Source organism: Flavobacterium sp. N2550, from assembly GCF_025947265.1.
In the GTDB taxonomy this organism is placed as follows: domain Bacteria; phylum Bacteroidota; class Bacteroidia; order Flavobacteriales; family Flavobacteriaceae; genus Flavobacterium; species Flavobacterium endophyticum.
On record NZ_CP110007.1, the window covers coordinates 3,748,278 to 3,805,948 of the forward strand.

Genomic DNA, 57,671 nt, shown 5'->3' on the forward strand with positions numbered 1-57,671 from the left:
CCGAACTTGTATTGAAGCCGCAGCTGCTGCTTTTGGAGGAACACAGTCATTACATACCAACGCTTTGGACGAAGCGATAGCCTTACCAACCGATTTCTCAGCAAGAATTGCCAGAAATACGCAAATTTTCCTTCAAGAAGAAACCAAGATTACTAAAACAGTAGACCCTTGGGCTGGAAGTTATTATGTTGAAAAATTGACAGACGAAATCGCCCATAAAGCATGGCAATTAATTCAAGAAGTAGAAGAATTAGGCGGTATGACCAAAGCCATCGAAGCCGGAATTCCTAAATTAAGAATCGAAGAAGCCGCCGCAAGAAAACAAGCCCGAATTGATTCTAGCCAAGACATTATTGTAGGCGTAAACAAGTACCGTTTAGAAAAAGAAGATCCGTTGCATATTTTAGATGTCGACAACCAAATGGTGCGCAGACAGCAATTAGAGCAATTAGAAAAAATAAAAGCAACCAGAAATACAGAAAAAGTAAAAGAGACATTGCATAAATTGACCGAAGCCGCCAAGTCTGACGAAGGCAATTTATTAGAACTGGCAGTCGATGCCGCAAGGAATAGAGCCACATTAGGCGAAATCAGCGATGCATTAGAAACTGTCTTTGGAAGATATAAAGCGCAAATCAAATCTTTTAGCGGCGTGTATAGCAAAGAAATAAAAAATGACGAAAGCTTTGAAAAAGCAAAGCAAAAAGCCGACGAGTTTGCAAAATCTGAAGGCCGTCGTCCAAGGATAATGATTGCAAAAATGGGTCAGGACGGACATGATCGTGGCGCCAAGGTTGTCGCAACTGGTTATGCCGATGTTGGCTTTGACGTGGATATTGGTCCATTATTCCAAACTCCTGCCGAAGCTGCAAAACAAGCCGTAGAAAACGACGTGCATATCTTAGGCGTTTCCTCTCTAGCTGCCGGACACAAGACTTTGGTTCCACAGGTTATTGAAGAATTAAAGAAATATGGTCGTGAAGACATTATGGTAATTGTTGGAGGCGTGATTCCGGCACAAGATTACCAGTATCTTTTTGATGCGGGAGCAGTTGCTGTTTTTGGCCCTGGAACTAAAATCAGTGAAGCAGCAATTACTATTTTAGATATCTTATTACAAGAATAAAATTTCAAAAAGCGGAACATTGTGTTCTGCTTTTTTGCTTATCAGAATTATGTATCCCAAAATAAGTTATACTTAAATAAAAAGCAATATGAAAAGAATCATACTCATACTATTCTTGGCATTCTTTTTCAAGACAAATGCACAAACAGAAAACCCTAAATACGACAGCACATTGGCTGAATCTTTGGGCGGTGATGACTACGGAATGAAAATGTATATCTTGGCCATTCTTAAAACGGGAACCAATAAAACCGAAGATAAGGAGAAACTAAACGAACTTTTCAAAGGCCACATGGACAATATAAACCGTTTGGCTAAAGACGGAAAGCTCATTGTTGCAGGACCATTAAAGAAGAATGATAAAAATTATCGAGGGATTTTTATTTTAAACGTAAAAACAACAGAAGAAGCAAATGCTTTATTACTGACGGATCCTGCCATAAAAGAAAAGCTTTTTGATGTTGAAATATTCGAATGGTATGGCTCAGCTGCATTGCCGGAATATTTAAAATCCCATGAAAAAATAGAAAAAAAGAAACATTAGTTCGCTCTTTTTCTACATAATTAAAAAAGGAAAAACTAGATTTCCCTATAGAAAATTAAAATAATAGTATCAATATTTTGACAAGTTCTTCACCTATTTTCATACACAAAGAGTTCTAACTTAGCTAAAAATTAAGTTTGATTATGAAAATTAAAGAACTGCATCTATTGTCCAACAACTTGATAGAAACCGAAAAATTTTACAATACGATTCTAGATATTCCTGCCTATAAAAAAGCGGAAAATGAAATAGTTTTCGCTTTTGGAGAAACCTTGCTTTTTTTCAAAAAAACAGAAGCTAATTCCCAATATCACATCGCTTTTGACATTCCAAATAATCAACTTGAAGAAGCCTATACATGGCTAAAATCAAGAACAGAAGTCCTTCCAGTCTTAGAAAACAGCCCATTTGCAGGTTTTGAATCATGGAATGCAAAGTCATTTTATTTTTATGACAACAACTCTAACCTTTTAGAGTTTATTGTTCGCTATGACCTTGACAATCGTTCTGAAAACACCTTCAATAGTTCTTCCATATTATACGCAAGTGAAATCGGTATCGTTACGGATGATGTTCCTTCATTAGCAAAAAAGTTTCAGGAAAACTATTCGCTTTCTGTTTATTCTAAACAACCTCCACAAGAAAACTTCATCGCTTTAGGAGACGAGACAGGCTTATTAATTATAGTAAATCAAAACAGGAATTGGTTTCCTACGGATAAAAAAGCCATCCCTTTTCCATCAAGAATAATTTTTGTCACCGAAAACAGCCAGAATTTGGAACTCACAATTGAGTAAATTCTCCTTTAAGTCGCGGTGAGTTTACAATCTTTATGATATTTTAAATCTGAAAAGATATTTTTTGGGAACGAAATGCGTATTTTTAGTGCAGCGAAAAATAAAACAACACAAAATGGATTTTACAAAAAAAATGCTACGCGATGATGCACTCCAAGGGAAAGTAATCGTGGTTACAGGAGGCGGAAGCGGTCTTGGAAAGGCAATGACAAAATATTTTCTAGAACTGGGAGCCAAAGTAGCGATAACTTCACGTGATCTGGATAAACTTAAGGCTACAGCTTTTGAACTTGAAAAAGAAACTGGTGGCGAATGCCTGCCGCTGGCTTGCGATGTCCGTCATTACGACCAAGTTGAGGCCATGCTTGCAGAAGTTTTAAATAAATTTGGAAAAGCTGACGTACTGCTAAACAACGCCGCAGGAAATTTTATCTCTCCTACCGAAAGACTGTCGGCTAATGCTTTCGACACTATTATCGATATCGTCCTTAAAGGTTCGAAAAACTGCACGTTGGCCTTCGGAAAGCATTGGATTGACACGAAACAAGAAAATTCTACAATACTAAATATCGTGACCACCTATGCCTGGACTGGCTCTGCTTACGTAGTACCATCGGCAACAGCCAAAGCAGGTGTTTTAGCCATGACACGCAGCCTTGCCGTGGAATGGGCCAAATACGGAATCCGTTCCAATGCAATAGCACCGGGACCATTTCCAACCAAAGGAGCATGGGACAGATTATTGCCTGGAGACTTGAAAGACAAATTCGACTTGGCTAAAAAAGTACCTTTAAAAAGAGTCGGTGATCATCAAGAATTGGCCAACCTTGCTGCTTATCTTGTTTCTGATTTTTCCGCGTATGTCAATGGCGAAGTCGTAACAATTGATGGTGGCGAATGGCTCAAAGGTGCCGGACAATTTAATCTTTTGGAGGCTATTCCGGAAGAAATGTGGGACATGCTAGAAGCCATGATCAAAGCAAAGAAAGACAAATAAACATAACTGACTTCTATTTAAAGGGTTATAACAAAAAATATTTTTTTGTTATAACCCTTTAAATTTATTTAGACTTGATATAAATTGCATATATTTGCGCGAATTTTAAGTCCAAATAAAAACACCATGAAAAAAACTCTACTTACTGGAGCAATATGCTTCCTATCATTAATCAGCAATGCTCAATGCGATCCTGTTATGGCATTCACCCAAAATTTTGAAACTTTTACAGACGGTGTGCTTCCACAAAATTGCTGGACCGGAAATACTGGAAATCCAAAATTGACAGTTGCGACAGTTTCAGGAAACAAGGTGCTTCAAGCATATAGCTTCTTTTCACCAGCGGCACCTATTTATATCGTAAGTCCGGAATTGACAAGCATCGATGGCAACCAAGCACTTTCTTTTACAGCTCAGCCAGCAACAGGATCTGCACCAGGAAATATGACAATTCAGATTGGAACGATGACAACTGCTACCGATTTTGGTTCATTCCAAGAAGTCGGGACTCCAATTACAGTTTCTGCTTCTCAAACCAATTTTGCCCGTACCATACCCGCTTCAAATGCTCATAAATTTGTTGCACTTAAAATCGTAGCAGATACGCAACACATGGCGGCTTTGATTGATAATATTAACTATCAGCCTGACTTGAGTATCGATACGCCGCAAGCAAACACTTTCAAGCTATATCCAAACCCTTCAGATAACAAAAGAGTCACTATCTCTTATGACAGCAATGAGGTCAGCTCAGTAGCGATTTACAGTGTAACCGGAGCAAAAGTTTTCGAAACACAAATTGATAGCAGTTCAGAAGAAAAAACACTAGATCTTTCTGTTTTATCAGGCGGTGTTTATATCTTGAAATTACAATCCGGAGATTTCACTTCAACTAAAAAATTGGTATTGAAATAATATATTAGTGTCTAAAAGTAAAAGCAGTTGCATAAAGCCGGAAGAATACTTCTGGCTTTTTTTATTACATATTCTATTTCACATTTGTTAACAAAATAGATTTTCAAAACTCATAAATAATTGTATTTTTACGGTTCAAAATTTTAGAAATTAAATGGGCAAAATCATTGCTATTGCAAATCAAAAAGGCGGTGTTGGAAAAACAACAACGTCTGTAAATTTAGCAGCTTCCTTGGGAGTTTTAGAAAAAAAAGTCTTACTGATCGATGCTGATCCTCAAGCCAATGCAAGTTCTGGACTGGGAATTGACGTAGAATCGGTAGAAATTGGAACCTACCAAATCTTAGAACACAGCAACACGCCAGAGGAAGCAACTATACAATGCTCTGCTCCAAACGTTTCTGTGATTCCTGCCCATATCGATTTGGTGGCCATTGAAATTGAATTGGTCGACAAAGAAAATCGAGAATATATGCTTAAAAAAGCGCTTGAAAGCGTGAAAGACAAGTACGATTATATTTTGATCGACTGTGCTCCTTCACTTGGGTTGCTGACATTAAACGCACTGACCGCTGCAGATTCTGTGGTAATTCCAATCCAATGCGAATATTTTGCGTTAGAAGGACTGGGGAAATTATTGAACACAATCAAAAGCGTCCAAAAAATACACAATCCTGATTTGGATATTGAAGGCTTGCTATTGACGATGTATGATTCCCGCCTTCGCCTATCCAATCAAGTCGTAGAAGAGGTCCAGAAACATTTCCACGATATGGTTTTCGAGACCATCATTCAAAGAAATGTAAAATTGAGCGAGGCACCTAGCTTTGGAGAAAGCATCATCAACTATGATGCAACTAGCAAAGGAGCAACCAATTACATCAATCTGGCAGAAGAAATCATTAAGAAAAATACGAAATAGTTTTATGACAAAAGCGATTAAGAAACAAGCATTAGGAAGAGGTTTATCAGCATTGCTAAAAGATCCTGAAAACGACATCAAGTCGGTTGAGGACAAAAATGCAGATAAAGTTGTAGGCAATATTATTGAGCTTGAAATTGATGCTATTGAAATAAATCCTTTTCAGCCGAGAACCAATTTCAATGAAGAATCGCTTCAGGAATTGGCTACTTCTATTAAAGAATTAGGCGTTATTCAGCCCATAACCGTACGTAAATTAGACTTTAATAAATTCCAGCTGATATCTGGAGAAAGAAGGCTTCGCGCTTCTAAATTAGCTGGACTGACTTCTGTTCCTGCTTATATCAGAATTGCCAACGACAATGAATCTTTGGTAATGGCATTGGTAGAAAATATCCAGCGCCACGACCTTGATCCTATCGAGATTGCCTTATCTTACCAACGATTGATTGACGAAATTCAATTGACTCAAGAGCAGATGAGCGACCGTGTTGGAAAAAAACGTTCGACAATTGCAAACTACCTTCGATTATTAAAACTAGACCCGATTATCCAAACTGGAATCCGTGATGGCTTTATATCTATGGGACATGGCCGTGCCATCATCAATATTGAAGATCAGGACATCCAGGCCGATATCTACCAAAAAATCGTAAGTCAGAATCTTTCTGTAAGGGAAACTGAGACATTGGTTAAAAATTACCAAGAAAGCCTAAAGCCAGCTGCACCTAAACCAGCAAAAGGAACGGCTTTCACAATTGATGAATCAGAAAAGAAAGTAATCGGAAACTATTTCGGTACAAAAGTAGATGTTAAAGTAGCCGGAAATGGCAAAGGAAAAATCACTATTCCGTTCCATTCAGAAGAAGATTTCAACCGAATTATCAAATTAATCAAAGGTTAGTGAACAAGTTAATTTCCATATTTTTTTTCTTTTTCCTAATCGGAAGTACTCCAGCAATAGCGCAGGAAGAATTGAATATTGTCGTGCAAGACAGCATCAAGGGAGAAGAAATCAATCCTTTAGCACCTTCAAAGGCGGCTTTTTATTCCGCTATACTTCCAGGACTTGGACAGGCCTACAATAAAAAGTATTGGAAAATCCCTATCGTATATGCGGCATTGGGAACCGGAATTGGAATCTACGCCTACAACAATAAAAACTATCATAAGTATAGAGACGAGTACAAAAGGCGTCTAAACGGGACAGAAGATCCGAACGGAAAATTATCCAATTTAACCGATTCGCAGCTGATTTCTGCGCAAAAGCAATTTCAAAAAAACAGAGATCTTTCGCTGATTGTTACCGTAGGCCTTTACATCTTGAATATTGTCGAAGCCAATGTTGATGCGCATCTTTTGCAATTCAACGTCAGCGAAAAGCTAACACTTAAGCCAGACATCTACCAAAACGATTTGAATTACAAAAAAAATGTCGGGCTGACATTAAACTACAATTTTTAATTTCACAGCATGAAAATAGCACTTTTGGGATACGGCAAAATGGGCAAAGTAATCGAAAGAATCGCTTTAGAAAGAGGCCATGAAATTGTCCTGAGAAAATCCGGAAAAGATACATTTGAAGGATTGGAACATGCCGATGTCGCCATAGATTTCAGTATTCCTGATGCAGCAGTAAGTAACATTTCCACTTGCCTTGACAACAACATACCCGTAATTTCCGGAACCACAGGCTGGCTTGAAAATTATGATAAAATGGTCGCTTTATGCCAAGAAAAAAATGGCGCTTTCATATATGGTTCTAATTTTAGCTTAGGCGTAAATATATTCTTCCAGCTAAACGATTATTTGGCCAAAATCATGTCAAAGATCGGACAGTATAAAGTAGCCATGGAAGAGGTACACCATACACAAAAACTAGATGCTCCAAGCGGTACCGCAATTACTTTGGCCAAAGGAATCATTGATAATTCGGACTATTCAAGCTGGGCTTTGGAAAATGCCAAAGACGATGAAATTTTGATTGATGCCAAAAGAATCGAGAATGTACCTGGAACCCATAGCGTTTTTTACAACTCGGATGTCGACACTATAGAAATCAAGCATATTGCGCACAATCGCGAAGGTTTCGCTTTGGGCGCCGTGGTTGCCGCAGAATGGATTCAAGGAAAAAAAGGAGTTTTTACGATGAAAGATGTTCTTGATTTAAAGTAACAAATCTTCCTCACAACAGACATATACATTAAAAATATTCAAAGATGACACTAACACAATGGTTTATATTTTTCCTCATCCTGCAAGTCGTGCATTTCTTAGGAACATGGAAATTGTATCAAAAAACAGGAAGACAAGCTTGGGAAGCTGCAATTCCGATCTATAACGCTATCATCTTGATGAAAATCATAAACCGCCCGAAATGGTGGGTTATCTTGCTTTTCGTTCCAATCGTAAACTTGATTATGTTTCCGGTAGTATGGGTTGAAACATTGAGAAGTTTCGGAAAAAACACGACTCTAGATACAGCTTTAGGAGTACTTACGCTAGGGCTTTACATTTATTACATCAACTATACCCAAGATGTAAAATACATCGAAAACAGAAGCCTGCACCCAAAAAACAAGACTGCTGATACGGTCAGCTCTTTGTTATTTGCCGTTGTAGTGGCAACGCTAGTCCATACTTACGTTATGCAGCCTTTTACGATTCCGACAGGATCTTTAGAAAAAACGCTTTTGGTTGGTGACTTTCTATTCGTAAGCAAAAATCACTATGGAGCGAGAACGCCAATGACAACAGTTGCCATGCCGATGGTTCATGATACGATTCCTGTTATTCATACGAAATCGTATTTGAATAAACCGCAGCTTCCTTACTTTAGATTTCCAGGATTTGAACCTATAGAAAAGAACGATATCGTGGTCTTTAACTGGCCGACCGATACTGTAGTGGATTTTAAAGGAACATATTCCTCAGGAATCAGAAAACCGATTGACAAAAAATCAAACTATGTAAAACGTTGCGTGGGTACGCCTGGTGACAGCGTTTCATTTATTGATGGCTATGTTTACATCAATGGAAAAAAATTAATTTTGTCAGACAGGGCAAAAGTACAGTATTCTTATACGCTGACTACTGTTGGCGGTAGTATGCTTGATCCAAATTACCTGACAAAAGAATTGAAGATAAATCCAGATGACATTTACTTTAACCAAAATGACAATAGCTATTCTTTTATTTCTTTGACAGATGAGAACGCAGCCATCTTGAAGAAAAACCCAACCATTCAAAGCATTACAAAACGCATTTCTAAAAAAGGCGAAAATGCCGATCCTAGAATATTTCCTTATACTAAAAACTGGAATCAGGATAATCTAGGTCCTATTTATATTCCACAGGCTGGAAAAACAGTCAAACTAGACAAAGAATCGTTGCCTTTCTACAAAATGATTATTGAGGAGTATGAAAACAACGACCTAAAAGTGAATGGCAATGAAATCAGGATCAATGATAAGGTCGTAGATTCTTACACTTTCAAGCAAGATTACTATTTTATGGTTGGAGATAACCGCCATAATTCGCTAGACAGCCGCTATTGGGGTTATGTGCCGGCAGATCATATCGTAGGAAAGCCTGTGTTTATCTGGATGAGTTTAGATCCTTATATTCCATGGGGGAAAGCTTTCGATAAAATCCGTTGGGAAAGAATGTTCACGACGGTTGGCGGAAGCGGCGAACCCGTTTCTTACTTTGGAATATTCATGATATTGCTTGTAGGCTATTTTGTTGCTGATTTTTTTATCAGAAGAAAAAAGAAAAGATCAGAAAAGTATTAAGATGAATGCCCTTTTGCTTCCCACTTATTTCCCGTCCATTAGTCAGTTTGCGGCAATGGTTCAGGCCGATATGATTACGTTTGAGATGGAAGACAACTTCCAGAAACAGACGAATAGGAACCGGATGTACATTTACAGTCCGAACGGTATTCAATTGCTTAATATTCCTGTAAAACATTCGAAAAGCGACAGGCATCAAAAGACAAAAGATGTGCGAATTGAAGATGCCTTCGATTGGCAAAAACAACATTTCAAATCGCTAGAAGCCGCTTATAGAACATCACCTTTTTTTGAATATTTTGAGGATGACTTATCGCCTATTTTTCAAAAAAAACATACTTTTTTGATGGATTTGAATTTTGAGGCAATGGAAATTGTTTCGGACTGTCTTGGCTTTGATTTTAACTATAGAAAAACCGAAGAATATTTCCATGAAGTTTCAGAATTTTCAGATTTCAGGCCTTTGGCAAATGGCAAAAAAGATACTTTAAAATTTGAACCGTACACCCAAGTTTTTGAAGAAAAGCATGGCTATCTGAACAATTTGAGTACTTTGGACTTGCTGTTCAATGAAGGAAGATATGCCTTAGAATATCTGAAAAAACAGTCTCTTTAGCCTTTTAAATTATTATGGGTTTTCGATTGCAAGCCTTGTCATGATCGGAAAGTGATCGGAATTGACAAAATCGGGATAGCTTTCAAAATTTTTGACCTGCATTTTTTTGTCCGCAAAAATGTAATCGATCCTTGCTGGATAATATTTAAAGTTATACGATTTTCCGAAACCGCTTCCGGCTTCTTCAAAAGTATCGTTCAGCTTTCCACGGATATTTCTGTACACAAATGAAAAAGCACTATTGTTCATATCCCCGCAGATGATTTCAGGAAGCTTACTGTTCTTCTTGTGGTTCATGATGATTTCGGCTTGCTCCTGTTGCTCCTTGAAAGCCTCGCTCATCCTTTTGATCATCTTTTTGGATTTCTGCTCGTTTATGCCATTTATGTCTTCATTGATTTCATGCACATCTGGCGTAATCTTGATAGACTGCAGGTGCATATTATAAACGCGAATCGTATCCTTCCCTCTTTTGATATCGGCATAAATTGCATTATTGCTGGAGTTCGGAAATACAATATCGCCTTTGCCAATTATCGGAAATTTAGAGAAAATAGCCTGTCCGGTTAACGTCTTTTCACCTTTCATCAAGATATATTTGTGCTTGTAGGCTCTCAAATTAATCTTCCCTTCAGAATATTCTTGAATACATAAAATATCCGGATTCTTGTCGTTGATAAAATTGGCAATCAATTCAGGCACATCGTCTCTTTCAATCCATTTGTAGAGATTAAAAAGACGTACGTTATAACTCATTACCGTAAAATCATTATCAGAAGCTGGCAAGTCTGTAGTCGAAAATTTATAAAATTTATTGATAAAAGTAATACCCATGAGCAATACGAGCGAAGAGAGCAGAATCTGCCTTTTCATCTGAATGCCCCAATATATAAAAAAGAGCAGGTTTAATATCAGCATGAACGGCAGCATCAAGGTCAATACTGATAAAATAGGAAATAGTTTAGGAGCCAAAAAAGGTAAAATATAAGCAACAAATGTCAATACAGTCAGCACTATATTGAAGAAAAACATTGCTTTATTAAACCATGAAAGGTTCTTCATTTTTGGGTAAACTATTTTGGGTTTCTAACAAAGATTAAAAAACTTTCTTTATTTTCCTGCCTTGAAAAGAAATTCTTTTTCTTCTTTCGTAAGGCTGTCATAACCAGACTGGCTTATCTTATCCAAAATTTCATCTATCTGCTGCTGGGTTTTATCCTTAACAACAATCTTGCTGGCTGTTTTCGGCTTAGGCTGGCTGACATTTCTGTGTACCTTCTTGAAAGGCGTTCCTTTTCTAGGCTTGAATAGATTGGCAAAAAAGTCGATGATTTTAGTCACGATAAGACTTAAATCTGTCCCATTCTGCAATATCTTTATGTAAGCAAATCCAAATAATGCTCCACCTAAATGCGCAATATGTCCGCCCATGTTATCTGTTGGAAGCTGAATCAAGTCTAAAATCAAAAAGACAAAAGCGATATGCCATAACTTGACAGTTCCAATCAGCAATAGTCTAATTTGATATAAAGGGGCATACGTAACCGAACCGATAAGAACCGCCATAATAGCACCAGAAGCTCCAATAATAGGTGCTTTTACATTAAAAAGAAAAAAAGAACCGATAAAGACTAATCCTGCGAAAATAGCCCCAAGAATATAAACACCTAAAAATTGCTTCTGTGTAAAAAAAGTCAAAAACAACCTGCCTGCAAAATTGAGCATGATCATGTTGAAAAGCAGGTGCAGTATCCCGACATGAAGAAAGCCATAGGTCAATATGGTCCAAGGTTTGACAATAAACTCCGAAGGATCGGACGTTAACTGTAACCATGACATTATAGACAAATAAGTATCACTTGAAAAAGAATACAGCAAAAATAAAGGTATGGCGATGCCAATATTCCAGAAGATTAACTGCTGTGTAATCCCTCCTGTTTTGTATTGCATTTTTAGATCATCAATAATTCCCATATACAAAAGATTAACTCCAGCGATTGTTATGAAATTGATTTTTCTTCCAATACCACATCATCAAGAATCCTATTATGGCTCCGCCGATATGTGCAAAGTGGGCAACACCGCCTGGTCCATCGCCAAATAAAGATTTTCCTGAAGTTCCTAAAAACAAATCGACAGCTAATAATCCTGGAACAAAGTATTTGGCCTTGATAGGAATCGGTATAAAAAACATCATCAATTCAGCATTTGGAAACATAAAAGCAAAAGCCACTAACAACCCGTAAATCGCACCAGAAGCTCCAACCATTGGAGTTTGATTCAACATGGCAGCATTAAACAAGCTCTTGAACCCTGCATCAGTAAGATTTGTCTTTCCAGCTTCTTCTAAAATTGGCTTGATACCATTAAAAAACAATTCGCCTCGGTAAGCAGTTCCATCTGAAAAGTTCACATTTAGAATCTGATGCAAAGAATTATCAGACAAACCTAAATAACGAACTGCTTCCAGTGTTTGCTGCATTTCTAAATAATTAACTCCTATCTGCAACAAAGCAGCACCTAAACCACAAGAAACATAAAAAAACAAGAATTTCTTTCCTCCCCAAAAATGTTCCAAAGCGCTTCCAAAAGAAAATAAAGCAAACATATTAAAGAAAATATGCATGATGTTTCCATGCATGAACATATGGGTTATCGGTTGCCAGAATTGGAAATGGTCATTTTCTGGATAGAAAAGTGCGAAAAGATATTCTGCATAATCGCCGACTATCTGTGTTCCAATAAAAAATATAATATTTATAATCAGTAGCTGCTTGACTATAGGCGTGATATTCATCATATTGCAAATTTTTTGTCTAAATCTTCAACACGCATCGTGATAAAGGTAGGTTTATGAAAAGGCGAAACATTCGGCTCTTTGCAGGCAAAAAGCCCGTTCACGAGATTTTCTTGTTCTTTCTCGGTCAAATAAGTTCCTGTCTTTACGGCAAGGCTTTTCGCCATCGATTTTGCAATCGTGTCATTTTGGCTAAAGCTGCTTTCAGGAATGCCGTCCTGCAAGTCACTCAATAACTGTTCCAGCAGGATCGAGACTTCACTTTCTGTCACATTGACTGGCAAACCAGAAATAACAACGCTGTCCTCATTAACTTCTTCAAATACAAATCCGGTATTAACCAATGATTGCTCCAATTCCGAAATAAGGCTTATCTCCGAAGAAGAAAAATAAAGATTCAACGGAAATAGCAATTGCTGGCTCGAAGCTTGATTGACAGTCATGTTGGTCAAAAACTGCTCATACAAGACTCTTTGATGCGCTCGCTGTTGATCGATAATTACCATCCCCGATTTAATCGGACTGACGATATATTTCTTGTGAATCTGGTACGTCCTATAAACTGCTTCTTCTACTTCCTTTTCGTCAAAAAGAGAACCTGTCACTTCTTCCGACTCAAACTGAATATCTTGGATTTCGGTAATAGTTTCTGTGTCCTGTTTCAATCCTACATACAAGCTTTCCCAGTTTGAAGGTTCCGGTTTTCTATAAGAGCTTCCTCCTCCGCTATGGCTGCTACTGTGACCACTTCCGCTTGTATACGATTTTGTAGGCGCAGGATTTCCAAAAGGATTAAAATTAGCATCCACCTGAATTAACGGCATTGAAGCTTCCTTATTTTGGTAATCGTATGGCGTGTCAAGGTTTGAATCTCTGTCAAAATCCAAAACGGGTGCCACATTAAATTGGCCAAGACTATGTTTTATAGACGAACGCAAAATAGCATACAGCGCATGCTCATCGTCAAATTTTATTTCCGTTTTTGTTGGATGGATATTGATATCGATTGTATTCGGAGGCACATCTAAATAGATGAAATAACTTGGCTGGCAACCGTCTTTCAGCAACCCTTCATACGCTGCCATGATTCCATGATGCAAATAGCCGCTTTTAATAAAACGGTCGTTGACGAAGAAAAATTGCTCTCCCCTATTCTTCTTTGCAAATTCGGGTTTGCTGACAAAGCCTTGTATGCCTACTATTTCAGTGCTTTCTTGTACCGGAACTAATTTTTCATTTGTCTTTCCTGAAAAAATGTTCACGATACGCTGACGGAAATTTGACGCAGGAAGGTTAAAAAGCTCGCTCCCGTTATGATACATCGTAAAATGAATGTTAGGATGAGCCAACGCAACTCTTTGGAATTCATCGACAATATGGCGATGCTCTACTGTGTCCGATTTCAGGAAATTTCTCCTTGCCGGAATATTAAAGAAAAGATTTTTTACAGAAAAAGACGTCCCTTTTGGCAAAACGGCCACATCTTGAGAAACAAATTTGCTTCCTTCAATAATCAGGTGCGTTCCCAATTCATCTTGTTCTTGCCTGGTTTTCATTTCCACATGGGCAATTGCAGCAATAGAAGCTAAAGCTTCGCCGCGGAAACCTTTCGTATGCAACGAGAACAGATCTTCTGCCACGCGGATTTTTGAAGTAGCGTGGCGCTCAAAGCACAAACGAGAATCGGTAACGCTCATTCCTAGTCCGTTATCGATGACCTGCACCAGTGATTTTCCGGCATCCTTAATAATCAGCTTGATATCTGTGGCTTTTGCATCGACCGCATTTTCAAGAAGCTCTTTTACTACGGATGCAGGTCTTTGGACGACCTCTCCAGCAGCAATCTGATTGGCGACATGATCGGGAAGCAATTGAATTATACTCGACATTCTGTAAATTTGTTGACTTCCAAAGTTACATAATTAATATAACAATTGAAAAATTAGAAAATAGGAAAACCCGAAAGTTTTTCACATAAAAAAGCCTATTTCTGATAACGGAAATAGGCTTCATCTATTGGGTTAATTCCTTTTATTTTGAAGACTGTTGTCTCAAATAAGCCATTTTTATAGCCGCAATTGCCGCTTCAGTTCCTTTGTTTCCATGAACACCGCCACTTCTGTCAATTGACTGTTGTTCGTTATTATCTGTTAGTACGCAGAAAATAACAGGAACATCCGTCTGAACATTCAGGTCTTTGATGCCTTGAGTAACGCCTTCGCAGACAAAATCGAAATGTTTGGTCTCGCCTTGGATTACGCATCCGATAACAATAACTGTATCGACGTTTTGTGTCTCTATCATTCGTTTTGCGCCATAAATAAGCTCAAAACTTCCTGGAACATTCCAACGAACAATATTACTCGACAAAGCATCGCAGTCTAAAAGCGCTTTTTCCGCACCCGAAAAAAGGCCTTCCGTTATTTTGTCGTTCCATTCTGAAACAACAATCCCAAACCGAAAATCTTTCGCGCTTGGGATCGTATTTTTATCGTATTCTGATAAGTTTTTATTAGCTGTAGCCATTGTAATTTGGTTGCGACTCAGTTTTTTCAGATTCCCAAAAACGAAATCTGAAAACTGAAATCTAATTATTGTGCCAATCCAATCATTGCATCAATATTCATCGCTTCAGGAGCAGTTTCATATTTCTCTTTGATTTCAGTGAAATATTTCAACGCTACTTCTTTTTGCTTCAACACTAAAGCAGTCTGACCCGCTTTCAATAAGAAACGTGGCGTAGTCACATCATTTTGGTTCATTTCAGAAGCTTTGATGTAATACTCTAACGCTTCTTTTGGCTGATTCAATTGAGAAAAGGCATCACCGATAGCACCTTTTGCCACTACTGACAAAATCATATCGTCTGAGCTAAATTTTTCAAGATAGTCAATTGCTTCTTTATATTTTTTAGTATTCAAGTAAGCCATACCTGCATAATAGTTTGCCAAGTTTGCGGCATCCGTTCCTGAGTAATCCTCAGCGATTTGAATAAATCCTGGCTGTCCTTCAGAAACTTTAAGCGAAAGCGCATACAGAGAATCGCTCACCTTTGGGTCTTGAGAATCTGTTGCTTCTTGAAAATGTTTTTGAGCTTGGAACATTACGTTTGTAGCTTCCTCTTCTTTAGGCTCTACAATAAATTTCTTGTATAAAAGGTATCCAGCAGCCAAAAGCGCAACAGCACCAATAACGATGAAAATTCCTTTTTGATTTTTAGCAACCCATTCTTCGGTTCTAGAAGCACCTTCATCTAAAGAATTGAATACTCCTGCAGTCGTGCTATCTTTTTCTGATATTGCATCAATTGGGTCTGGTTCGAATTCGTTTTCTTCTTTTGGTTTAGGAGCCTTATATCCTCTTTTGTTATATGTTGCCATTAATTTTTAATTTAGTGAGGTGCAAAAATAAAATTTTTATTCAAATGTAAAAGATGTTTTTGTCGTTATTTTTCAATAATTTGCACGCTCTTAAAAAAATGATGGTAAAAATCACAAAGTTCTCACTATCAGCTGGCGTTTGCAGATGTATTTAAAAAAAATATCCTTATTCAATTATAAAAACTTTTCGGAAGCAAATTTCGAGTTTGACAGCAAGATAAACTGCTTTGTTGGCAAAAACGGCATTGGCAAGACGAATGTGCTCGATGCTATCTATCATTTGTCTTATGGCAAAAGCTACTTCAATCCATTGGCGGTGCAGAACATAAAACATGATGAGGAATTTTTCGTAATCGACGGCGAGTTTGAAAAAGACGAAAGGAATGAGCAAATTGTCTGCAGCCTAAAAAAAGGACAGAAAAAAATCCTGAAAAGAAACGGAAAACAATATGAAAAGTTTTCTGACCACATCGGATTTATTCCCTTAGTCATTATTTCTCCTGCCGATCGCGACTTGATTGTTGAAGGAAGCGAAACCCGAAGAAAGTTTATTGATTCTGTCATTTCGCAATTAGATGCTTCTTACTTACAACAGCTGATTCAATACCAAAAAGTAATCATCCAGCGAAATGCTTTATTGAAATATTTCGCCTTGAATCATGTTTTCGAAAGCACAACCTTGAGCATCTATAACGAACAGCTTCATGAGTTGGGACATTCTATTTTTGAAAAGAGAAAACAATTCTTAGAAGATTTTATACCAATTTTCAACAAGCACCATCAAGCTATAACTGGGAATGCTGAAACAGTACAGCTGGTTTACGAAAGTCAGTTGCATGAAAAAGACCTGCTGGCCTTATTTGAAGAAAGTCTGGCAAAAGATCGCGTCTTGCATTATACCACAGTAGGAATCCACAAAGATGATTTGTCTTTTGAAATCGACCACCATCCTATAAAAAAATTCGGTTCACAAGGCCAGCAGAAATCCTTTTTGATTGCCCTGAAATTGGCTCAGTTTGAATTTGTCAAAAAGCAAAGCAAGCAAAATCCGATATTGTTGTTTGACGATATCTTTGATAAACTGGATGAAACTCGCGTTGGAAAAATAATCGAAATGGTCAATAATGATGATTTTGGACAGTTATTTATATCGGATACACATCCTGAACGCACGGAAACTGTCATAAAATCAATGCACCAAAGCTATAAGATTTTCAATCTTTAATTCCGAAAAATCGGTTTTCTCCTATATTGTATGTTTAAAATTATTAGAACTTATTCTACCATTTAACATAAGTTTTCTTAATTTTATATACCTTTTTTAATCTACAAACTTCCCCGGTTTGTTTTTGAATGCGAAAAACGTCCTGACTATTGGCTTTCTTAACTTAAACCTGCACAAATGTTAGCTTCACTAAAACACAGAAAAGCAATCCACAGCGGACTTTTTATTTTTGTTATTTTATTGCAAGTGCTGATTTTTTCTTTATGGTACAATCAAAATACCAACGAAAACGAACTTGCGGATTCTTTCCAAAAAGCCAGCAAACAAAGCTTGGTGATGACTTATTCTGGCGAAGTGACAAAAAATTATTTCGATGCAGAAAATTCTTTCATGGAATACTTGTACAATTACGACCTGAACTCGCTGCATAAATACCGTAATTCGCTCGTAAAAATGACTTCTTATCTGGACAGCCTTAACCATGTCATGAATAAAGACGAGGAAGCGCTTCCTAACATCCAAAGCAAAAAAGAAAAAGAAAAAAAGATTATCGTGCTCCGAAAAGAATTAGACTCATTGATAAAATACAGAGTCGATCCTTTTTCTGAAGAAAAGCTGGAGCAATTTAATCTGAAGCCTTATAACCACAAGAAAGTCCTGAATTCGATTTCGTATGACACAATACGTTCTACAGATGGCGTGGAGAGAAAAGGCTTTTTTACGAGAATCGGCAACGCTATCGCTGGAAAATATGATGTAGAAAAAGAGGAACTTCATTATTATATGACCATGATGTACGGTTCAGTCGAAAAGACTGGAACGCCAGAAGAACAGATGGCTATGATTTTCAATACCACACAAAAGCATTACGAAAAAGAATTTGGGCGATTGAAAAATACCTATTCTAAATTAAGAGAAATTGACCGCGAGCTCATGATTGTTAATAAAAAAATCTTGAAAAACAGTCAAGACATTATCCTTTTATATGACAAATCGGTGCAAGAATCCAACAAGCTGCAATTTGAAAAAGCATTAGAAAATCTACGGAACAAACGAAGCCTGATTACCATCTTAATCATAGTAATGGCAGTATGCACGGGACTGCTGCTGCTCTACTCTATTTTTGCCTACCATTTCGAAAAGAAATTAGCCGCTGCCAAAATAGAAGCCGAGAAAAATCTGGAATTCAAAAATCGTATTATCGGAATGTTGAGTCATGAAATGCGTTCTCCGCTGAGCATTATTTCCAATCTGACTCACAAACTGAAAGCTACAAAAATGAATAGCTCACAAAGCGAAATGGCCAAGTCGTTGAATTTCACGTCAAATTCGCTACAGATTACCGTGAACCAGATTTTAGATTTCTTCAAAAATGAAAACGGAAAGCTTGTGGTATACAATTCCAAAATTATCCTTAAAGATGAAGTTTCAGCAATACTGGAATCATTGCGATCGTTAGCAGATGCCAAAAAGATAGACCTGATCTCACACGTTGATGATTCTTTAGAAAAAGAAGTCTGGGTTGACAGCGGAAAAATACACCAGCTGTTTTACAACATGATCGGAAACGCCATAAAATTTACTTCAAAAGGGAATATTACAGTGTATTGCCAATTTACTGATATAGGAGAAAAATTCAGGTTTGATGTAAAAATACAAGATACGGGAGCTGGAATTCCAAAAGAAGATTTAGAAAAAATATTCGACAAATATTACCAAAGCAAGCACCATACCGAACAAGTAGGTTTTGGTGCTGGACTAGGCCTTAGCCTATGTAAAGAAATCGTGGAATTATACGACGGAAAAATTGCGGTAGAAAGCGAGCTCGGCAAAGGAACTGAAATTTCTTTCCATCTGTTTTTAGAAAAATCAGATGCTTCTCAGGAAACAAGCCAGATGAAATTGATCAACACTTATGGAAACGCCAAAATCAAAGTTGCAGTAGTAGACGACGACGCTATGGTGATGGCAGTAGTAAAAAAAATATTGTCCGATATCAATTTCACCATGATAGGCTTCAGTTCCGAAAATACGATAAAAGAATGCCTCCAAAAAGAAACTGTCGACATTATCATGACCGACCTACAGATTGCCAACGCCTCTGGAATCGACCTTATAAAAGACATCAAAAACATGGATAGCAAAAATGCCATGGCACCTATCATAGCCATAACGGGCGACAGCTACATGAATTCGATTGAGTTGTCCAGCATACAAGCCGACGAGCTAATAATCAAACCCATAAATCGAGAAGAATTGTATTCAAAATTGCTAAAAGTACTGCAATAAAAGCCTTTAAAATTACTCAATACGACAAAAGCTAATCCAATAAATTTTCTTAATATTGTTAGGCTGAAAAACAGCCCATAACTTAAATTCCGATCAAAATGCTTTCACCAAAAACGCTTCAATTTTTAGAAGACCTCAAAGAAAACAACAACCGCGAATGGTTTTTGGCTAACAAATCATATTACGAAGAATACAAAAAAGAATACCATCAGCTGATTTCTGATTTTTTAGAGGAAATGGTTCCTTTCGACGATTCACTCCGAAATCTAGAACCTAAAAAATGTGCTTTCAGGATCAATCGCGACATTCGTTTTTCGAAAGACAAATCGCCATATAAAACCCACATGGGCATCTGGATGACAACCGACCAAAATCGCAGCAATTCTCCTGGTTATTATGTCCATATCGAAAAAGGAGGTAGTTTTATCGCAGTAGGATTGCATGTGCCAGAAGCAGCTGATTTAAAAAAGGTACGCAAAGAAATTGCCTATTTCTATGAAGATTTAGAAGAAATCGTAAACGACAAAGATTTTAAAAAGATATATCCAGAATTAGACAGAACCGAAGCCAATTCCTTAAAAACAGCTCCAAAAGATTATGAAAAAGACCATCCGGCAATTGAATTCTTAAAGCTCAAGAGCTTTACTGTATCTCAAAAACTAGACGACAAGTCGTTATTTGAAAAAGATTTTGTCAAAAAAACCGCAAAAAAATTGATTACTGCCAAGCCTTTGAACGATTTTTTAACTCGCGGTCTAAATACCGAGTAGTTCATTATGAATTACAAATCGTTTAAAGTACTTTTGCCGTTCATTTTTATTCCTCATCATAATGGAAATTCTCGCTAATTTTTCCCTTAAAAACTACAATACTTTTGGCATCGAGGCCAAAGCAAAGCAATTCGTTTCGGTGCATTCTGTTGAAGAACTCAAAACAGTCCTGCAGGAAAACCCAACACAAAAAAAATTCATTCTTGGCGGCGGCAGCAATATGTTGCTGACCCAAGACATTGACGCATTGACAATCCACGTTGACCTAAAAGGAAAGAAAATCATTGAGCAGACAGAAGATACTGTCTGGGTTGAAGCCAAAGCCGGCGAAAACTGGCATGAATTTGTCTTATGGACCATCGGCCAAGATTTTGGCGGACTGGAAAATATGTCGCTGATTCCCGGTAATGTAGGAACAACGCCTATACAGAATATTGGCGCGTACGGAACAGAAATCAAGGATACTTTTGTCTTCTGTGAAGCGATGAACATTGAAACTTTTGAAATCAAGAAGTTTACGAAAGAAGAATGCAAATTCGGATACCGCGAAAGCATTTTCAAGAATGAAGCCAAAGGCCAATATATCATCATTTCTGTCGTTTTCAAGCTTACAAAGCAAAAACACAAAATCAACATTTCGTATGGAGATATCGCGGCCGAGCTTACCAAAAAAGATATCGTGACACCAACGCTAAAAGACGTCAGCAATGCAATTATTGCAATCCGCCAAAGCAAACTGCCTGACCCTAAAGAACTAGGCAATAGTGGAAGTTTTTTCAAAAACCCTATCATTCCGAAAAGCGATTTCGAAAGAATCCATCTTTTACATCCTGAAATGCCGAGCTATAGCGTCTCGGAAACCGAAGTAAAAGTTCCTGCCGGATGGCTCATCGAGAAAGCTGGATTTAAAGGAAAGCGTTTTGGCGATGCGGGAATACATAAAAACCAAGCATTAGTCTTAGTCAATTACGGAAACGCTACCGGACAAGAGATCTTGAATATTTCAAAAGACATCCAAAAAACGGTAAAAGAGCTTTTCGACATTGAAATTGAAGCGGAAGTGAACGTGATCTAAAATTCAGAAAATTTTATCCTTAAAATCTGTATGGATGACTTTCTAGACAAAAAAGAGCTTGAAGAAAGAGGCTTTACGATAATTAATTCTGTGTATTCGCGAGAGGAAATTAATTCTATCAAAGAGTTCATTAACAGCCAGGACACTTCCAGTCCAATCTTTAGAAAATCAGAAAATCTATTTGCTATTAGGCAGTTCATCAAGGAATTGCCTCAAATAAAGTCGATGGTTTTTAATGACAAACTAAAATCAATTATCAATGCTATTGAAAAAAATGCTTTTATTGTCAAATCTATATACTTCGACAAACCAGAAAAATCAAATTGGTTCGTCGCTTACCATCAAGACCTGACAATTTCTGTAGACAAAAAAGAAAGCATTGAAGGTTTCGGTCCTTGGACATCAAAACACAATCAATTTGCCGTTCAGCCGCCTTTGGATATCCTTGAAAATATTTTTACTATAAGAATCCATCTTGATGATACCGATGAAAATAATGGTGCTCTAAAAGTTATTGATGGCTCACATCTAAAAAAAATCTTTAGGCCTGAAACTATCAATTATGCAAATGAAAAAGAAATCTTCTGCAATGTTGAAGCTGGCGGCATCATGCTTATGAAACCTTTGCTTCTGCACGGTTCAAATAGGACATCAAACCAAAAAAGGAGACGCGTTATTCATATAGAATTCTCAAACAAAGTTTTACCCGAGCTAATAAAATGGTCAGAATTCACCCAAATCAACAGTTAGAAAACCTGCAGAAAAACAATTAAAAAATATAAAAATCGTAATGGATAATTTTCTTAATTTTAATTAAGATTCAGAATTGAAATTCCGCATTTCAATTGTACCTTTGCACACATTTTTTAAAGACACCAAGCTTATATGTTGAACATTATTTTTTATGCATTTATCGGGGTTATAGCTGTACAATTATTCTACTATATCATTGTTTTTGGAAAATTTTCTTTTGCAAAGCCTCAGAAAAGCACTCCGAAAAGAATTCCTATTTCAGTCATTGTCTGCGCTAAAAATGAAGAAGAAAATGTAAAAAAATTCATCCCGCTTCTGGCAGAGCAAAATTATCCCGACTACGAGATTATCTTGATTGACGATGCTTCAAGCGATTCGACTTTGGATATTTTCGAGGAATTTGAAAAACAATATTCTAACATACGCTTAGTAAAAGTACAGAATAACGAAGCCTTCTGGGGCAATAAAAAATTCGCGCTTACCTTAGGAATAAAAGCGGCCAAAAACGAATATCTTTTGTTTACCGATGCCGATTGCTATCCGTCAACAAAAGAGTGGATCAAAGAAATGAGCTCGCAATTCACCATGAGCAAGACAATTGTCCTCGGTTATGGGGCTTATGAGAAAATTGCAGGTTCCTTCCTAAACAAAATCATACGTTTTGAAACGATGCTGACTGCCGTACAATATTTTTCATGGGCAAAAATGAAGCATCCGTATATGGGTGTTGGACGAAATCTGGCTTACAAAAAAGAAGAATTCTTTAATGTAAACGGATTTATCGACCATATGAAAATCCGATCTGGCGATGACGATTTATTCATCAATCAAGCTTCAAGCGGAAAAAACACGACTATTTGCTTTACGCCCGAAAGCTTCACTTTTTCTGAACCGAAAAAATCATTTAAGGAATGGTTTGACCAAAAAAGAAGGCACGTTTCAACCGCAACCTTCTACAAACCATTTGACAGAATGCAGCTTGCTATTTTCTTCTTGTCACAGTTTCTTTTTCTAGTCATGGCAATACTCCTGCTTGCATTCCAATACAATTGGATGATTATAACGCCTATAGTGGCCGGAAGATATATCTTTGCTTGGATTTCTTTAGGCTATGGCGCAAATAAACTAAGAGAAAAAGACGTTATGTATTGGTATCCTGTTATAGAAATTGCGCTTATATTCACGCAATTGAATATCTTTATAACAAATATCTTTTCAAAGCCGGTACATTGGAAATAAAAAAACAAATAGAGAAAGCTAAAATCGGAGACCAAGTTGCCTTCACTTCTCTATTGGATTATTATTGGAACGAGGTATACGGATTCATGCTTCAAAGAACCCAAAACGAAACGGACGCGGAAGACATTACAATCGAGACTTTCGCAAAAGCTTTTGACAAAATATCCACCTACAACCCTGATTTTCAATTCAACACTTGGCTTATTTCTATCGCAAAGAATGTCCATATCGACATGCTCCGCAAGAAAAAATCCACGCTTTTCGTTGATATTACTGATGAAGAAGACAATCAGGCTTATAATATTGCCGATAGTTCTCCTTCCGCAGAAGACAAATTGATTACGGAGCAAAATTTGTCACGTCTTCTGCAATTCATCAAAGAACTCAAACCTCACTATCAAGAAGTCATCCAACTCCGCTATTTCCAAGAATTAAGCTATCAGGAAATCTCCGAAGAACTACAAGAACCCTTGAGCAATGTGAAGATAAAACTGCTTCGTGCCAAAAAACTCTTGGCTGAAATTATCAAAAATAAAAGATAACACTTCTTTTAATCCTCTCTTTTTTAACAGCCACTATTACAAAAAATTGTAATTTTATGTGGTTAACCAATTGATATACTTAAAATGAAACAAAAATTATTTTTTATGCTGTTCGTGATTTTTTCTGTCACGGCAGCAAAAGCACAATTTACGACTCCGAATACCGGAGTAAGCTGGAGCCTTGATGATTTGATGGCCAATGCTCCTTCGGCAGTAAGTCTCACAGGAGGAATTTACACCTTATCACAAAACCTTACGATTGCTCCTACTGACAGTATCATAATCGATACTGATGTAACATTACACATCAATGCAGATGTACAGATTACCGTGCAGGGAAATTTTACATCTGATTCTGATGCTATCACGATTACAGCAACAAACACCGCCACACCCTACAATACCATTACTTTTGAATCAGGTTCCAGCGGTTATTTCAGGAATACGACGATCAATTACGGAAAAGGAATACGGGTGGCTACGCCTGACTTCGAAATGCAGTCCTGCGTAATGGCATATCATACGAACGGAACAACGACAAGCGGAGCCATTACCTTTTCGACTGGCGGAAATGCGCTGATCAACAATTCCAGGTTCTTATTCAATTTTTATCCGGCTTTCAATTCAGGAGCTAATCAGTCAGTTGCTCCAAGACTGACCAACAATTATCTAGAAGGAAACAACCAATCCAATGGAAACCGTCCGCAGATCAATATGGGTCCGAGTGGTGCAGATACACTACGAATCGTCGGAAACACCATAAAAGGCGATCGTACCAAAATCATGACTGGCGGTATTGGAGCGTCGAACCTATTGGGCGGAGGTCAGCTTAAAGTCATTATCGACAACAATATTATTACAGACAATCGTTACGGCATTACTGTTATTGGAGCTGCTTCATCAGGATACATCCGAGGAAATATTATTGAAAATAATAATACCCAAAATATCCCTGCTCAAGGAGGAAGTGGTATTTCACTTAGCGCTTCAGTAGCGACCACCATGAATATTATTGCCAGCCGTAACCAAATCCGAAGAAATCTTTGGGGAATTACGGTTATCGGAACGGCAAGAATCAACCTTGGCGATACAAATACGGCTACCTTGAACGAAGGAGGCAATGTCTTTTCCGAAAATGCAAATGGCGGAGCAACATACGCATTATTCAACAATACGGCGCTGCCAATCATGGCCATGAACAATTGCTGGATTGAAGGGACTGAACCAACTGCAGCCGATGTCGAAAATGTAATCAGCCATCAGGTTGATGACAACACTTTAGGACCGGTGACTTTTACTCCTTTTGGCTGTGATGCCTTATCAGTTCCAGGATTCGCTACTTCAAAACCTATTATTTATCCGAATCCGAGCAAGGGAAAAATCAATATCGAGATGGCTGAAAGCGGCACAATAAGCATATTAGCTATCAATGGCATGTTTATCCAAAATTTCGATTTAAATGAAGGAAGAAATACTATTGATGTAGATCTTCCAGCTGGGATTTATATTACAAAAACCGAAACACAAGGTAAAAATTTCAGTAATAAATTAGTTATTCAATAACAAAATCTAATTCAAAATTTCGAGGCAAGTCTAGCTAGGCTTGCCTTTTTTATGGATAACAAAGTATATTAACGCATTACAAATTATAAACATAAAAAACCTACAAAAATTTTAAAAAAAGCACAATAAAAAAGTTAACGATTTCGTTATACTACTAAACAATTCCAGCTTATGGTAAACATCTACGCTAACTTTAAATTATGCAATCATGTCAAACCTCAACATTTTTAAACAAAGCTGGAATGAAATTGTTTTTGAAGGCAGAAACAAGGAATATGGCGCGTACCAGCTACGCCAAGAGAATCCAAGAACTACTTTAAAAGCATTGTTTTTTGGAATACTCGCTTGTGCTTCTTTGCTTAGCATACCTGTAATTTCTGGGCTATTAAAAAAAGAAGTGCCCAACGTCACTGATGCTCCTTATGTCCTTCCAGATGCCATTCTTGTAAATACAGAAATTTTCAAAAAGACGAAACCTGAGGCATCTGCTAAAAAATCAGAGCCTGAGAAATCTTCAGAAAAACAAATCAAAAATGTAACTCCTACTGTAACTGATACAAAAGACACTCCCAACGAAGTACAAGAGATAGATCCTAGCAAAAACATCAAAACAGGAGATTCTGATAATCCAGGAGACAATAAGGGCAACATTGCACTTGGAAATAGTTCATCTGATGGAAAAGGAAACGAAACAACGTATGACTCTGGTACAACAAAGGGCAACGATACTGGAAACGAAATACTTAATATTGGAGTGCTTCAAGCAAACCCAGAATTCCCAGGAGGCATTAAGAACTTTTTGGCTTTAGTAGGGAAAAAATTCAAGACTCCCGAAATCGACGAGCAAGGAATAATGAAAATCTTTGTCTATTTTGTTGTTGAAAAAGACGGAACGTTGAGCAACATCAAAGTGTTGAGAGATCCAGGATACGGATTAGGCGAAGAAGCCATACGTGTCTTGAAATCTATAAAAACAAAATGGAAACCTGGCATACAAAATGACAAACCTGTTAGAACGGCTTACAATCTGCCTATCAGTGTCGATATCAAAAATAATTAATTTGAGTAGTTAACTATTTTTATTTTCAAAAAACCCTGCGAACTGTGCCTGCAGGGTTTTTTATTTAAGAACGATTCACTTTTTCATGCCGGCTAAAAACCCGTATTTCGCTAACATCACATTAACGTATTAAATAAAAACATTCGTTATCTTTGTGCTTTCAAAATAGAGTTTATGGAAACCGTTTTAGATACTGCCGTTTTACCTACAGGAAAACCAAAATGGCTAAAGGTAAAACTGCCTATTGGCCAAAAATATACAGAACTTAGAGGATTAGTAGACAAATACAAGCTGAATACGATCTGTACCTCAGGAAGTTGCCCGAATATGGGTGAATGCTGGGGCGAAGGAACTGCTACCTTTATGATTTTAGGGAATGTATGTACGCGTTCTTGCGGTTTTTGCGGTGTAAAAACAGGAAGACCAGAAACAGTTGATTGGGACGAACCTGAAAAAGTGGCACGCTCTATCAAAATCATGAACATCAAGCATGCAGTAGTAACAAGCGTTGACAGAGACGACTTGAAAGACGGAGGCTCGATTATTTGGATCGAAACCGTAAAAGCCATCCGAAGAATGAATCCCAACACTACGCTAGAAACACTGATTCCTGATTTCCAGGGAATTGAAAGAAATATCGACCGAATCGTAGAAGCTAATCCAGAAGTAGTTTCGCACAATATGGAAACCGTTAGACGATTAACTCGCGAGGTTCGAATTCAAGCAAAATACGACAGAAGCTTGGCCGTTTTAAAATACCTAAAAGAAAAAGGAATCAATAGAACCAAATCAGGTATCATGCTAGGTCTTGGAGAGACTGAAGAAGAAGTAATCCAAACATTACATGACTTGCGCGATGCTAATGTCGATGTAGTAACCATAGGACAATATTTGCAGCCAAGCAAAAAACACCTGCCGGTAAAAGAATTTATCACGCCAGACCAATTCGCGAAATATGAAAAAATCGGTTTGGAGCTAGGTTTCCGCCATGTAGAAAGCGGTGCTTTGGTGAGATCTTCTTACAAAGCCCAAAAACACATTTTATAAGTCATAAAATCAAAAGACGAAAGCCTTAAAGCCGTTTTTATAAATGCTTTTGTTTTTCTGACTTTAAAAACTTGTTGACTTTAAAACTTTATGACTTTAAAAACTAGAATTGCTATTAATGGATTCGGCAGAATCGGAAGAAACTTATTCCGCCTTTTGCTTAACCACCCGACTATCGAAGTCGTAGCTATCAATGATATTGCAGACAACAGAACAATGTCGCATTTAGTGAAATACGACAGTATTCATGGCGTTTTGCCCTTTGAATGTTCTTATGATCAAGAGAATATTATCATCGAAGGGAAACCCTATCCCTTCTTTCACGAAAAAAGCATCTCAAATCTCGATTGGAAATCGCTCGATATTGATGTCGTAATCGAATCGACAGGAAAATATAAGACCTTTGAAGAAATCAATCTTCATATTTTGGCGGGTGCAAAAAAAGTAATTCTTTCTGCCCCTTCAGAAACTGACAAGATCAAGACGGTTGTTCTGGGCGTAAACGAACATATCCTTGATGGTACGGAGAAAATCATTTCTAATGCCAGCTGTACGACAAACAACGCTGCGCCGATGATCAAAGTCATCAATGATTTATGTGGTATCGAACAAGCTTATATTACCACCGTACACTCTTACACTACAGACCAAAGCCTTCACGATCAGCCTCATAAGGATCTTCGAAGAGCCAGAGGCGCGGCACAATCTATCGTTCCCACAACAACGGGCGCGGCAAAAGCACTGACAAAAATTTTCCCTGAATTGGATGGCAAAATTGGAGGAAGCGGTATTCGTGTTCCTGTACCCGATGGATCTTTGACAGACATCACTTGTTATGTAAAACGAGAAGTTTCTATCGAAGAAATCAACAAAGCTTTTCAACATGCCTGCAGCAACGAATTCAAAGGACTCATGGCCTATACAGAAGACCCTATCGTTTCGGTAGATATTTTAGGCAATAGAAATTCTTGCCTTTTTGACTCACAGCTAACTTCTGTAATTGACAAAATGGTAAAGGTTGTTGGCTGGTATGATAATGAAATCGGATATTCTTCGCGCATTATCGATTTAATTTCATTAACAAATAAGAAATAGCTACTTTTATCCCTTATCAAGGGCTTTAAAATGAAGTATTTACCACCACTACTCTTTATTCTCTTATTTAATTCCCTGCTGTATTCACAGCAAAAAAAAACCGCGTCTACAAAAGTCGACAGCGTTGATTACTACATCCAGCTGGCAAGTTTCAATCTAAAGATCAATAATTATCAAAATGCTTTAGAAAGTTCTCAAAATGCCATTGAGTTTTCACAAAAAAAAGGCGACAAGGCACAGGAAGCAAATGCTTATACTTTTTTAGGAAGTATTTATTTTGAACTTAAAAAATACGATGATGCTATTGAGACGTATGTACGCAGCATCTCGTTATATAATGACCTAGAACCTTCTACTGAACAGGCTTATTGCTATTACAATCTCGGATTGTGTTACATGGAAAAGGGAAAATACGGTGTGGCAGAAATCTATTTTGATAAAGCCAATGCGATTTATGAAATCATTGAAATTCCTGATGCAAAAGAACTCCTAAATCTCCAGAAAGGAATTCTTTATAAAGCCAAAGGAAAAACACAATTAGCATCGTCCATCTTCAATACGATTATTGCCAAACCTGATAACGATGACAGTTTTAAGACCAAGGCAGAAGCCTTGTACCAGATGGGCACAATTGAGTTCGAGGCTGGCCGTAGCCATCTTGCCTTAAATTACCTCAATCGGGCCTTAGAATTAAATTCAAGAAGCGATAATTTTGAGCAGAAATCCAAAATCCTGAAGCTAATCAGCGAGGTTTATGAAATGATGATGGACATCGACAATTCGTTTCTTTACTTGAAAAAACACTTGGTCTTAAAAGATTCCATCATACAGTTAAACAGCAAAAAAATTGGGGCAGAAGCTTTCGAAAAATTCAAAGAAAGCGAGCAGATGAAAACCATAAAACAAAAAGACAAAGAAAATCGAGAGCAGAAAAAATTGATCAAAGTTTCCAAGCTTACCAGCGTATTGAGCATTGCCTTGATTACGATTCTCTCACTATTAAGCTTGTCGTTATATAAAAACAACATCATCCGGAATAGGACGAACAAACAGCTACAGGAAAAAAATACGGAACTTGAAATTGCAAAAGATAAGGCTGAAAAAGCATCCCAAGCAAGAGCTGAGTTCTTATCAACCGTAAGCCATGAGCTTCGAACACCTCTAAATGCCATTAACGGAATCACACACCTTCTGATTGAAGAAAACCCGAAAAAATCCCAAATTGATTACCTTAAGTCACTGAAGTTCTCCGGAAATTACCTGCTGACTTTTATAAATGAAATTCTAGAAATCAACCGAATCGAGTCAAATAATATTGAAATTGAAAAAATCTGCTTCAACCTTAGACAGCTTCTAATTGACATACAGAATTCGCTAAAAGAAATTGCAAGCCAAAATAATATCAATTTCGGATTGGAAATAGATCCTGAAATCAGCAAGACATTTTCTGGTGACCCGACAAAACTTTCCCAGATTTTCATGAATCTGATCAATAATGCCTTAAAATTTACGGAAAACGGGACCGTAATTGTCCGCGCAAAACTTCTGGGCGAAACAGAAACTAAGCAGAATATTTATTTTGAAATCGTAGACACGGGCATCGGAATTCCAGAAGAAAAGCAAGAAATTATCTTTGAAAGCTTTTCGCAAGGCTCTGTTGAAATCAACAGAAAATACGGCGGAACTGGCTTAGGACTAGCCATTGTTAAGCGATTGGTCACAATGCTAGGCGGCACCATCAAATTAGAAAGTACTATTAAAAAAGGATCTAACTTTAATTTCAGCCTAGAATTAGATAAAGGAATTGAAGACCATGAAATCTTAAAACTCTATACAAACGATAGTGATTTTGTCGATAAAAAAGTGCTTCTTGTTGAGGACAATAAAATCAACCAGATGGTGACCAAAAAAATGCTAGAAAAGAAGCAGATTGAATGTGAAATTGTCGAGAATGGAGAAGACGCCATAGAGGCTGTCAGAAACAATAAATACGATTTGGTACTGATGGATGTGCATCTTCCAGGCATAAACGGAACCATTGCCACCCAAAGCATTCGAAAATTCGACAAGAAGACTCCAATTATTGCATTAACCGCGATTTCCTTAAACGAAAACAGAGAAATGCTGCTTTCCTTCGGAATGACAGATGTCATCACCAAGCCATTCAATCCCGAAGCTTTCTACAGGGTTATTGCAGAAACGATGAATAGCAATTAGTTTCTAGAAATCAGCTCTTTGATAAGCGTCCTAACTTTTGGCTCAGCCTTTTTCGCCGCTTCCAATACTTCTTGATGAGAAACTGTATCGATGTTGTGCTCGTCGCCCATATCCGTAATCACAGAAATACCAAAACACTGCATGTCCATATGGCGGGCAACAATAACTTCAGGAACCGTTGACATTCCAACGCAATCCGCACCAAGAATTTTCACCATTCTGTATTCCGAAAGTGTTTCAAATGTCGGCCCTTGCAGTCCGTAATAAATACCATCCTTCACTTCGATGTTCAGTTCAATAGCAATCGCTTTGGCCTTGTTAATCAATTCTCTAGAATAAGGCTCGCTCATGTTGACGAATCTCGGACCGAATCTTTCATCATTTTTTCCTCGAAGCGGATGTTCGGGCATCATGTTGATATGATCGTAAATGATGACGATATCTCCCACTTTATAAAAAGGATTCACGCCTCCAGAAGCATTAGAAACAACCAACTTCTGCACGCCAAGATATTTCATTACTCTTACCGGAAAAGTTACTTCTTTCATGTCATATCCTTCATAAAAATGGAAACGGCCTTGCATGGCCACCACCTTTTTAGTTCCAATAGTCCCAAACACCAAAGCTCCTTTATGGCCTTGCACCGTTGAAACCGGAAAATTAGGAATCTCGTTGTATGGCAACGTAAATTCAATCTGAATATCCTCAGTAAAACCTCCTAATCCAGAACCAAGGATTACTCCATATTCTGGCGAAAAATTAGTTTTTGATTGTATATAATTAACGGTTTCTTGAACTTTTTCCCACATAATTTAAAATAGTTTTGTCAAAATCATTACCGCCAGAAATAAAATGGCTTTTTATCGGGAGATAGAAAAGCTGGCTGTCTGGAAGCCTTCCTTTTAATCGGACGAAATCTTTTTCGGTCGTGATGATTTTTTTATCCTGCGCTTTATTTTTTATCTCTGCAATGTCTTTTTCCGTAAAATGATGATGGTCCGGAAATGTCAGGATTACATCGTTTTCGCTTTGCAAATATGCAAAAAACGGTTCGGGTTTGGCTATTCCTGCCAAAAGTAATTTATCAACAGGCTTGATTTCGGAAACAGAAAGTTGCTTTTCTTCCGAAAACACAAATTCATCATAGGCTATCGATGTAAAACATAACTTTTGGTCTGAATCAATTTTTAGCTTTTTCTGAATCCTATCTTGTTCTTTGGCAGATAGATCTGGCGGGCATTTGGTAACTACGATAATTTTTGCACGTTCTGCCCCATTTCTGCTTTCACGAAGATTCCCTGCTGGCAAAATAAAATCATCTGAATACAAATCTCCATAAGCTGTCAATAAAACATAAAGTCCTGCTTTTACTTTTCTGTGCTGAAAAGCATCATCTAGCAAAATGATATCAGGCTGTGAAATCTTCAGTAACTGCTCAATTCCATTCCTTCGATCTGCATCCACAGCAACTTGGATGTTGGGAAACTTTTTATAAAACTGAAAAGGCTCATCTCCTAAAATTGATGCATCTGAATTTTCATCGGCTAAGACAAAACCTTCTGATTTTCGTTTGTAACCGCGACTCAATGTCGCTATCTTGTAATTAGGAGAAAGCAAGCGAATCAGATATTCAATCTGCGGTGTTTTGCCTGTTCCTCCAACGCTCAGGTTGCCGACAGCTATTATGGGAAGGTCAAAAGAATACGATTTTAAAATCCCTTTGTCAAAAAGAAAATTCCTAATGCTGGTAATAAGACCGTATAAAATAGAAAAAGGGAAAAGTATTTTTCGCAATAACATCATAGTACGAAAGTATAATATTTTATCTTTGAAACATAAAGCTAGGGCATATTTGCGACTATTGAATTCTGCTTTGCCTATTCATGCTTTTTGGCAATTTAAGCCTAATTTTTAAAATTATGAAGATAAAAGAAATTATTTCGGTCCTAGAAACTATGGCGCCGTTAGCTTATGCAGAAGATTTTGACAATGTTGGATTACTTGTCGGAAATCAAGATGATGAAGTCACAGGAGTTTTGGTTTGCCATGATGCTTTAGAAAACGTAATCGAAGAAGCTATTTTAAAAAAATGCAATTTCGTTGTCTGTTTTCATCCGATTTTATTTTCGGGGCTGAAAAAAATTACCGGCAAAAATTATGTAGAACGTGCCGTCTTGAAAGCCATCAAAAATGATATTGCAATTTATGCCGTACATACAGCTTTAGACAATCACCAAAATGGCGTGAATAAGATTTTTTGTGATGCTATAGGACTGAAAAACACAAAAATATTAGTTCCTAAAGAAAATTTTATCCAAAAATTAATCACTTATACGATTCCAGAAAATCACCAGAAATTACGAAATGCCTTATTTGACGCAGGCGCTGGAAATATCGGCAATTATGAAAACTGCAGCTTTAATTCACAGGGAATTGGCAGCTACCAAGGCAACGAGAACAGTAATCCCGAAATTGGAGAAAGAGGCGAATTTGTAGAAAATACAGAGATAAAAATAGAAGTCACTTTTGAAAAACACCTACAAGGCAAGATTTTAAAGGCTTTATTTTCAAATCACGTTTATGAAGAAGTTGCCTACGAAATTTATGATTTGCAGAATTCTCATCAAAATATAGGTTTAGGAATGATTGGTGAGCTAGAAACTGAACTGCCTGAGAAAGAGTTTTTAGAATTTGTAAAAACCAAGATGAAAGCCGAAGGAATCCGTCATTCCGAATACCTCGGAAAACCGATAAAAAAAGTAGCCGTGCTTGGCGGTTCGGGAAGTTTTGCAATTAAAAAGGCAATTCAGGCCGGAGCAGATGCTTTTTTGACCGCAGATTTGAAATATCATCAGTTTTATGAGTCTGAAAATCAGCTACTTTTAGCGGATATAGGGCATTACGAAAGTGAACGCTATACAAAAAATTATATAGTTGATTATCTTACGAAAAAAATTCCTAATTTTGCAATCATTTTATCAGAAGAAAATACAAATCCAGTTAAGTACTTATAGAATATGGCGACTACAAAAGAATTGAGTGTTGAAGACAAGTTAAGAGCGATTTATGATCTACAGTTAATCGACTCAAGAATTGACGAAATCAGAAATGTTAGAGGTGAATTGCCTTTGGAGGTGGAAGATTTGGAAGATGAAGTGGCTGGCTTGAGCACACGTCTTGACAAATTGAAAAACGATTTGGAAGTTATCGAAGAGCAGATCAAAGTAAAAAAGAATGCTATCGACGAACATAAAGAAGCCATCAAAAAATATACAAAACAGCAAGAAACTGTTCGTAACAACAGAGAATTCAACTCTTTGACTAAAGAAGTTGAGTTCCAAGAGCTAGAAATTCAATTGGCTGAAAAGCAGATTAAAGAAATGAAAGCTTCTATCGAGCACAAAAAACAAGTGATTTCAGATTCTAAAGAAAAATTAGAAGCAAAATCGTCTCACTTAAAGCATAAAAAATCTGAATTAGACGCTATCATGTCTGAAACAGAAAAAGAAGAAACTTTCCTTTCTGAAAAATCAGCAGAATATGAAGCGTTGATTGAGGTAAGATTATTGCAAGCTTACAAAAGAATCAGAAGCAGCGTTCGCAACGGATTAGCTGTGGTTTCAATTGAAAGAGGTGCCTCAGCAGGTTCTTTCTTTACGATTCCGCCACAAACACAAATGGAAATCGCTTCTCGTAAAAAAGTAATTACCGACGAGCATTCCGGAAGAATCTTAGTCGACGCAGCATTAGCTGATGAAGAAAAAGAAAAAATGGAGAAATTATTTTCAAAATTCTAGATATATTTAGTCCCGATAATCATCGGGACTTTTTTTTATGAAAAAAATCAGCAACCTGCTTCTCGCTAAATCTATCGGATTATATATTAATCTCCTTAGCTATGTGTCGCCAAAAAAAGCGTCGCAATTGGCCTATAAGTTTTTTAGCGAACCGAGAACAGGAAAGCTTTTTTCAGACCAGATGCCCGAAGTCTTAAAAAATGCCAAGACTGAAATTCTGGAGATGAGAGAACACCAATTCCCTGTCTATATCTGGCAAGGCAATGACACGTATGTCCTTTTAGTCCATGGCTGGGAAAGTAATGCTTCGCGTTGGGAAAATTTCCTTCCCTACCTAAAACAATCAGGATGTTCCATTATTGCGTTAGATGCTCCAGCTCACGGCTTATCTTCGGGAAGGGAGTTCAACGTTCCGAGATATGCCGAATTTGTAGATGTCGTTGTCGAAAAATACAAGCCGCAGTTTTTAATCGGCCATTCTATGGGAGGTGCTACTTCTTTATACTACCAACATCTTTATCAAAACAAAGCGATTGAAAAGATGGTACTCTTAGGCGCTCCGTCTGACTTGCAGACTTTAGTCCTAAATTATGCAAAGCTATTAAGCTTGAATATGAAAACTATCAGCATGATCGAAAATCATTTTCTAGAGCATTTCAAAATTAAGGTAGAAGAATTTTCAGGAAAGATATTTGGTTCCAGAATAAAAGTAAAAGGCTTGATCGCCCACGATATCGATGATGATGTGGTTTCTTTTGAAGAAGCTAAAAAGATAGTAAGTTCATGGAAAGAAGCTACCTTTATTGAAACCCGCGGCTTAGGCCATAGCATGCATGACGATATCTTATACAAGAAGATTTGTTCCTTTTTATTCGATAAAGGAAATTATATGGATAACAAAAGAGCATCGTAATCGATGCTCTTTTTAGTTATTTCTTAATGATCTTTTTGGTTTCCGACCTATTTCCGTCTACGACTTTCACAAAGTACAATCCTTGAGAAAAAGAACTCAAATCGATTGTATTATCTTCAGAGATTGGAGCTCCATAAACGCGTTGTCCTACAGCATTACAAATCTCAACTCTTGCGTCTGCAGATAAGTCTTTTGTCTTGATTGTCAGCCTGTCTGTTGCTGGATTCGGATATACGATAAACTCCAACCCGCTAACCTCATCCACACTTAAAAACTCACTCTGCACTTGAAGAATAGCTGCCTGCATGTTAGGAATTGGCCCGATATTACCGCCTGTTCCTTGTGGTATTCCAGTAGATTGAAGAAGATTCCTCATTTGTACAGGCGTCATGTAGTTGCCCGTAAGGGTATGGTAATACGATTGCAACACGATCGCGCAAGAAGCGACTATTGGCGTTGCCGAACTCGTCCCAGAAAAATTAGTATAGTATTGGTTGAAATCGCCACCAATCTGTTGGGCGTCTCCATAACCAGATGCAAAAACGCCAGTTCCCCAAGCATGCACATCTACCCTAGCACCATAGGTACTAAAAGAAAGCTTATTATGATTGATGGTATTATCACCAGCTCCGACCATAATGGCACCGCTGTTTCCTCTGTTTCTATAATTCAGGTAAGGTGCCGAATCTAAATTTTCCGCTCCGTTTCCTGCTGCTGCTACGATTATTATCCCTGCATCGGTTGCCGCTTTGGTTAGATCCCAAACTGCACCCACATATTCGGCCGGACCGTAGTTTCCTTGAGCTCCGGTTGCCTGCATTTCATAAATCAAAATATCCCCGGCAGCTGAATTAGCGATAGCCTGAGTAACTGCTGCAACGCGATTGTAGCCTGATGTCTGCCATTCTGGAGCTAGCATCATTTGCGCTGCTCCATAAGCCATACCGGAAATACCATAAGCACCTTTGTCGCCATAAACAATTCCAAAAACGGCAGTACCATGTTCTGAATAACTTGTCGTCACACTAGATGAAATGTTCATTCCTGGTGCTAATATTACATTTCTTTCGTTAAGATCTTCGTGCTCACTATTAAAACCGTATTCGACATCACGAATTCTGATACCAGCACCAGTCAGGTTTAATCCCCATGCATACGTCATGTTTACTCCCGGATTAGGCTGGATATAAGTCTGATTTACTTCAAAATTAGGAGTTGTTGGCGGAATATCAGCAGGCGGCTGTGTAGGCTCCAAGGAACTCAACGAGCAATATTCAACTTCCGGAAATTCTTCTAATTTTTTTGCTAGCGCAAGCAGCCTATCATTTGTAGGATTATTAATTTTTATCTTAAGTATGTTTCGCAGTTTTGCAACTGAATGCCCTTTGCCTGTCAATTCGATAGCTTTCTGTTCTAACTCATCAAGCTTTTCATCAGAAATTTCTATTCCTTTTTCTAGAATTAGACCATATTCCTGTTGGAGTGCCTTAAACCCTGGTATTGATTGTGCTACTGTATTATATGATGCTTCATCAAAATGCAATGATGTATCAAACGAAACATATAGCTCGTGCGCATTACTGCCTTTTTCTAAGGCAAAATCTCCTTTCCTGTTTTGTCCGTAGGAAGCTACTATCGAAAGCAGGATCAAATGTATAATCAAGGTAATTTTTTTCAAAATAATAAGCTTAATTGATTAGTACTCTAAATTTGGTGCAAGATATATAATTTTAAGACACGTAGTTTTGGCAGGCATTAATATTTAGTTGTTTTAAAGCGACTTATATAAATTTTCCTGATGTTTTTCTAAAATACAAATTAACCCTACCTTTGCCCTATGGAAGAAAATCTCAAGCGACTCAATAAATTCATAGGCGAAACGGGCTATTGTTCCCGCCGTGAAGCCGACAAGCTTATCGACGAAGGCCGTGTTACCATCAATGGAAATGTAGCAGAAATGGGAACAAAGGTTTCTACAGAAGATGAAATTCGTATTGATGGCAGGCTGATTGTCGAAAAAAGAGACAAGCCTGTATATCTTGCTTTTAACAAGCCTGTAGGCATCGAGTGTACGACCAACTTGGAAGTCAAAAACAATATTGTTGACTATATCAATTATCCGAAAAGGATTTTTCCTATCGGACGTCTGGACAAAGCCAGCGAAGGCTTGATTTTCATGACAAACGATGGTGATATCGTCAATAAAATTCTGAGAGCCCGCAACAACCACGAGAAAGAATATACGGTAACCGTCAACAGACCCATCACCGACCGCTTTATCGAAAGAATGAGCAATGGTGTTCCTATCTTAGATACAGTGACTCGAAAATGCAAGGTCGAACAAGTCAGCAAGTATATTTTCAAGATTATCTTGACGCAGGGACTGAACCGACAGATTCGAAGAATGTGCGAATATTTAGGTTATGAGGTTACGGCCTTGAAGCGTATCCGAATCATCAATATTTCCTTAGATGTTCCTGTAGGCCGATACCGAGATTTGACCGATAGCGAAATCAAAGAACTGAATCAGTTAATAGAACCTTCAAGCAAGACAGAGGAAGCCAGCCTTCCAAAACTGGAACAGAGGCGTCCGCAGCAGCAAAGGGTTATCCGAAAAATTCCGCCAAGAAATAACGATAATAGGAATTTTAGAAATGACAAATAAAACAAAACCCAAGACTTTCATCTTGGGTTTCTTTTTAAATCTAGTTTTTTAAACGTTTCTGCTCGCGTGCCAGAAGCGTGTTTTTAAGCAACATGGCAATCGTCATCGGACCGACACCGCCTGGAACAGGCGTTATAAAAGAGGCTTTTTTGCTTACGAATTCAAAATCAACATCGCCTGTGATTCGGTATCCTTTTTCACTTTCGTCAGCAACTCGGGTAATTCCGACATCGATAACAACTGCATCATCTTTCACCATTTCTGCTTTCAGGTAATTCGGTACACCTAGCGCCGTGATGATGATATCTGCCTGAGTCGTAATCTGAGCAATATTTTTGGTATAGCTGTGCGTTAATGTAACTGTTGAATTTCCAGGAAAACCTTTACGTCCCATCAAAATACTCATCGGTCTGCCGACAATGTGGCTTCTTCCGATAACCACCGTATGTTTTCCTTTGGTTTCTACACCGTATCTTTCTAATAATTCTAGGATTCCGAAAGGCGTCGCAGGAATAAACGTTGTCATATCCAAGGCCATCTTTCCGAAATTCTCTGGATGGAATCCGTCTACATCTTTGCTAGGATCAATCGCCATCAATACTTTCTGCGTATCAATCTGTTCTGGCAAAGGCAATTGGACAATAAATCCGTCGATGTTATCGTCTTCATTCAATTGCTTGATTTTTTTAAGCAGTTCGGTTTCAGAAGTCGTGCTTGGCATCTTCACCAATGTCGACTCGAAGCCTACTCTTTCGCAAGCTTTTACTTTGCTTCCAACATACGTCAAGCTCGCACCATCGTTCCCCACTATAACCGCGGCCAGATGGGGCACTTTCTCACCGTTGTCTTTCATCTTTTGGACTTCGGCAGTGATTTCGTTCTTGATGTCGTCAGAAATTTTTTTTCCGTCTAGTAGTTGCATTCTTTTGTAGTTAGTGTTGTTTATGAAAATTTTTAGGGCTTAAAATTTCAGCTTGAAACTTTAAGCCCTAACAGTATTTTATTATCTCATTCCTTTCATGCCGCCCATCATTCTCATGAGGTTTTTTCCGCCACCGCCTTGCATCATTTTCATCATCTTGCTCATCTGGTCAAACTGCTTCATAAGCTGGTTGACTTGCTGGATATCGGTTCCAGAGCCTTTTGCAATACGATTTTTTCTTTTGAGGTCGATAATCGCAGGCTTGCTTCTTTCTGTTGGAGTCATCGAGTGGATAATAGCTTCGATATGCTTGAAGGCATCGTCTTCGATTTCGACATCTTTTAATGCTTTTCCTGCACCGGGAATCATCCCGACCAAGTCTTTCATATTACCCATCTTTTTTACTTGCTGGATCTGCGTCAAGAAATCGTCGAAACCAAATTCGTTTTTGGCAATCTTCTTTTGCAGCTTTCTTGCTTCTTCTTCGTCGAATTGCTCTTGGGCTCTTTCTACTAAAGACACAACGTCTCCCATGCCCAAGATTCTTTCGGCCATACGATTTGGATAGAATACATCGATAGCATCCATCTTTTCGCCAGTACCGATAAACTTGATTGGCTTGTTTACGACAGATTTAATAGAAATCGCTGCTCCACCGCGCGTATCACCGTCTAATTTGGTAAGGATAACTCCGTCAAAATTCAATCTGTCGTTGAAGGCTTTTGCTGTGTTGACAGCATCTTGTCCCGTCATCGAATCGACAACGAACAGTGTTTCTTGTGGCTGAATCGCTTTATGAACATTGGCAATTTCGGCCATCATTTCTTCATCGACAGCCAAACGACCCGCCGTATCGACAATGACTACGTTAAATCCATTTGATTTTGCATGCTTGATGGCATTTTGTGCAATTTCGACCGGATTTTTATTTTCTGGCTCAGAATATACTTCTACGCCAATCTGATCGCCGACAACGTGTAGCTGATTAATCGCCGCAGGACGGTAGATATCACAGGCAACCAACAATGGTTTTTTATTTTTCTTTGTCTTAAGATAATTTGCTAATTTCCCAGAGAAAGTCGTTTTTCCAGAACCTTGAAGACCAGACATCAAGATTACGGTCGGGTTTCCAGAAAGATTCACTCCTGCTGCATCGCCACCCATCAATTCGGTCAATTCATCCTTAACCAACTTTACCAAAAGCTGTCCCGGTTGTAACGTTGTCAAAACGTCCTGACCAATTGCTTTTTCTTTTACTTTGGTCGTAAATTCTTTAGCAATCTTAAAGTTGACATCGGCATCCAGCAAAGCGCGGCGTACTTCTTTTAAAGTATCGGCAACGTTAACTTCGGTGATTTTTCCGTGTCCTTTTAGTATATGAAAGGCTTTGTCTAATTTATCGCTTAAATTATCAAACATAATGATTTTCTTTATTGAGGTGCAAAGATAAGAGAAAGACGGTAAGTATCAAAGAGCCAAAGAGGCAAAGTTATAGCACAGCAACTTCTATAGCCAAAATAAAAAAACCAGGCATTGCTGCCTGGCCTTTCACTTAACTAAACTAAACTAATTTTCGAAGCATGTATTGGTATCGCCTTCAAGTTGAAAAAGCGTTGTGACTTGCTGCGGGGTCAGTACTTTTTTATAGACACGTAAGTCATCAAGATATCCTTCGAAATTCTTTCCTATTATATAATCAAGAGCCTGCGTATTTAAGAATATATTGGATACATCTTCAGAGTTTCTTAAGACGCCATCTCTATACATTTTAACATGATCAATATTATTAGGGGTATCATGCTGTACGGTAACTACTAGATGGTGCCAATTTGTAGTATCATTCCACAAATTTTGATCTACGTTCCATGACATATCCCAAAGTCCGCCCTGAGGCCAAAAAACCAGAGGCGTATTTCCATCATAAACACCTACGCCAAAAGTTGTCGGATACGGCATGCTTCCATTTGATTTTTCAAACATGCGCTCAAAATCTCCTGCTTCAGTATTCTGCATTCGGAACCATAGGCTGACAGTCACTGAATTGCCTACTTCTATATTACGAGCTGTAGTCGTATTGAGCGTTAAGAAGTTTGTACGAGTAAATGAAATCGCGCTATTTACATTGCCGCTTCTATCTGTCACAAATGTTGGAGCCGCAGCAGGAACAGCCAAATCTCGACTAACCAAATCTCGAACTTCATTGGCAAAAGGCATGTAAATAATCAGATCGTTGGTCAAAATATTCGGGTTCGGACATATATTATCGACACAGTCCTGAATCGCTCCCAACATTTCTATATTGTTGCGGATCGTGACCTCAATGCCGTTTCTATTTGTTATTGTAATCGGGTAATCGACTGCATAAAATTCGTTGTTGCCCAAATTGAAAAGCAGTAGAAAAAATTCCAGGTCATTATGAATCGTATAGGTATGCGCAAGCTGGAAGTTGCTGTTATACCCAAAAACACGTATCGGATAATGGATTGAAACGCATGCAATGTTTCGCTCTCCCGGTTCTGGTTCCTGGCAGTCGTCTCTCAAGGCATTGAATTGTGTCTCATTTTGCACGACAACTTCTCTGTAGTCTGGATAAACAATCGTAATAGGAAATACAAAATCTACATAATCGTGATCAGCATCTGTTACCTCAAAAATGTCGTTTACCAAATGATAATCATTTTCTGTATTGATGGTTACTGCCTGGCTGTTTACAATCAGGCTGACTGGCAATTTCACGCTAAAGCAGCTTGTGCTATCAATTATATTGTCGTCTGCCGTTGCATTCATCGCTACTCTTTCGAAAAGTCCTGTCAATGGTGCCGTCTTACTCAGAGTTTCCTCATTCTGCTTGGTTTCATTCTCTTCATCCTGGCAGGACACCGTAAAAGCGGCAATACAAATACAGCCCAGTACTAAAATTGATTGTAGAATTTTCTTCCTATTCATGATTCTAAATTTATTGGTTTGGTACTAAAACAAGCATTATGGAAAATACCCTACCCGACAAAACTTCTTTTTTTAATTAAAAGCTATATTTGATACAACTAAAAAAACTGAATATAAAAGTAGGGTTTTTATCAACTTGGCTGTTATACAGAAGGACTGTCTTTTAAACTGTATGAAAGAAATAAAAAAAATTGCGGGCGTCTGCGAAGAAATGGTCTTTTCAGATTTCTTCCGTTCCAACGCAAAAACCTTGCGGAATTATTTATTTTATAAGTTCGGCAATGAGGAACAAGCGAATGATATTTCTCAAGAAGCTTTTGTAAAGTTGTGGGAAAATTGTGGCCAAGTTCCTTTAGAAAAGGCAAAATCTTTTATTTATAAGGTGGCAAACAACGCTACCTTGAATCAGATCGCACATCAAAAGGTAGTTTTGGGATATGCCAAAAAAGAAAATCCGACACAGCATACCAACGAAAGTCCTGAATTTATCCTAGAAGAAGAACAGTTCAAGAAAAAACTCGACCAAGCAATCCAGAATCTGACGGAAGGACAGAGAACGGCTTTTCTTTTAAACAGAATTGACGGCAAAAAATATAGCGAGATTGCGGCAATGCTAGATATCAGCGTCAAGGCCGTAGAAAAAAGAATCCACGGAGCGCTGGTTTCACTACGTCAAGAAATCGAAGCGATAAAGTAGGGTTTTTGAGCGCTGATATGTTTTAACAAAAAGAAGTGATGGAAAATAATTTTGACTTAGCAAAATGGCTGGCTGGAGAAATGACCGCAGATGAATTGGAAGCTTTCGAGAAGTCGCCCGAATTCAATACGTATAAAAAGATAAAAGAACTTTCAGGTCAAATGGAAGCGCCTGCTTTTGATGCCGAAAGTTCCTATCAAAACATAATGGGCCAGGCTAAAGAGAAACCTGTCGTTAGATTGCGCAACAATTGGTTTTTGAAAACTGCGGCTATCATAGTGACCGCTTTGGGCACGTTATTTATTTTGAAGTACCAGATTACGAGCACAGAATATGCCAATGCTGGAAAAAAAACCACTTTTCTTTTGCCTGATGATTCCGAAATTGTGCTGAATTCTGATTCTGAAATCCGATACAAAAAATGGAACTGGAGCAGCAACCGAAGCTTGGATTTAAAAGGAGAAGCTTTTTTTAAGGTTGCTAAAGGCGAAAAATTCGACGTAAATACCAGCCTTGGGACAGTAACGGTAGTCGGTACCCAGTTTAATGTAAGGGCTAGGAATCGCAATTTTGAAGTAGAATGTTATGAAGGGAAAGTAAAAGTAGCTTTCAACAATAAAATACTATTTTTAGAAAAAGGAAGCAGTGTTATTGTCCGAGGCGGAAAACAGCTCCAGTCCCTGCCGCTAACTACCGATAGGCCAAGCTGGCTTTTAAACGAACTAAAGCTCAATGCTGCCGCCTTGAACGAAGCAATTAGCGAGATCGAACGCCAATACGCTGTTGAAATCGAACATTCTAAAATTAGTTCTGATCAGTATTTTACCGGAATATTGCCTTTAGACAATATCGATACTGCCCTTGAAATCTTATGCAAGACCTATCATTTGGATTATATAAAAACCTCTGATAAAAAGATTACCTTAATAAAAGAATGACGAGACTCATCCCCCGGCTGTTGTTATTTTTTTTCTTTTTCTTAGCTTTCCAATCGATCTGGGCGCAAGAAAAGAGCACGGCCGTACCTTTAAAAGAGATTCTTGCGAGACTATCAAAACAGCACAAGGTACAGTTTAATTTTATTGAGGAAGAAGTAGCCCCTCTTTTTTTGATTCCGCCAGCATCTGAACTGAAATTGCCCGAAAAACTAAACTATCTACACAATCAAACAGCTTTGGATTTTGAAATCATAAACGACCGCTACATTGTTGTCGCTTCAAGAAAAAAACAAAAAAGTGCTACTAATATTGCCTTAAAGTCAAGCGACAGCATTCCGATCACTCTCGAAGAAACGATTATAGAGAAATACCTAACTAGCGGAATTTCTAAGACCGTAGAAGGGAACCTTATCATAAGGCCAAAACGATTCGGGATCCTTCCGGGACTGACAGAGGCCGATGTCCTGCAAACCCTTCAGCAGGTTCCCGGAATTTATAGTGCAGACGAGACGATTTCTAATATCAATGTCAGGAGCGGCACACACGACCAAAATTTATTTTTATGGAACGGAATTCGGATGTTCCAGACTGGACATTTCTTCGGCTTGATTTCTGCTTTCAATCCGTCGCTTTCGCAAAAGATTTCCATTTCAAAAAATGGAACTTCTGCGTTTTATGGAGAAAGCGTCTCGAGCGTCATCGATATTTCTTCTATCCCTGAAACTATCGGAACTACCGCGTCAAGCCTAAGTTCTAACTTGATCAGCGCGCAATTTAATTCCAAGATAAGGCTTTCAGAAAATTCAAGCTTCCAGATTTCAGGAAGACGTTCTTTTACCGACTGGGCTACTTCCCCAACCTACAAGAACTATTACAATCGAATCTTCCAGAATACCATCGTTACGAATCTCGAAAACAACGAAGTGTCGAATTACCATACCGATGAAAAGTTTTATTTTTATGACTTTACGGCCCAATACCAGCAGAAAATAGGTACTGCTACTCAAATAACCGCCGCTTTTATCGGAATCAATAATTCTTTAAATCTTGACCAGAAAATAACTTCCGATGGCGTTTTGAAGTCCCGAAATAGCGATTTAGAGCAGCAAAATTTTGGCGGTGCCGTTGCTTTGAAAACAGCTTGGAATGAAAAAAATTACAGTACAATTAGTGGCTACCTTTCCTATTATAATCTAAATTCGAGGAATGAGGCTGTCGAAAACAGCCAGACGCTAGTACAGCAGAATACCGTTATCGATATGGGATTCCGATTGGAAAACAAGCACATCCTTAATCCAAATCTGACCTTGAATACAGGATATCAGTACAATGAAATTGGAGTCAGGAATTTTGAAAACATCGATAATCCAGGATTTTCGAGAAGCATCAAGGAAGTCTTGAGAACCCATTCGTTGATTGCAGAAGCAGAAATACATTCCAACGACAAGCGTCTTTTCTTGAAACCAGGTTTGCGCTTCAATTATATTGAGGAATTGGAAACGTATCTTTTTGAACCGAGACTGCAATTCAATTACAAATTCAATGAAGAACTAAGTATTGAAGTTCTAGGCGAGCAGAAAAGCCAGACGGCTTCACAGATTATCGATCAGCAACAGGACTTTTTAGGCATTGAAAAAAGGCGTTGGATTTTGTCTGACGACGATCAGATTCCAATTCAAAAAAGCCATCAGATTTCCATCGGATTGACTTACAAGACTGGACAATGGTTGGTTTCGTTAGATAATTTTTATAAAAAAGTGGCTGGAATCTCAACGCCAAGCCAGGCTTTCCAGAATCAATTAGAATTTATAAAGATTAATGGCGATTATAAGGTGTTGGGATCCGAGCTTTTGGTACAGAAAAACTTTAACCGTTTTTATTCTTGGATCAGCTACAGCTTGAGCAACAGTGACTATAAATTCGATTCGCTTATACCTTCGGAATTTGCCAATAATTTCCAGATTATCAATAGTATCAATTGGGCCGCCATCTATGACTGGCAAAATATTAAAGTGGCTTTAGGCGCAAAATGGAATTCTGGAAGGCCCGAAACAACTCCGGCGACAAATCTTTTGGATTTCAGCAATCCAGCAAAGCCCGAAATCAATTATAGTTTTCCAAACAATAAAGACCTGAGTGATTATTTTCAAGTGAATTTTTCGGCTTCTTATAGCTGGAAATGGAATTCAAAAAATCAATTAGAATTAGGCATTTCTGTCCTCAATATACTAAACAAAAAAAACACAATTAGTCGTTATTATAGAGTAAATGGTAGCAACAATACCATTGAAAGTGTCAATACATATTCTTTAGAAAGAACGCCTAATGCTTCGTTGAAATTTAATTTTTAGCAAAATAAAAAGCCAGTCTAACGACTGGCTTACTTAATTTATTATGGATTCTTCTCAAAGGTCAGGTAATCTGTGCCTCCGTTTCCTCCACTGTCGTCAACAAGCCTGATTTTCGTCGAAGTCCTTTCCACAACATCCCAGTCATCACTCAACTCAACAAAAGCTGTTGGAGCAGAAAAAAGGATATTAAAGTCGATGTCGTCGCTAGGGCTGTCGTCATTGTCGTCAGTTACGGACCAGGTGCCTTCGTAAGTATTGGCACCATTGGTAGCGGTCAGTAAACTGGTACTTCCAAAAGTAAAATTATAGCCCGTAAAATCCGCTGTTTCGTTATTCCCGCTATCAATATAGCTGGTAATTCTCCATGTTCCTGAAGTTACCGTATTGACAACTTCTTCTACTGTCGTGTTTGATGGCGAACTACTATCGTCATCTGAACTGCATGCCATCGTAAAAAGGAACGCTCCGGCACATACTGCAAAAATTAATTTCTTTTTCATGGTTTGGTTTTTTATTGTCAAAAAACAATTGGTTAACAATAATATAACGGCACCAAACCTTTTTTTAGTATAAAAAACGTTTATTTTAGAATTGGAAGTAGATAAATGGCTGCGGTCCTGCGGTTGCGGTTGCGTAGACAATCCAGTAGACAAAACCTAGAATCAAGGCCTTTCCAATTAATGGTGTCTTGTCAAAAGCCAGCTTCATGTTCTTAGTAATTCCTTCTGGAAGGAAATGCCATACATAACCCAACAGCATCAAAAGGAATACATTCTTGTAGCCCGAAATAATGATCTGCCATTGCTTCGGATCGAAAGTCAGCTGTCCGATATTATTGATGATCTGCAATGCCGTATCAAAATCTTTCGCCCTGAAAAACAGCCAGCAGAATACAACAAAATGGAACGTTAGCAGGATGGAGAAAAACCTCCAGATGTAGTCAAAAGCATTCTTTTTGGCGTCTTTTTTGGAAGGAAAAAATTCAAGGAAAATTTTGTGCACAGCCAAGGCAACGCCATGCAGGGCGCCCCAAATGATAAAACGAAGACTGGCACCGTGCCATAAGCCTCCCAAAAGCATCGTCGTTAAAAGATTCACATTCGTGAACATTGTTCTTTCTCTGTCTTTAGACAAGATGAAAGTCAAGCTGAAAAGGACTAAAGAAGAAACTGCAATAATCAGCGGAATATGGCTTACGGTAGAATAGCTGATTCCCCAAATAACCAACCCGAAAAAGAACAAGGCTGGAAATAAAAATCCTGCGAAAGAACCGTGACGGTTTCCTCCAATCGAAATATAAAGGAAGTCTTTCAGCCAAGTTGATAGCGAAATGTGCCATCTTCTCCAGAATTCTGTTATCGAAGCTGATTTATAGGGCGTCCTAAAGTTGGTCGGCAATTTAAATCCGAGCAATAATGCTACTCCGATTGCCATATCCGAATATCCGGAAAAGTCGCAATAAATCTGTATCGCATAACCGTAAGAAGCCATCAGATTTTCAAAAGCCGTATAGCTTGTCGGCGCATCAAAAACACGGTCGACAAAGTTTATGGAAATATAATCTGAAATAACTGTTTTCTTGAGAAGACCTCCAATTATAAGAAACAAGGCATTGTTTACGTCTTCTTTGGTAAGATTTAATTTTTGGTAAATCTGCGGCAAGAAATCTTTTGCTCGTACAATCGGTCCTGCGACCAACTGCGGAAAAAAAGAAACGAAAAATAGGTATTCGATATAATTGTTCGTCGGTACGATTTCTTTCCTGTAGATTTCAATAATGTAGCTTATCGACTGAAATGTGTAGAAGGAGATTCCGACAGGCAATAGTATCTTATGCAGTTCGAAATGCCCCTGAAACATATCGTTATAGGTACCTATTAGGAAATTGGTGTATTTAAAATAGCCCAAAAGTCCGAGATTTAAGATAACACTGAGCCAGATGTAAAACTTACGCCAGCCTTCGCGGTTTTCCCGATAAATCACGCCGCTTAGATTGTAATCGACGACAGATGACAGGATGAGCAGGAGAAAATAGACTCCGCTCGACTTATAATAAAAGAAAAGCGAAAATAGGATGACATATACCAGCCTCAAGTAAAAAGTCTTGCGCATAAAGGCATATACCAGATAAAAAATCAGGAACATTCCTAAAAACAGTCCTGTATTGAACAGCAAGGGTTCTTTCGGATTGTATATAAACCAGCCTTTCACTTGTTCTAAAGTGAGTACTCCAAAGGTCTGCGTAAACCAGTCATTTATGCTGTTGATTGTCATTAATTCTCTATGCCCGATTTAAAATTACTGTATGCTTTTAGAAGCGCTTCTGATAATAAATTCCCTTGCTTTTCATATCCTGCTTTAGAATAATGAACTCTGTCACCCGACATTAATCCTTTGGCCGCATTTCTGCTGACACCGTATAATCCTCCAAACTGAGAATACAAGTCCCAAACAGCAAAGCCTTTTGTTTCAGCTGATTTCAGGATATTTTCTGAATAATCGGCTGCAAATGTATTTGGAAATTTTCGTTTAAACAAGGACGGCGGCGGTGTCGATATAAGAACAGGAACATTTAGCTGCTGTGCTTTCAGATTTTCTAGGAACAGATTAAGCTGCACCATATATTCCGAAGAGATCATCTTGTCAAAAGTTTCGTTTGTCCCTAAAGAAAGTACGATCATGTCAGGTTGCAATGCTTTTAACTGCTCAAAAAACAACGGATATTTGTTGTAATCAGAAAATTTTGCTCCATTTACGCCGATGCTGCTGTAGATTACGCCTGGGTTGTTATTTTCAAGCACTAATCCGTTTAAGGCAAATTCCGAAGTTTCGGGATTCGGAATAAGATAAATCTTGCTCAAGACAGTTTCGCTTTTATAATAATGCGAAAGTTCATCGGATTGTACTTCCAGCGGAATAAACTCTGACCGTGAAATGGATTTCTGCTGCATTTCATTCGTCGGAATCTTTAGCGTTTTTCCAGCTCGGATATTATTTGACTTTAAGTTGTTTGCTTTTTTCAACTGTGAAACCGAAATGCCATATTTTTCGGCAATAATCGATACAGCTTCTCCTTTTTTAATCTTGTGCGTGATCTTTTTCGGAACCGAAGACTCCATCACTATTGTTTTTGAAGCTGTAGCCACATCAAACAAATTTTTATTTTTTGGAGTGATGATCTTGATCGTGTTGAAGCCATACGAACTGTCTTTTACATTGATCTCGATAGCAAAATCTTTGTTCTTTGTCCACAAACCAATGCCGCTCAAACCGACAGGATTTCCGATTACCGGATAGATATTTCGGTAGCTTTCCCAGCTTCTGTTTGATGAAAATCGTTCATTATAGGAACCATTCGTCTTTGCCAAGCTGTACGGAAAAATAAATCCTCTGCCACCATTTCCGAATTCTCCTTGTAGTTTCTTTCGAATGACATTCGTCATCAGGTCGGCTTGGATATGAGAATCTCCGATATGCACGATGTTAATCTTGCCTGATTTATTTTGCTGGCTAAGGCTTAATTTTTCAAAAAAAGGCTTCAGCGTTTTAGCATTGTGAATTTGATTGTCTGGAATTACGATAATTTCCGTCGTATCAATTGCTGCGACAGTATCGATTTCGACAAACAGAGAATCTGTTTGCGCATACGATTTGACAGCTGTTACGAGGCATATCAGATAAAAAAATAATTTCAGCTTATGCATCGACACTGTCTTTTTTAATTCCTGTTGAATCAGAAGGTTTCTTCTCGGCAGGCTTTCTTTTCTTTCTTAAAGCTTTATATTTTTCATAACCTTGGTTGAGCTGTTCATACAGCAAGCCGGCTATTTTTTTAGCACCGCGGTGGTTAAAATGCGTATAATCTTTATTGGCTTTTGCTGGTTCTTCTTCTACCCATTTTACCATAGAGCCATCGCCGCCCATCAAAGTATATAGATTTACGAATCCCGATTGCGTTTTCAAGGCGTATCTTTTTTGCGCTGTTGTCAATGGAACTACGGCAGAATCGGTTTTCATTTCCAAGTCGTATTTTGTAGATTTATCGGCTGTCGAAACAATCAAGATGGCAACTCCAGGAAAGCATTCTTTCAAATGGTTGACCGTTTTTGTCATGCTTCTGTCGTACCAAGTATAGTCTTTAGTTCCGTAATTCAAGACGTTTGTCCCGTAGTGCAATACGATTAAATCGTAGCCTAATTTACTGTTGAAGGCTTGCATTACAGCTGGATTGAAGGTTGAAATCGGCAATCCAGAGTTTCCTCTTTGTGAAAAATTATCCACGTGGACACCTTTTCCGTCATCAAAATTGAAACCGAAAATCGGAATCGAATCCGCTTTTATAAAATCAGCCTTAAAGCTTTTGACACTACTTGAAGATATCTTTAATGTATTGACCAAACTGTTTGGCGTTAAGCTTTTTACGATAGTATCTTTTCCGATGATAACATCTACTTTTCCGTTAAGATTAGATGACCTTCCGTAGAAAAGCGTCGGATTGTCAAGCATGGTCGCAAACTTCGCATTATTTGCCTTAAAGCGTATCCATTCTACATGAGCCGTATCATTTGCAAAAAAGACATGCCCGTTAACTCCAAACGGACTTCTAGGCCTTTTGACATTCAAATAAGATTGGGTTTTCCAGTTTCCTGAATATTGGTGAGTGATCGAACTTCTGGAAGCCGCAGATTCTGACGTTATGGAAACAAAACCAACGCCGTGACCTCCAAACTTTGTCTGGTAATCGGCTCTTAAGTCTTGAACAATCATGTCACCATCGGTCATCGAATCTCCGAAATAGGCGATTCTTACACTTTCTGATTCTGGATTTGTTTCTAGCTGGTACAATTTCTCATAAAAAGAAATCAGGTACTGATAGCCTTTGTAGTCTTCAAATTTTTCGGCAGGGAAAGTAATCCCTAAAGTCGGATCAAAGACAATTTTTTCATTAATCAGCGTATCTTTTGCAGTAGCCTTGACATCTTTGGCAACAGCATCCAAAAGCATGCTGTCGATCAGGACGTTCTTTGAATTTGGAGCACCTTCGGGAAAAATTTTCTTTGGCAGAAACTGCTTGAATCCAATAAAAGCGCCAGCGGCCAAAAGCACGATTGCAAAAGATTGAAAGAAATAAGAATTCGTTTTCACTACGATAATTATGAGTTAGGAATTACATTCTTTCAGGAACATCAATTCCCAAAAGGCTAAATGCTGAAGCGATGATATCGGCTACTTTTTTTGATAGCTGGACACGGAAAACCTTTTCATCAAAGTTGTCAGAGCCTAGAATCGGAACGGCTTGATAAAACGAATTGTATTCTCTTACGAGTTCGTAAGTATAATTCGCAATCAATGCCGGGCTGAAATTCTGTGCCGCATTTTGAATAATCTCTGGGAAAGTTTCCATCTGCTTTAGCAGTTCTTTTTCTTTTTCGTGCAAAGAAATAGAAGTCATGGTGCTGGAATAGTCAAAATCTGCTTTTCGTATAATCGACTGGATTCTAGCGTAGGTATATTGAATAAACGGACCTGTATTTCCAGCAAAATCGACAGATTCTTCGGGATTGAACAGAATACGTTTTTTGGGATCTACTTTTAAGATATAATATTTCAAAGCACCTAATCCGATGGTTTTATAAAGCTTGGCTTTTTCTTCTTCGGAATAATGATCGAGCTTGCCCAGTTCTTCTGAAATTGATTTGGCCGTTTCTGTCATATCTTCCATCAAATCATCGGCATCCACAACAGTTCCTTCACGGCTTTTCATCTTTCCTGAAGGCAAGTCAACCATTCCGTACGATAAATGGAAAAGATTTTGGGCCCAATCGTATCCAAGTTTTTTCAAGATTAGAAATAATACTTTGAAATGATAATCTTGTTCGTTTCCGACAGTATACACCATACCGCCAACATCTGAAAGGTCTTTCACACGCTGGATTGCAGTTCCGATATCTTGCGTCATATAAACAGAAGTACCGTCAGAACGCAAAACTAATTTTTCGTCCAGACCATCTTCTGTCAGGTCAATCCAAACCGAACCGTCAGGTTTTTTGTAAAAAACGCCTTTTTCCAAACCTTGCTCCACTACATCTTTTCCTAATAAATAGGTATTGCTTTCGTAATAATAGGAATCAAAATCAACGCCAAGGTTTTTATAGGTTTCGGCAAATCCGGCATACACCCATTGATTCATCATTCTCCAAAGGTTCATGACCTGTTCATCGCCAGCCTCCCATTTTTGGAGCATTTCCTGAGCTTCTACAATAATTGGCGCTTGCTTTTTGGCTTCATCTTCTGATTTGCCTTGCTGCATCAATTCATTGATCTGGCTTTTGTAGGCTTTGTCAAATTCGACATAATATTTTCCTACCAACTTATCGCCTTTCATCTTAGAAGTTTCCGGCGTTTCATTGTTGCCAAATTTCTCCCAAGCCAACATCGACTTGCAGATATGGATTCCTCTATCGTTGATGATTTGCGTTTTATATACTTTTTTGCCCGAAGCCTTGATAATTTCGGCTACCGAATAACCCAAAAGATTATTACGTACATGCCCTAAATGCAACGGCTTGTTGGTATTTGGAGAAGAATATTCTACCAAAATGGCTTTTTCATTTTCTTTTGGAGACACAAAACCGAAGTTTTCTATGCCTCTGGTGTTGGCAAAGAAATCCAGATAGTATTTATCAGAAATCACGATATTCAAAAATCCAGAAACGACATTAAATTTTTCGACTTCTGCAACATTTTCAACGAGATAGGTTCCAATTTTATTTCCAAGCTCCACAGGATTACTTTTGACAAGCTTCAGCAAAGGAAAAATCACCATGGTGATATCACCTTCGAATTCTCTCCGTGTTGCCTGAAATTCTATTTTGTCAATAGTAACTCCAAACAAAGCGGAAACAGCTTTTTCAATCTGCGGTGTAAGAATTTGAGATAATGTCATTTTAAGTAATTTTTAAGCGTGCAAAGATACTAATTCTGTCTGAATTTAGGCAATAGGAAATTCCATTTATCAAAGATAGATTTTCTTTTTGCTTTGGCTGAAAAACCAGTTCTATTTTTAGCAGGCAAGTAACAAAACTTAGAACCGCTCGTCTCTAATAAACAGGCCTGTTGACGGCTGAAAAAGTCATGTTAACCAACAAATTTAGCTAGTTGGAAAGATGTTATAAGTGGAGTAAGCACAAAATTCAAATTTCCTGTATGGGCGTACTTAGTGCTTCCTATTTTTGCCATCTGTTTAGAAATAATGGGAGCGTTGCCTAGAGCACTATTTAACATTATAAGAAATTTATCTGGATCATAATTTGTTTTTGAAAAATCAAAACAATACAAATTCGATTGAATTTTCTTTCTTATAAATCTAAATCTGTAAGATTTATAACATAGAAACCTATAAAACATTACATTTCATCGTATTAATTTGCATTTCGTCGATGCTTATCTTTATCTTTGCTAAGAACTTTCAAATAAAAGCCCCAATTTTTATTAAGTAAGTATCAAAAAATTGATTTGCCCTGATTAATTTTGATATGAAAAAAAACCTATTGATTCTATTGGCTCTATTGCCAATACTCGGCTATTCGCAGGCAATAACTGTCGATACCTCAACTCGCACGGTGCCACAACTTGTAACAGACGTTCTAATCAATTCCCCTTGCACAGAAGTAACGAATATCTCTTGGCGAACCGGAACTAATTTTGGCTCCAGCAATGGAATCGGTTACTTCCAAAATACCAATCCAAATTTCCCAATCAGCAGCGGCGTTGTCTTGACAACAGGAGATGCCAATAATGCTCCCGGACCTAATACTTCAATTCTTAATGACGGAAATACTCCTGCGTGGGTAGGCGATACGGATTTAGAAAATGTGCTTGCTGCGGCAGGAATTACAATGAATTCTGTCAATGCTACTGTTCTTGAGTTTGATTTTGTTCCTATTTCGTCAAATTTTAGCGTAGATTTTCTTTTTGCGTCTGAAGAATATGGCAACTCACAATGTAGCTTTTCGGATGCGTTTGCTTTCCTGCTCACGAATCAAAATACGGGCGTGACCGAAAATCTCGCCGTGATTCCAAATACGACTACACCTATTTCGGTTTTGACCATACGTGATTTTTTATATAATTCGAGCTGTGCTTCGGCAAATGCTGAATATTTTGGAAAGTTCAATGGAGGTTCTGAAGCTCCGGGTGCTGCCATCAATTTTAACGGACAGACGGTTCTTTTCCAAGCCGCATCAGTCTTAATCCCAAATACACCTTACCATATAAAACTGGTTATTGCCGATCGATCCGATTATAAATCTGATTCGGCAATTTTTCTTTCTTCAGACAGTTTCAATATCGGACAAGACGTCTTAGGTCCAGACCTGACCATTGCAAGCAATACCGCAATCTGTCAAGGCGGAACGCATATCCTAACAACAGGATTGAGCACAGACACCTATTCTTTTGCTTGGACACAAGACGGAGCGCCAGTTGGAGGAAATGTTGCCGAACTTAGCATCAGCGATCCAGGCACTTATACCGTTACGTATAATAATATATTGTTTCCGTGTGAAGCTCCTGTAACAGATTCGATTATCGTAGAATATTATCGACAATTAATTACTCCTGATCCTGTTCCGCTATACAAATGCAACACTGGACAGCCTACTTATAATTTCGACCTGTCTTATAACACTCCGATTATTTTATCTGGGATCGATCCGGGTGTGACGATTTCGTATCATGCGAACCGAATAGACGCTGGTAGTGGAGAAAACATCTTGCCAGCTATCCGCCAGAGCGCTGGAAATGAAAGCATCTACGTAAGAATCACAGACACAAACGGATGTGTAACCATAAAATCATTCGACTTGCTTTTGATTGCGCCACCAACCGCTACAGAGCCAGATGATATTACAGAATGTGCCATTTCTTTAAATTCAACAGACGGAAATTTCACCTTTGCATCGCAAGATACAGCCGTGTTAGGCGCATTGCCTTCTTCTGTTTATAATGTTTTGTATTACACTTCTTTAGAGAATGCACAAGCAGGCACAAATCCCCTACCTTCTGTAGATTATATTACAGGCGGGAATCAAACGATTTATGTGAGAATCGAAAACAAGACCGATACCGATTGTTACGACACTACAAGTTTTGAGATTTTTGTCAAAAATTTGCCTGTAGTTGATATTCTTCAAAACATAATCGTTTGCGACCAGCACGAATTGATTGCTTTGACAAATGGTAATTATTTTTCAGGGCCTGACGGTACAGGAACGCCATTGCTTCCGGGTGATATTATTACAGAAACACAAACCATTTATATCTATAACCAATCTGGCGGGATTCCAAATTGTTCTAACCAGAGCAGCTTTAGAATCACGATTATTGACCCAGAATCACTTACTCCTCCAGACGGAAGGTATTGTACAAGTTATGTTTTGCCAGGTTTGGAATTCGGAAACTATTTTACTCAACCCGGCGGAAACGGCACGCAGATACCTTTCGGGACTGAAATTACAAGTACGCAGACAATCTATGTATATTACAGATTTCCAGAAGAACCATTCTGTATCGTCGACAGCAGTTTTGAAGTAGAAATAATTCCTTTCCAAAACCTGCCTGAGATCGCTTCGGTATTTGACTGCGATTCGTATGTCTTGCCTACCCTAGCCTTTGGAAATTATTATACGCAACCGGGAGGAACCGGAACGATAATTCCAGGAGGAACTACAATTACTACTACGCAGGCTATTTATGCGTATGTGCAAAATGATATCTGTGTAGATGAAAAGCCATTTACCGTATTCATTGGAATAGATACGCCTCCCAACGCTGAAAATTGTTCCAGCTATACGCTTCCACCATTGCCAATCGGAAATTATTACACCGGACCAGCGGGTTCAGGCACACAAATTCCAGCCGGAACAGTAATCACTACAACCCAGACCATTTATGTATATGTAGCAACAACCGAAGTGCCAAATTGTACCGACAATATACATTTTGAAGTCACCATTACAGATCCATTCCCAGCAATACCAAACGATGTTACCATCTGTGGCAGTTATGTGTTACCCGCAATTACTGTCGGAAATTATTACACAGCACCGGGAGGAACAGGCACAATGCTTTTAGCCGGACAAACTATAACTTCAACCCAAAGAATCTATATTTACAAGCCGATTACACCAGGACAGAACTGTACGAATGAGATAAGCTATATGGTGACCATCAATCCTATTCCTCAGATTAGTTCCAGATCCGACATCGGTCCAACTTGTACTCCTTATACTCTGACACCTTTGGCTGTAGGCAACTATTATACCGCACCTGGTGGAAACGGAACCATGCTTTCTGCTGGCGATGTGATTTCTGAAACCCAGACTATCTATATTTATGCCACGACAACCACAGAACCGCCATGTAGCGCCGAAAACAGCTTTACGATTACGATTGTAGGAATCGAAGCCGATTCTCCAGATCCTGTAATCAGCTGCGACAGTTATTTACTTCCCGCCTTGGCTGTAGGTGACTATTTTACTGAAGCTAATGGCCAAGGAACCATGCTAAACGCTGGTGATGTAATCTCTACAACCACAACCTTACATATTTATGCAGAAATAGACAATCGCGGCGAAATTTGTTCTGATGGCAATTTATTCGAAATTACGATTGCCACGACTCCTGTCGTAAATCCTATTCCAGAAGACTTAAAAATTACCTGCGACAATGATGCTATCAATGACGGTTTTACCTCGGTTGACTTGACTGCTTTTTCAGATTTTGCATTAGGAAGCCAGCTGCTGGAAGATTATATCGTCGAATATTTTGAATCCGAAAATAATGCACTCACTAGAACAAATCCAGTTACAGCATCGGCAATAAAAAACATTTATGTGCGAATTTCAAGCAGGATTTCAGATCGCTGTTATGCCATAATGCCGATTCGCATAACAGTGCACCGTGTCCCAGAGCCGCGTCCGCGAGGAGGAACAGTTTGTATAAACAGCGAAACCAATCAGCTTGTAAGCTCGCATACCATCCAAACCGGACTCAGCACATCGTTGCATACTTTCCAATGGTTTGATGCGAATGGATTGATTTCTGGCGCGACGGGCAGTTTCTATACAGCGACAGTTCCAGGTTCGTATTCGGTAATTGCGACGAGCAATGCAACGGGATGTTCTTCCAATCTGGTGACGGTTGAAGTCATACGCTCAGAAAAACCGACTGTGACCTATACCGTTAACAATAACTTTGGAGACAATCAGAGCATCACGGTCATAGCAACCGGAGTCGGCGGCAATTATGTCTACCAACTTGACGGAGGGCCATTCCAAGAAAGCAATGTGTTTGAGGATGTTGCTTCGGGCGAACATACGATTACGGTAAATGACCTCAACGGATGTGAAAGTACTACAATCGTGGCTCTTGTCATAAACTATCCGAAATATTTCACTCCAAACGGCGACGGCTATAATGATTATTGGAATATCTGGGACTTATCGCACCAGCCTGAGGCCGTGATTTATATTTTTGACCGTTACGGCAAGCTCCTGAAACAGATAAAACCTTCTCAACCGGGAGGCTGGGATGGCTTCTACAACAATGCTCCAATGCCATCGACCGATTATTGGTTTAAGGTTATCTATTTAGAAAATGGCACTACAAAAGAATTCA

The 57,671-nt window shown here is 38.3% G+C and carries 48 protein-coding genes (2 of these 48 cut by a window edge); 31 read left to right on the forward strand and 17 right to left on the reverse strand.

What is annotated here, in order from left to right; genetic code table 11:
- The 11 genes from scpA to OLM56_RS16900 all read left to right on the forward strand — a co-directional run.
- Positions 1 to 1,126: the 3' portion of a methylmalonyl-CoA mutase gene (gene scpA / locus OLM56_RS16850; RefSeq protein ID WP_264527795.1), read on the forward strand. The gene continues 1,004 nt to the left of window position 1, outside the view; 1,126 of the gene's 2,130 nt are visible here — the last part of the coding sequence; the start codon falls outside the window, past its left edge; its stop codon occupies positions 1,124 to 1,126.
- 88 nt (positions 1,127 to 1,214) lie between these two features.
- Positions 1,215 to 1,670 carry a YciI family protein gene (locus OLM56_RS16855; protein WP_264527796.1) on the forward strand — a complete coding sequence of 152 codons (456 nt, stop codon included), beginning with the start codon at positions 1,215 to 1,217 and terminating at the stop codon, positions 1,668 to 1,670.
- Between the two features lie 143 nt (positions 1,671 to 1,813).
- Positions 1,814 to 2,467, forward strand: a complete 654-nt coding sequence (locus OLM56_RS16860; RefSeq protein ID WP_264527797.1) for a VOC family protein — start codon at positions 1,814 to 1,816, stop codon at positions 2,465 to 2,467.
- Positions 2,468 to 2,582: 115 nt separating this feature from the next.
- Positions 2,583 to 3,464: an SDR family oxidoreductase gene (locus OLM56_RS16865; protein WP_264527798.1), complete on the forward strand. Its 882-nt coding sequence runs from the start codon at positions 2,583 to 2,585 to the stop codon at positions 3,462 to 3,464.
- A 126-nt stretch (positions 3,465 to 3,590) separates the two neighbouring features.
- The gene (locus OLM56_RS16870; RefSeq protein WP_264527799.1) at positions 3,591 to 4,379 is read left to right on the forward strand and encodes a T9SS type A sorting domain-containing protein; all 789 of its coding nucleotides are present in this window, start codon (positions 3,591 to 3,593) and stop codon (positions 4,377 to 4,379) included.
- Between the two features lie 154 nt (positions 4,380 to 4,533).
- Positions 4,534 to 5,301 carry a ParA family protein gene (locus OLM56_RS16875; RefSeq protein WP_264527800.1) on the forward strand — a complete coding sequence of 256 codons (768 nt, stop codon included), beginning with the start codon at positions 4,534 to 4,536 and terminating at the stop codon, positions 5,299 to 5,301.
- A 4-nt stretch (positions 5,302 to 5,305) separates the two neighbouring features.
- Positions 5,306 to 6,205, forward strand: a complete 900-nt coding sequence (locus OLM56_RS16880) for a ParB/RepB/Spo0J family partition protein (RefSeq protein ID WP_121374932.1) — start codon at positions 5,306 to 5,308, stop codon at positions 6,203 to 6,205.
- A complete protein-coding gene (locus OLM56_RS16885; protein WP_121374933.1) occupies positions 6,205 to 6,765 on the forward strand; it encodes a DUF5683 domain-containing protein in 561 nt (186 codons plus the stop codon). The genes OLM56_RS16880 and OLM56_RS16885 overlap by 1 nt, the downstream gene beginning before the upstream one ends.
- A 9-nt stretch (positions 6,766 to 6,774) precedes the next feature.
- On the forward strand, positions 6,775 to 7,476 hold the full coding sequence (gene dapB, locus OLM56_RS16890; RefSeq protein ID WP_182492534.1) for a 4-hydroxy-tetrahydrodipicolinate reductase: 702 nt from the start codon (positions 6,775 to 6,777) through the stop codon (positions 7,474 to 7,476).
- 44 nt (positions 7,477 to 7,520) lie between these two features.
- Positions 7,521 to 9,095: a signal peptidase I gene (lepB, locus tag OLM56_RS16895; RefSeq protein WP_264527801.1), complete on the forward strand. Its 1,575-nt coding sequence runs from the start codon at positions 7,521 to 7,523 to the stop codon at positions 9,093 to 9,095.
- Between the two features lies 1 nt (position 9,096).
- The gene (locus tag OLM56_RS16900) at positions 9,097 to 9,711 is read left to right on the forward strand and encodes a WbqC family protein (protein WP_264527802.1); all 615 of its coding nucleotides are present in this window, start codon (positions 9,097 to 9,099) and stop codon (positions 9,709 to 9,711) included.
- Between the two features lie 12 nt (positions 9,712 to 9,723).
- Here the strand turns inward: OLM56_RS16900 and OLM56_RS16905 are convergent, their stop codons facing one another.
- From OLM56_RS16905 to OLM56_RS16930, 6 genes are all read right to left on the reverse strand, one after another.
- Positions 9,724 to 10,773 (reverse strand): endonuclease/exonuclease/phosphatase family protein, encoded by a 1,050-nt coding sequence (locus tag OLM56_RS16905; protein ID WP_121374937.1) that lies wholly within the window; start codon positions 10,771 to 10,773, stop codon positions 9,724 to 9,726.
- Between the two features lie 48 nt (positions 10,774 to 10,821).
- The gene (locus OLM56_RS16910; RefSeq protein ID WP_264527803.1) at positions 10,822 to 11,685 is read right to left on the reverse strand and encodes a rhomboid family protein; all 864 of its coding nucleotides are present in this window, start codon (positions 11,683 to 11,685) and stop codon (positions 10,822 to 10,824) included.
- Positions 11,686 to 11,695: 10 nt separating this feature from the next.
- On the reverse strand, positions 11,696 to 12,511 hold the full coding sequence (locus OLM56_RS16915) for a rhomboid family intramembrane serine protease (protein WP_264527804.1): 816 nt from the start codon (positions 12,509 to 12,511) through the stop codon (positions 11,696 to 11,698).
- Positions 12,508 to 14,397, reverse strand: a complete 1,890-nt coding sequence (gene mutL, locus OLM56_RS16920) for a DNA mismatch repair endonuclease MutL (RefSeq protein ID WP_264527805.1) — start codon at positions 14,395 to 14,397, stop codon at positions 12,508 to 12,510. Before mutL ends, OLM56_RS16915 begins: the two co-directional genes overlap by 4 nt.
- Positions 14,398 to 14,539: 142 nt before the next feature.
- Positions 14,540 to 15,034 carry a 6,7-dimethyl-8-ribityllumazine synthase gene (ribH, locus tag OLM56_RS16925; protein WP_264527806.1) on the reverse strand — a complete coding sequence of 165 codons (495 nt, stop codon included), beginning with the start codon at positions 15,032 to 15,034 and terminating at the stop codon, positions 14,540 to 14,542.
- 65 nt (positions 15,035 to 15,099) lie between these two features.
- On the reverse strand, positions 15,100 to 15,888 hold the full coding sequence (locus tag OLM56_RS16930) for a tetratricopeptide repeat protein (protein ID WP_264527807.1): 789 nt from the start codon (positions 15,886 to 15,888) through the stop codon (positions 15,100 to 15,102).
- Between the two features lie 145 nt (positions 15,889 to 16,033).
- Between OLM56_RS16930 and recF the strand changes: the two genes are divergently transcribed.
- The 12 genes from recF (at position 16,034) to OLM56_RS16990 (ending at position 30,763) form a co-directional block, all read left to right on the forward strand.
- Positions 16,034 to 17,113 carry a DNA replication/repair protein RecF gene (gene recF / locus OLM56_RS16935; protein ID WP_264527808.1) on the forward strand — a complete coding sequence of 360 codons (1,080 nt, stop codon included), beginning with the start codon at positions 16,034 to 16,036 and terminating at the stop codon, positions 17,111 to 17,113.
- Positions 17,114 to 17,290: 177 nt separating this feature from the next.
- Complete coding sequence (locus tag OLM56_RS16940) at positions 17,291 to 19,402, forward strand: hybrid sensor histidine kinase/response regulator (protein ID WP_264527809.1); 2,112 nt, start codon at positions 17,291 to 17,293, stop codon at positions 19,400 to 19,402.
- Between the two features lie 98 nt (positions 19,403 to 19,500).
- Positions 19,501 to 20,172 (forward strand): DUF2461 domain-containing protein, encoded by a 672-nt coding sequence (locus OLM56_RS16945; RefSeq protein WP_121374945.1) that lies wholly within the window; start codon positions 19,501 to 19,503, stop codon positions 20,170 to 20,172.
- Positions 20,173 to 20,233: 61 nt separating this feature from the next.
- On the forward strand, positions 20,234 to 21,247 hold the full coding sequence (gene murB / locus OLM56_RS16950) for a UDP-N-acetylmuramate dehydrogenase (protein ID WP_264527810.1): 1,014 nt from the start codon (positions 20,234 to 20,236) through the stop codon (positions 21,245 to 21,247).
- 30 nt (positions 21,248 to 21,277) lie between these two features.
- Entirely contained in the window at positions 21,278 to 21,997 is a 720-nt protein-coding gene (locus tag OLM56_RS16955) for a phytanoyl-CoA dioxygenase family protein (RefSeq protein ID WP_264527811.1), read from the forward strand.
- A gap of 135 nt (positions 21,998 to 22,132) precedes the next feature.
- Positions 22,133 to 23,239 carry a glycosyltransferase gene (locus OLM56_RS16960; RefSeq protein WP_264527812.1) on the forward strand — a complete coding sequence of 369 codons (1,107 nt, stop codon included), beginning with the start codon at positions 22,133 to 22,135 and terminating at the stop codon, positions 23,237 to 23,239.
- Complete coding sequence (locus tag OLM56_RS16965; protein ID WP_264527813.1) at positions 23,230 to 23,781, forward strand: RNA polymerase sigma factor; 552 nt, start codon at positions 23,230 to 23,232, stop codon at positions 23,779 to 23,781. The genes OLM56_RS16960 and OLM56_RS16965 overlap by 10 nt, the downstream gene beginning before the upstream one ends.
- Before the next feature lie 84 nt (positions 23,782 to 23,865).
- Entirely contained in the window at positions 23,866 to 25,344 is a 1,479-nt protein-coding gene (locus OLM56_RS16970; RefSeq protein WP_264527814.1) for a T9SS type A sorting domain-containing protein, read from the forward strand.
- Positions 25,345 to 25,552: 208 nt separating this feature from the next.
- Positions 25,553 to 26,404, forward strand: a complete 852-nt coding sequence (locus tag OLM56_RS16975; protein ID WP_264527815.1) for an energy transducer TonB — start codon at positions 25,553 to 25,555, stop codon at positions 26,402 to 26,404.
- Between the two features lie 174 nt (positions 26,405 to 26,578).
- Positions 26,579 to 27,451: a lipoyl synthase gene (gene lipA, locus OLM56_RS16980; protein ID WP_121374951.1), complete on the forward strand. Its 873-nt coding sequence runs from the start codon at positions 26,579 to 26,581 to the stop codon at positions 27,449 to 27,451.
- Between the two features lie 90 nt (positions 27,452 to 27,541).
- Positions 27,542 to 28,546, forward strand: a complete 1,005-nt coding sequence (gene gap, locus OLM56_RS16985) for a type I glyceraldehyde-3-phosphate dehydrogenase (protein WP_264527816.1) — start codon at positions 27,542 to 27,544, stop codon at positions 28,544 to 28,546.
- Positions 28,547 to 28,576: 30 nt separating this feature from the next.
- The gene (locus OLM56_RS16990; protein ID WP_264527817.1) at positions 28,577 to 30,763 is read left to right on the forward strand and encodes an ATP-binding protein; all 2,187 of its coding nucleotides are present in this window, start codon (positions 28,577 to 28,579) and stop codon (positions 30,761 to 30,763) included.
- Here OLM56_RS16990 and OLM56_RS16995 read toward each other — a convergent pair.
- Together OLM56_RS16995 and lpxK are read right to left on the reverse strand one after the other, a co-directional pair.
- A complete protein-coding gene (locus OLM56_RS16995) occupies positions 30,760 to 31,572 on the reverse strand; it encodes a purine-nucleoside phosphorylase (RefSeq protein ID WP_121374954.1) in 813 nt (270 codons plus the stop codon). The two genes, OLM56_RS16990 and OLM56_RS16995, sit on opposite strands and share 4 nt — an antisense overlap.
- Positions 31,544 to 32,566 carry a tetraacyldisaccharide 4'-kinase gene (gene lpxK / locus OLM56_RS17000; RefSeq protein WP_264527818.1) on the reverse strand — a complete coding sequence of 341 codons (1,023 nt, stop codon included), beginning with the start codon at positions 32,564 to 32,566 and terminating at the stop codon, positions 31,544 to 31,546. Before lpxK ends, OLM56_RS16995 begins: the two co-directional genes overlap by 29 nt.
- Before the next feature lie 116 nt (positions 32,567 to 32,682).
- Between lpxK and OLM56_RS17005 the strand changes: the two genes are divergently transcribed.
- From OLM56_RS17005 to OLM56_RS17015, 3 genes are read left to right on the forward strand one after another with little or no spacing between them, the layout of a single operon-like run.
- Positions 32,683 to 33,777 (forward strand): Nif3-like dinuclear metal center hexameric protein, encoded by a 1,095-nt coding sequence (locus OLM56_RS17005; protein WP_264527819.1) that lies wholly within the window; start codon positions 32,683 to 32,685, stop codon positions 33,775 to 33,777.
- Positions 33,778 to 33,780: 3 nt separating this feature from the next.
- Complete coding sequence (locus OLM56_RS17010) at positions 33,781 to 34,560, forward strand: zinc ribbon domain-containing protein (protein WP_121374956.1); 780 nt, start codon at positions 33,781 to 33,783, stop codon at positions 34,558 to 34,560.
- A 37-nt stretch (positions 34,561 to 34,597) separates the two neighbouring features.
- Entirely contained in the window at positions 34,598 to 35,473 is an 876-nt protein-coding gene (locus OLM56_RS17015) for an alpha/beta hydrolase (protein WP_264527820.1), read from the forward strand.
- A 16-nt stretch (positions 35,474 to 35,489) separates the two neighbouring features.
- Here the strand turns inward: OLM56_RS17015 and OLM56_RS17020 are convergent, their stop codons facing one another.
- Positions 35,490 to 37,151: a S8 family peptidase gene (locus OLM56_RS17020; protein WP_264527821.1), complete on the reverse strand. Its 1,662-nt coding sequence runs from the start codon at positions 37,149 to 37,151 to the stop codon at positions 35,490 to 35,492.
- Between the two features lie 159 nt (positions 37,152 to 37,310).
- On the opposite strand from OLM56_RS17020, the gene rluF reads away from it, so the two are divergent.
- Positions 37,311 to 38,138 (forward strand): 23S rRNA pseudouridine(2604) synthase RluF, encoded by an 828-nt coding sequence (gene rluF, locus OLM56_RS17025; protein ID WP_264527822.1) that lies wholly within the window; start codon positions 37,311 to 37,313, stop codon positions 38,136 to 38,138.
- A 40-nt stretch (positions 38,139 to 38,178) separates the two neighbouring features.
- Here the strand turns inward: rluF and OLM56_RS17030 are convergent, their stop codons facing one another.
- From OLM56_RS17030 to OLM56_RS17040, 3 genes are all read right to left on the reverse strand, one after another.
- Entirely contained in the window at positions 38,179 to 39,060 is an 882-nt protein-coding gene (locus OLM56_RS17030) for a bifunctional 5,10-methylenetetrahydrofolate dehydrogenase/5,10-methenyltetrahydrofolate cyclohydrolase (RefSeq protein ID WP_121374960.1), read from the reverse strand.
- Between the two features lie 81 nt (positions 39,061 to 39,141).
- Positions 39,142 to 40,479, reverse strand: coding sequence for a signal recognition particle protein (gene ffh, locus OLM56_RS17035; protein WP_182492557.1), 1,338 nt, complete (start codon positions 40,477 to 40,479; stop codon positions 39,142 to 39,144).
- 147 nt (positions 40,480 to 40,626) lie between these two features.
- Complete coding sequence (locus OLM56_RS17040) at positions 40,627 to 42,006, reverse strand: LamG domain-containing protein (RefSeq protein ID WP_264527823.1); 1,380 nt, start codon at positions 42,004 to 42,006, stop codon at positions 40,627 to 40,629.
- A 172-nt stretch (positions 42,007 to 42,178) separates the two neighbouring features.
- Here OLM56_RS17040 and OLM56_RS17045 point away from each other — a divergent pair, with 172 nt between their 5' ends.
- Genes OLM56_RS17045 through OLM56_RS17055 form a run of 3 tightly spaced genes read left to right on the forward strand, consistent with a single transcriptional unit; the run spans position 42,179 to position 45,992 of the window.
- Positions 42,179 to 42,703, forward strand: a complete 525-nt coding sequence (locus OLM56_RS17045; RefSeq protein WP_264527824.1) for an RNA polymerase sigma factor — start codon at positions 42,179 to 42,181, stop codon at positions 42,701 to 42,703.
- 38 nt (positions 42,704 to 42,741) lie between these two features.
- Positions 42,742 to 43,641, forward strand: coding sequence for a FecR family protein (locus tag OLM56_RS17050; protein WP_264527825.1), 900 nt, complete (start codon positions 42,742 to 42,744; stop codon positions 43,639 to 43,641).
- Positions 43,638 to 45,992, forward strand: coding sequence for a TonB-dependent receptor plug domain-containing protein (locus OLM56_RS17055; protein ID WP_264527826.1), 2,355 nt, complete (start codon positions 43,638 to 43,640; stop codon positions 45,990 to 45,992). The genes OLM56_RS17050 and OLM56_RS17055 overlap by 4 nt, the downstream gene beginning before the upstream one ends.
- Positions 45,993 to 46,033: 41 nt before the next feature.
- Here OLM56_RS17055 and OLM56_RS17060 read toward each other — a convergent pair whose 3' ends face one another.
- The 5 genes from OLM56_RS17060 to argS all read right to left on the reverse strand — a co-directional run bounded on the left by OLM56_RS17060 (position 46,034) and on the right by argS (position 52,938).
- Positions 46,034 to 46,492: a hypothetical protein gene (locus OLM56_RS17060; protein WP_264527827.1), complete on the reverse strand. Its 459-nt coding sequence runs from the start codon at positions 46,490 to 46,492 to the stop codon at positions 46,034 to 46,036.
- An 85-nt stretch (positions 46,493 to 46,577) separates the two neighbouring features.
- Complete coding sequence (locus tag OLM56_RS17065; protein WP_264527828.1) at positions 46,578 to 48,266, reverse strand: MBOAT family O-acyltransferase; 1,689 nt, start codon at positions 48,264 to 48,266, stop codon at positions 46,578 to 46,580.
- Positions 48,266 to 49,696, reverse strand: coding sequence for a LysM peptidoglycan-binding domain-containing protein (locus OLM56_RS17070; RefSeq protein WP_264527829.1), 1,431 nt, complete (start codon positions 49,694 to 49,696; stop codon positions 48,266 to 48,268). The genes OLM56_RS17065 and OLM56_RS17070 overlap by 1 nt, the downstream gene beginning before the upstream one ends.
- Positions 49,689 to 51,137 (reverse strand): SGNH/GDSL hydrolase family protein, encoded by a 1,449-nt coding sequence (locus tag OLM56_RS17075; protein WP_264527830.1) that lies wholly within the window; start codon positions 51,135 to 51,137, stop codon positions 49,689 to 49,691. The genes OLM56_RS17070 and OLM56_RS17075 overlap by 8 nt, the downstream gene beginning before the upstream one ends.
- Before the next feature lie 22 nt (positions 51,138 to 51,159).
- Positions 51,160 to 52,938, reverse strand: a complete 1,779-nt coding sequence (gene argS, locus OLM56_RS17080) for an arginine--tRNA ligase (RefSeq protein ID WP_264527831.1) — start codon at positions 52,936 to 52,938, stop codon at positions 51,160 to 51,162.
- 589 nt (positions 52,939 to 53,527) lie between these two features.
- Between argS and OLM56_RS17085 the strand changes: the two genes are divergently transcribed.
- A protein-coding gene (locus OLM56_RS17085; RefSeq protein ID WP_264527832.1) for a T9SS type B sorting domain-containing protein crosses the window boundary here: on the forward strand, positions 53,528 to 57,671 show its 5' portion. Its footprint extends 26 nt past the window's final position; only the first 4,144 of its 4,170 coding nucleotides appear in the window; its start codon is at positions 53,528 to 53,530; its stop codon lies off the right edge, out of view.

Coding starts and splice junctions, on each gene's coding strand:
- OLM56_RS16855 (WP_264527796.1), top strand. CDS start 1,215: ATGAAAAGAATCATACTCATACTATTCTTGGCATTCTTTTTCAAGACA.
- OLM56_RS16860 (WP_264527797.1), top strand. CDS start 1,814: ATGAAAATTAAAGAACTGCATCTATTGTCCAACAACTTGATAGAAACC.
- OLM56_RS16865 (WP_264527798.1), top strand. CDS start 2,583: ATGGATTTTACAAAAAAAATGCTACGCGATGATGCACTCCAAGGGAAA.
- OLM56_RS16870 (WP_264527799.1), top strand. CDS start 3,591: ATGAAAAAAACTCTACTTACTGGAGCAATATGCTTCCTATCATTAATC.
- OLM56_RS16875 (WP_264527800.1), top strand. CDS start 4,534: ATGGGCAAAATCATTGCTATTGCAAATCAAAAAGGCGGTGTTGGAAAA.
- OLM56_RS16880 (WP_121374932.1), top strand. CDS start 5,306: ATGACAAAAGCGATTAAGAAACAAGCATTAGGAAGAGGTTTATCAGCA.
- dapB (WP_182492534.1), top strand. CDS start 6,775: ATGAAAATAGCACTTTTGGGATACGGCAAAATGGGCAAAGTAATCGAA.
- lepB (WP_264527801.1), top strand. CDS start 7,521: ATGACACTAACACAATGGTTTATATTTTTCCTCATCCTGCAAGTCGTG.
- OLM56_RS16900 (WP_264527802.1), top strand. CDS start 9,097: ATGAATGCCCTTTTGCTTCCCACTTATTTCCCGTCCATTAGTCAGTTT.
- OLM56_RS16905 (WP_121374937.1), bottom strand. CDS start 10,773: ATGAAGAACCTTTCATGGTTTAATAAAGCAATGTTTTTCTTCAATATA.
- OLM56_RS16910 (WP_264527803.1), bottom strand. CDS start 11,685: ATGGGAATTATTGATGATCTAAAAATGCAATACAAAACAGGAGGGATT.
- OLM56_RS16915 (WP_264527804.1), bottom strand. CDS start 12,511: ATGATGAATATCACGCCTATAGTCAAGCAGCTACTGATTATAAATATT.
- mutL (WP_264527805.1), bottom strand. CDS start 14,397: ATGTCGAGTATAATTCAATTGCTTCCCGATCATGTCGCCAATCAGATT.
- ribH (WP_264527806.1), bottom strand. CDS start 15,034: ATGGCTACAGCTAATAAAAACTTATCAGAATACGATAAAAATACGATC.
- OLM56_RS16930 (WP_264527807.1), bottom strand. CDS start 15,888: ATGGCAACATATAACAAAAGAGGATATAAGGCTCCTAAACCAAAAGAA.
- recF (WP_264527808.1), top strand. CDS start 16,034: ATGTATTTAAAAAAAATATCCTTATTCAATTATAAAAACTTTTCGGAA.
- OLM56_RS16940 (WP_264527809.1), top strand. CDS start 17,291: ATGTTAGCTTCACTAAAACACAGAAAAGCAATCCACAGCGGACTTTTT.
- OLM56_RS16945 (WP_121374945.1), top strand. CDS start 19,501: ATGCTTTCACCAAAAACGCTTCAATTTTTAGAAGACCTCAAAGAAAAC.
- murB (WP_264527810.1), top strand. CDS start 20,234: ATGGAAATTCTCGCTAATTTTTCCCTTAAAAACTACAATACTTTTGGC.
- OLM56_RS16955 (WP_264527811.1), top strand. CDS start 21,278: ATGGATGACTTTCTAGACAAAAAAGAGCTTGAAGAAAGAGGCTTTACG.
- OLM56_RS16960 (WP_264527812.1), top strand. CDS start 22,133: ATGTTGAACATTATTTTTTATGCATTTATCGGGGTTATAGCTGTACAA.
- OLM56_RS16970 (WP_264527814.1), top strand. CDS start 23,866: ATGAAACAAAAATTATTTTTTATGCTGTTCGTGATTTTTTCTGTCACG.
- OLM56_RS16975 (WP_264527815.1), top strand. CDS start 25,553: ATGTCAAACCTCAACATTTTTAAACAAAGCTGGAATGAAATTGTTTTT.
- lipA (WP_121374951.1), top strand. CDS start 26,579: ATGGAAACCGTTTTAGATACTGCCGTTTTACCTACAGGAAAACCAAAA.
- gap (WP_264527816.1), top strand. CDS start 27,542: ATGACTTTAAAAACTAGAATTGCTATTAATGGATTCGGCAGAATCGGA.
- OLM56_RS16990 (WP_264527817.1), top strand. CDS start 28,577: ATGAAGTATTTACCACCACTACTCTTTATTCTCTTATTTAATTCCCTG.
- OLM56_RS16995 (WP_121374954.1), bottom strand. CDS start 31,572: ATGTGGGAAAAAGTTCAAGAAACCGTTAATTATATACAATCAAAAACT.
- lpxK (WP_264527818.1), bottom strand. CDS start 32,566: ATGATGTTATTGCGAAAAATACTTTTCCCTTTTTCTATTTTATACGGT.
- OLM56_RS17005 (WP_264527819.1), top strand. CDS start 32,683: ATGAAGATAAAAGAAATTATTTCGGTCCTAGAAACTATGGCGCCGTTA.
- OLM56_RS17010 (WP_121374956.1), top strand. CDS start 33,781: ATGGCGACTACAAAAGAATTGAGTGTTGAAGACAAGTTAAGAGCGATT.
- OLM56_RS17015 (WP_264527820.1), top strand. CDS start 34,598: ATGAAAAAAATCAGCAACCTGCTTCTCGCTAAATCTATCGGATTATAT.
- rluF (WP_264527822.1), top strand. CDS start 37,311: ATGGAAGAAAATCTCAAGCGACTCAATAAATTCATAGGCGAAACGGGC.
- OLM56_RS17030 (WP_121374960.1), bottom strand. CDS start 39,060: ATGCAACTACTAGACGGAAAAAAAATTTCTGACGACATCAAGAACGAA.
- ffh (WP_182492557.1), bottom strand. CDS start 40,479: ATGTTTGATAATTTAAGCGATAAATTAGACAAAGCCTTTCATATACTA.
- OLM56_RS17040 (WP_264527823.1), bottom strand. CDS start 42,006: ATGAATAGGAAGAAAATTCTACAATCAATTTTAGTACTGGGCTGTATT.
- OLM56_RS17045 (WP_264527824.1), top strand. CDS start 42,179: ATGAAAGAAATAAAAAAAATTGCGGGCGTCTGCGAAGAAATGGTCTTT.
- OLM56_RS17050 (WP_264527825.1), top strand. CDS start 42,742: ATGGAAAATAATTTTGACTTAGCAAAATGGCTGGCTGGAGAAATGACC.
- OLM56_RS17055 (WP_264527826.1), top strand. CDS start 43,638: ATGACGAGACTCATCCCCCGGCTGTTGTTATTTTTTTTCTTTTTCTTA.
- OLM56_RS17060 (WP_264527827.1), bottom strand. CDS start 46,492: ATGAAAAAGAAATTAATTTTTGCAGTATGTGCCGGAGCGTTCCTTTTT.
- OLM56_RS17065 (WP_264527828.1), bottom strand. CDS start 48,266: ATGACAATCAACAGCATAAATGACTGGTTTACGCAGACCTTTGGAGTA.
- OLM56_RS17070 (WP_264527829.1), bottom strand. CDS start 49,696: ATGCATAAGCTGAAATTATTTTTTTATCTGATATGCCTCGTAACAGCT.
- argS (WP_264527831.1), bottom strand. CDS start 52,938: ATGACATTATCTCAAATTCTTACACCGCAGATTGAAAAAGCTGTTTCC.